Here is a 57671-nt window from a genome sequence, read left to right on the forward strand (position 1 = left end):
CCCCCCCCCCAGGTCCCGGTCCATCGGGCGGTCGAACGCGACGAGGACGCCGTCACCACCTGGCGGAAGGAGACGTGGCTGCGGGAAAACGGTAGCCGCGGCGGAGAGTGCGTGGATCTGTTTCGAGGACGAGGCCGGACAGACCCTACGACCGCCCAAGGCCCGCACCTGGAGCCGACGCGGACGGACACCGGTGATCGCGGTGTCGGGCAAGGGATCCGGTCGAATCTCGATCGCCGGACTGGTCTGTGTGCGCGCCGGACACCGCAGCCGGTTGATCTACCGCACCAAGGTCCACCGCGGCCGCAAGGGCGAACGACGCAGCTTCGCCGAGACCGACTATGCCGCCCTGCTCGGCGCCGCCCACCACCAACTCGGCGGCCCGATCGTGCTGACCTGGGACAACCTGAACACCCACATCAGCGCTGCGATGCGTGCCCTGATCGCCGCACGGGACTGGCTGCACGTGATCCGGTTACCGGCCTACGCGCCGGACCTCAACCCGGTTGAGCACGTGTAGTCACACGTCAAACGCAGCCTGGGCAACCTCGCCGTCCGTGGCGTGGACGACCTGGTCTCGATCGTGAAGAACCTACTCAAACGCATCCAGTACCGACCCGATCTGACCGACGCCTTCTTCGCTCACACCGGCTTGATCCTCGACCCGGCACCACCGTAATCCCGAACTTTCAAGATCTGTAGCGGCAGTGGGCGGGCAACGGGGTAACCACCGCACATGATCTTGGCCGCCTCCCACCACAACTGGCATGCACTCCACGTGCGCCAAGCGCAGGTCAGCACGGGGCACTAGCGGGTAGGTATGACAGCGCGTACACGCAGGTCAGAGCCGAGACAGGCATTGGCTGATCGGGTTCCCAAGCTGTAGAGGCGGGTTCGATTCCCGTCACCCGCTCCACGACGAAGGCCCAGGTCAGTAGACCTGGGCCTTCGTCGTGTGGTGGTTTCGGGTCAGCGGAACTGCCAGGCGGTGGAGTGCAGGGGGTCGGAGCCGCTGTAGGTGACCTGGATCAGGGGCGTGCGGTCGGCGAGGGCTTCGGAGCGCATGATCAGGACCTTGCCGCTGTGGCGGGCGACGAGTTGGGGGAAGCCGGGGACGCCGCTGTCGCCTTCCTTCCACTGCTGGTTGAAGTCGAGGTTGCACGGGTTCTGGACGACGGGGGCGGCTTCGGCCTGGCTGGCGTCCTTGACGGCCATGCACTGGCCGCTGGCGGCGACGCGGAGGCGGAAGTAGCCGCTGTCGGTGGGCAGCTTCTCCCACAGCTGGGCGACGGTGCCGTTGCAGGTGTAGATCTGGACTTTCGTACCGGACGCCTGGCTGGCGCCGTCGACATCCACGCAGGTGCCGGTGTGCCAGGACACGATCGTCCTGAAGTCCTCGAGCACCCTGGGACCGTCCGCGGTGGACTGGTCGGCGCTCGCCGCGGTGGGGGCGACCAGGCACAGGGCGAGGCCCGCGGCCAGTACGAGCAACCTGGAGGTCTTGCGCAGAAGTGCGTTCATCAGCTTCCCCTTCATCCCACGAGCCGGAGCCTGTCGGGCCGCCACTGGCCGTGAACCCCCCGGCCACGATCTCCCGAACAGGACGCCACCGTCCCACCGCGCGTCGACAACCCGTCGACAACCGGTCGACAGCCCTCGGCGGTCCGCTACGGACGTGGGCGGGCGTTGCGGAGGCGGATGCCGCTGTAGCCGAGGGTGCTGGTGGTGATGGCGTCCCAGAGCGGCCAGAGGTTGGCCAGGAGGCGGAGCTGGATGCCCGCCTCCTCGTGCAGCGCCAGCAGGTCGCCCACGGGTTCGGCCGGGCCGAGGGGGTCGACCGGGTGGGTGCAGACGTGGGCGTGGTCGCCGAACGGGGTGAAGGCGGCGGCGGGGAGGCGGTAGGCGTAGAGGCGGGTGGTGCGCAGGCGCTCCAGCCAGTGGTGCTCGATGGCGTGCAGGCGGGTCTCGCCGGGGCCCAGCAGGTCCGAGCCGCCGGAGGTCGGGGTCGTCCAGGCCATGGCTCGCGGGCACTCGCGTGGGAACCAGTAGTCGGGGCAGCGCGGGGCGTCCACGGCCCAGACGTACGGGGTGCGCTGGCGTGCGGTGGCGGCCACGTGCGGGACGAAGCGGGTGATGGCGGGGTCTTCGGAGAAGTGCAGGACCTGCCCCGGTTCGGGCCTCACGGGGTCGTCCTCGACGAAGGCGGCATGCCCCCGACGTTATCGACGAACACGAAGGGGCCGCCCGGAGACGGCCCCTTCCCGTTGGCGCGTCAGGCCTTGACCGACAGGGGTTCGTCGTCGGCGGGCTTGGTGTCGTCGTCGTGGTTGAGGGACTCGAGCAGGACGTCGCGGTCCTTGGACGGTTCCGGCTTGAGGAGGCCGAAGCCGATGTAGAGGACGAGCGACACGATGAGCGGGGTCGCCACCAGGACACCCTTGGTGACGAAAGCGGCCTTCTGCAGCTGCTCGACGTACAGGAACGCCCACACGCCCAGACCGCCGATGACCGAGGCGATCGCGGCCGACGGACCGAACTTCCGGAACCACGGGAGCAGGCCGAGCATCAACGGGATCGCGATCGGCCCCATGGTGGCGGCGACCAGGTCGACGACGACCTTGAGGACGAAGCCCTGGCCGCCCGAGGTGATGGCGATGACCATGCTGAGGCCGATGAACAGGAACGTGGTCGCCCTGGCCAGTTTCAGCTGGGCGTCCGCGGTCAGGTTCGCAACGCCCTTCCACAGCTTGGGCAGCATGTCCCTGGTGATGACGGCGGAGATCACGTTGGCGTCGGAGGACACCATCGCCATGGTGTGCGAGAAGAACCCGGCGAGCACGAGGCCGATCATGCCCGCGGGGAGCATCGCCTTGCCCATCTCGACGTAGGCCTGCTCCGCGTTGCCGTCCATGCCGGGCACGATCAGCGGGGCCGCCCACATCGGGAAGAACAGGACCAGCGGCCACACGAGCCAGAGCGCGGCGGACAGCAGGGCGGAGCGCTTCGCGGCGGCACCGGAGGGCGCGGCCATGTAGCGCTGCGCCAGGTTCCACATGCCGCCGTTGTACTCGAGCGTCTTGATCAGGAACAGCGCCATGAAGAAGGTGAACGTGTACGGGCCGGACAGCGGGTCGCTGTGCGACTCGGGGAGCTTCTCCCAGATCGTCCACGTGAAGCTGATGCCGCCGAGGTGCGCCGCCACAGCGACGAACATCGCGATGCCCGCGGCGCCCTGGATGACGAACTGGCCCATGTCGGTCAGCGCGTCGGCCCACAGCCCGCCCAGCACCGAGTAGACCATCGTCACGGCGCCGATCAGCACGATGCCCCACACGATGGGCACGCCCGCGAAGCCGCGCAGCAGGATCGACACGGCGGCCCACTTGGCGGCGATGTCGACGACCTTGAGCACGGCACCGCACCAGGCCATGAGCTGCTGGGTCGGCACGTTGTACCGCCGGGCCAGGTATTCGAGCGGTGAGGCGACGTCGTGCTTGGCGCGCAACCGGTTCCACCGGCCCGCGAACACGAAGGCGCCGATGCCGACACCGATGCCGATGGTCAGCGACCACCAGATGTAGACGGTGAGGCCCAACCGGTAGGCCTCGGCGGCGAACGCCACGAACATGACGGCGCTGTAGCCGGACATGTGGTGCGAGATGCCCGAGAGCCACCACGGCATCTTGCCGCCCGCGGTGAAGAAGTCGGCGATGTTCTTGACCCGCCCGCGCGACCAAATACCGATGGCCACCATGACGAAGAAGTACCCAGCGACCACGATCCAGTCGAGGGTGCCCATGAGACCTCCTGGTGTGCACAGCCAGTGCGGCCCGTCCGGGTGAGCTGGGCGACACGGGCGGCGGTGCCCAGCTCCTCCGCACGGGAGATGTGACGTAGGTCTTACGAGCCTGTTGCGGTCGGCGGAAGTACCTGACAGAGAACCGAGTCACGTTTGTGACCCTTGTTCACATACGTGGAGGTCGAGGGCGTGCAACTACGCTCGAATGGAGGTGTTGTCACATTCCGTCACCAATGACCCGCAGTCGACGGTTGATCTTCACTACCCCATCGCGCCGCCCACCGGGTACGTGGTCGCGAACACAGCCGAGTGCCACCCCTTGCCGGGGTTACTGACAGGTAATACCCTGTTGTTACCGGTCAGTAGGGGACAGGCCCCGCACCTTTCGGGAGTGAGTGACGAGATGGGCCACTACAAGAGCAACGTCAGGGATCTCGAGTTCAACCTCTTCGAGGTCTTCAACGTGCAGGACCACCTCGGCACTGGTCCGTTCGAACAGGCCGACGAGGACACCGCGCGCGGGGTGCTGGCCGAGCTGAACAAGCTGGCCGTCGGTCCGCTGGCGGACTCGTTCGTCGACTCCGACCGCAACCCGCCGGTCTTCGACCCCAAGACGCACTCGGCGACGCTGCCCGAGTCGTTCAAGAAGTCGTACCAGGCGCTGTGGGACGGCGAGTGGTACCGCCTGTCGCTGTCCAACGAGCTGGGCGGCTACGGCGTGCCCCCGACGGTGCAGTGGGCGGCCTCCGAGCTGATCCTGGGCTCCAACCCGGCCGCGTACATGTACATGGCCGGCCCGAGCTTCTCCTCCGTCGTGTTCAACAACGGCACGGAGGAGCAGCAGCGGTGGGCCAGGATCTGCATCGACCGCGGCTGGGGCGCGACGATGGTGCTGACCGAGCCCGACGCGGGCTCCGACGTCGGCGCCGGTCGCACGAAGGCCATCCTCCAGGAGGACGGCTCCTGGCACCTGGACGGCGTGAAGCGGTTCATCACGTCCGGCGACCAGGACCTGACCGACAACATCATGCACCTGGTGCTGGCGCGGCCCGAGGGGCCCGGCGTCGAGGCGCGGCCCGGCACGAAGGGCCTGTCGCTGTTCCTGGTGCCCAAGTTCCACTTCGACGGCGAGACCGGTGAGCTGGGCGAGCGCAACGGCGCCTTCGTCACCAACGTCGAGCACAAGATGGGCCTCAAGGTCTCCACGACCTGCGAGCTGACGTTCGGCCAGCACGGCACGCCCGCCAAGGGCTGGCTGCTGGGCGAGGTGCACGACGGCATCGCGCAGATGTTCGAGGTCATCGAGCACGCCCGGATGATGGTCGGCACCAAGGCGATCGGCACGCTGTCGACCGGCTACCTGAACGCGCTGGCCTACGCCAAGGAGCGCGTGCAGAGCGCCGACCTGACGCGGATGACGGACAAGACCGCGCCGCGCGTGGCGATCACGAACCACCCGGACGTCCGCCGCAGCCTGATGCTGCAGAAGTCCTACGCCGAGGGCCTGCGCGCGGTGTACCTGTACACGGCGACGTTCCAGGACCGGATCGCCCTCGGCGGCGAGGACAAGGAGCTGGCCGGCGCGGTCAACGACCTGCTGCTGCCGATCGTGAAGGGCGTCGGCTCCGAGCGGGCCTACGAGCAGCTCGCGCAGTCGTTGCAGACCCTCGGCGGGTCGGGCTTCCTGCAGGACTACCCGATCGAGCAGTACATCCGCGACTCGAAGATCGACTCGCTGTACGAGGGCACGACCGCGATCCAGTCGCTGGACTTCTTCTTCCGCAAGATCATCCGGAACAAGGGCCAGGCGCTCGGGTTCATCAACGGCGAGATCCAGACGTTCCTCGACAACGAGGGCGGCAACGGTCGCCTGAAGGAGGAGCGGGCGCTGCTCAAGCAGGGTCTCGAGGACCTGCAGGGCATGCTCGGCGCGCTGGTCGGCTTCCTGACCACCTCGCAGGAGGACGTCCGCAACATCTACAAGGTCGGCCAGAACTCGGTCCGCCTGCTGCTGACCGCGGGTGACGTGCTGGTCGGCTGGCTGCTGCTGCGCCAGGCCGAGGTGGCGCTGGCGAAGCTGGCGGGTCCGGTGTCCGCCAAGGACAAGTCGTTCTACGAGGGCAAGGTCGCGGTGGCGTCGTTCTTCGCCCGCAACGTCCTGCCGGAGCTCACCGCGCGCCGCAAGGTCGCCGAGTCGACCGACAACTCGCTGATGGACGTGGACGAGAGCTCGTTCTAGGACAAGCGGGAACGGCGGCGCCCCGACCGGGATCGGTCGGGGCGCCGCCGTTGTCGTACGACCGGGTCACTTGTGCGAACGGGCCGCCGCGAAGCAGTAGATGCCGAAGCCGAAGAACCCCAGCGCGATCACCGCGAGCAGGAACACGCCGTAGGGCTCGGCCGCCAGCGTGTGCAGCGCCTTGTCCAGGCCGCCGGACTTCTCCGGGTCCGCGTTGACCGCGGCGATCCCGACCAGCAGGCCGATGATCGCGTAGGCGAGGCCCTTGCCGATCCAGCCGATGCGGCCGGTCCGCTCGACGAACTTGCGGGTGCCGTTGGGCAGCTCGCCCATGTTGAGGTCTTCCTCGAAGCTCTTCTTCACGCCCTTGCGGATCACGACGAACGCGATCACCAGGACGCCGAGCGCGACCGCGCCGACCAGGAACTGGCCGCCGGGCCAGCCGAGCACGACCGCGGTCAGCTCCTTCTGCTGGGCGCCGGAGTCGCCCCCGCCGGAGCCCGCCGCGTACTTGATGGCCGCCAGGGCCAGCAGCACGCCGGTGACCGCGCGGCTGGCCGCGCCGACGCGCTTGCCGAGCCGCTTGCGCTCCTTGCCGATCCACGTGTAGCCGATGGCGGCTTCCAGCAGCTGCCAGAGCGCGAAGGCGAACAGCCCGATGGCCGTCACCCACAGCAGGAACGGACCGTAGGACGTCTCGGCGATCTGCCCGAGCGCGCCCTTCTGGTCGGCCTGCTCGCCGCTGTCGCCCATCACGACCTGGGCCGTGATGAAGGCCAGCAGCACGTACAGGATCCCGTAGAAGACCATCCCCACCCGGCCCGCGATCTGCACGACCGGGTTCTCGTTGACCTCACGTGCAGCGCTCTGCGCTCTACCCACGGCGAACTCCCATCACTCGGACGAGTGATACCCACCCAACACGCCCTTCACACGCGAAAACCCGCCCGACAAGGCGTCGGACGGGCTTCGCGGACGAAGGGGATCAACCGGTCGGCGGTTTCGGCCCGCAGACGATCTTGGGCGACGGGTCGTACTTGACCGTGCGGTTCTCCCGCCTGATCTCCGCGCCGTTCAGATCCTTGATGATCTTGGTGTCGGTGACCGTGAAGCCCTGCGCGCCGTTGCCCGCGGCGCACGGCTGGGTCTCCTTGTACACCGTCTGCGGCTCGGTGAAGTTCGACTTCTCGCTGGTCGCGCCCTCGATCTGGTACCGCTTGGTGCCCCAGAGGACGACCTTCAGCGACGACGGCGTCCAGATCGTCTGGATCGCCACGCCCGTCTCGGAGTCGTTGGTGAACCGCAGGTCGATGACGCTGGAGCCGTCCGGGTTCTCGAACACGGTCGCCTCGCGGCCCGCCGGGTACCGGGTGATCCAGTAGCTGTGCTCCTGGTGGCCCGCGTCCTTCATGCCCGCGTAGTACGACGCGTTGTACAGCGTCGTGGCGAACTGCGAGATGCCACCGCCGACCGCGCGGCCGGGGGCGCCGTTCTCGATGATGCCCGCCTCGACGTAGCCCTGGGCGGCCGCGCGCTGGCCGGTGTAGCCGTTGAGGCTGAACGTGTCGCCGGGCTTGACGATGGCGCCGTCCACCTTGGCCGCGACGACCTTGATGTTCGTGCCGGAGTCCGCCGCGAAGCCACCGGTCTCGAAGGAGCCGATGACCTCCTTGATGCCCAGCTTGTTCGCCGCCTCGGTGGTCACCTTGGCGGGCGTGTGCTTGTACTCGGCCTTGATCTCGCGCGGGCCGGTGCCCTTGAGGACGTCGAGGCCCTTCTCCAGGCTCTTGTCCCAGTCGACGCCGACGCCGTCCACGGACTCCTTGACGACCGGGGCGCCGCTGTCGAAGACGATCTCGGCGTCCTTGCCCTCCTTCTCGGTGTCCTTGAGCTGGGGACCGGCCGCCTCGGCGAACTTGCCGTTGTCGATCCTCGCGTTGAGCGCTCCGCCGTCGGCGGGCTCGAAGACCAGGACACCGGCGATCTGCTCGGGCGCGAGGGTGGCGTCCTTGCCGTCGCCCTTGACGACGACCGGCCCGGAGACGGCGGGCTTCGCGACCTCGTTGAGCGCCTTCTCGACGCCCTCCTTGGTGGTCTTCACCGGCGTCGTGGCCACGGGGAGCGTGAGCTCGCCCTTGGCCCAGTCCGCCAGCACGACGCTGGTCGCCTTGTCGAGCTCGAGCTTCTGGCCCTGCTTCGGGTTGACCGCGCTGGGCGTCGCGCCGTCGAACTTGATCGTGCCCTCGGCCGGGTCGTGGTCGATGGTGGTGCGCATGCCCTCCAGCACGGCGGTGAGCTTCGCCTGGTCGTTCTGGGTGGCGAAGCCGACCTCGCGGGAGGTGAAGAACGACGTGAGGCGCGTGAACGGCGACAGCGGCTGGTCGCCCGCGCGGTTGATCGTGGCCGCCCAGTCGAGGGTCAGGCCCGCGGCCTTCGGGTCGATCGTCGTGTCGACGTCGCCCGCCTGCACCGCGATCGGCAGGGTCAGCCGCGGCTCGATCTGCTGGCGCAGCTTGGCTTCCGCCTCGCCGTGGCTCATCCCGCCGACGTCGACGCCCGCGACCGTGACGCCGCGCGGCACGTTGCCGCTGGAGACCAGGATGTCCAGGCCGTAGAGCGCGACCAGCACACCGGCGGCCGCGCCGGCGATGATGCCGATCTTGCGCAGCCGCTTCTTGCGGGCGTCCGGGTCGGCCTCGACGTCGCCGTTCTCGTTCTGCTCCACCATGAACGGGCCGTGCGCCGCGGTCGGATCGTCGGACGGGGGCGGTTCCGGGGAGCCGAAGAACGCGGTCGCCTGCGCCGAGGGCGTCGGCGCGGGCGGGACGAACGGCGGCGGGGGCGGCGGGATCGTGCGCACCGTCGGCGCGGCGGCGAACTCGGCCTCGCCGTCGGGCTCGTGCTCGGGCCAGCCGCCGTTCTGCGGTGCCTGGAGCGAGGCAACGGAGAACTTCGTCGTCTGCTCCGACGCGTTCTCCCGCGGGCGGACGGGCTCCATCGCCACGGTCCGCTCGGCCTCGTACTCGGGTCGCTGCTTGTCCGGCACCGCGCCCCCTCCTGGCTCGTCAAAGGTGGTCTTGCGAGTAGTTACCGGAACGCCATCACGCGGTGATCACGTTCGGGGGTGTCACAGGTAAAGACCGGTCCCCTGATCGGTTTGCTCGGTCGCGGTCGCGTGCACGTCCCGCTCCCGCATGACCAGGTAGGTCTGCCCGTTGATCTCGACTTCCAGCTGGTCGTCCGGGTTGAACAGCACCCGGTCCCCGACCTTCACGTGGCGCACGTGGGTACCGATGCCGTGGACGTCGCCCCAGGCGAGGCGCTTCGCCATCTGCGCCGTGGACGGGATCACGATGCCACCGCTGCTGCGGCGCTCCCCGTCCTCGGGCGAGATCCGCACCAAGACGCGGTCGTGCAGCATCTGGATCTCGAGCTTGACATCAGCCACTCGGAGAGTCTACGTGCCAGAAGTCGTGGTCCGGACCAGGTGTACACCCCTAGATGTCGTCCATACCGCCCATCAGCAGCGGCAGCCTGTTGGAACCGCCCTTTGTCACACGAACGGGTACACCCCAGTCCTGACGGGTGAGGCGGCAGACCGGATGGTCGACCGCGGGGTCGTCCGTGCAGCTAGCGGCCTGTGCGACGACGTGCAGCACGCCCTCGGTGAACCCTTCGGCGATCCGCAGCCGCCGGGTGAGGTCGGTGCCGACGCCGTCACCTCCCAGCAACAGCTCTGGTGGCGAACTCGTGACCTCCAGGCGTGTCGAGGGGCCGTAGCGGTCGTCGAGCTTGGTCCCCTTCGGCGGCGTGAAGACGACCGCCAGCTCCAGCTCGCCGACGCCGATCTCCGACGGCGGCCTGCGCACCTGGTGCGCCTCGCCTGCGACCAGCTCGGCGGCCACGCCGGGCGCCACCGGGCGGTCCAGCCGGTGCGCGGCCGACGCCACGACCACCAGCTCGCCGTCGACCAGGACCGCGTCCGACGGCTCGGCGATACCGCAGGCCAACGTGGACACCTGACCGGTCGCGGGGTCGTAGCGGCGCAGGGCCCCGTTGTAGGTGTCGGAGATCGCGACGCTGCCGTCCGGCAGCGCGGTCACGCCGAGCGGGTGCTGCAACAGCGCCTGGTCCGCGTCGCCGTCGCGGTGGCCGAAGTCGAACAGCCCCTTGCCGATCGCGGTGTGGACCGTCCGGTCCGCGTCCAGCCAGCGCAGCGCCGAGGTCTCCGAGTCGACCAGCCACAGCCGGTCCCCGTCCGCCGCGAGACCCGAGGGCTGCGCGAAGAACGCCTCCAGCGCGGGCCCGTCGCTCAGCCCCTCCACGGTGGTGCCCGCCAGGCGGCTCAGCCGCTTCGCGACGGGGTCGAACAGGCCCAGGGTGTGGTTGCCCGCCAACGCGATGGCCACGCCCCGCGCGGGCTCCCACCACGCCACGTCCCACGGGCTGGTCAGGTCGATCCCGTCCGCGGGCCCGTCGGTCGCCCCGTTACGCCACTGCTCTCCCGTGCCCGCGACCGTGGTCACCTCACCGGTGTCCAGGTCCAGGCCGCGCAGCAGGTGGTTCACCGTGTCCGCGACGACCGCGTGGTAGCCGACCTGCGCCGCGATCTCGTCCGGCAGCAGCGCGATGCCCGCGGGCTCGGAGAACGTCGGCCGGAGCCCGTCCGCGCGCCCCCGTTCACCGGTGCCGATCCGCCGCACGACCGTCTCGCCGTCGGTATCCAGCTCCACCAGGCCGTGGTGCGCCGAGTCCGCCACCAGCAGCGTGCCCCGCCCCGTCAGCACCGCCTTCGCCGGGAACCGCAGCTCGGTCCCAGCGGCCGGCGGCGGCACGTACAGCCCGTCCCCGCGGTGCAGCGTCCCCTTGGCCTCGTGCTCCGCGACCAGCTCGGTGACCACCTGCCGCAACGCGTCGACGTGCCCCTCACCGGCCGCGACGTGCACCACGTACCCCTCCGGGTCCACCAGCACCAGCGTCGGCCACGCCTTCACCGCGTACGCCTGCCAGGTCACCAGCTCCGGGTCGTCCAGCACCGGGTGGTGCACCTCGTACCGCTCCACCGCCGCCGCCAGCGCGTCCGGATCCGCCTCGTGCGCGAACTTCGGCGAATGCACCCCGATCGTCACCAGCACGTCCGCGAACTCCGCTTCCAGCGGCCGCAGCTCGTCGAGGACGTGGAGGCAGTTGATGCAGCAGAACGTCCAGAAGTCCAGCAGCACGACCTTCCCGCGCAGCTCGGCCAACCGGACGTCCCGACCCCCGGTGTTGAGCCAGCCCCGGCCGACGAACTCGGGGGCGCGGACACGGGCACGGCGGCGTTGGGCGGTGGTCACTCCGGGATCCAACAACAAGCGGGCGGGCGGGTGTTCCGGTGTCCAGGATGTGGACGGTCAGTACGTCTGCAGCTCGACCAGGTTGCCCTCGGGGTCGCGCAGGTGGGCGGTGCGCAGACCGGGACTCCAGTACGGGCGGTCCTGGGGTTCGGCGACGAGGGTGGCGCCGTGGCGGGTGAAGCAGGCGGTGGCGCGGTCGAGGTCGTCGACGTGCATGACGAGCATCGAGGTGTCCTGGGTGGTGGTGTCGGGGAGGTCGGCGGTGCCGACGGCGGCGGCCATGGTGGCGCGACCGAACAGGACCAGCCCCGTCCCGCCGTCGATGTCCCAGTTGGCGTAGGAGCCCTCGGGGATCACCTTCACCGGTTCCACGCCGACCAGGTCGCGCAGGACGGCGGTGTAGAAGGTGACGGAGGTGGCGAAGTCGCGGACCAGCAGTCGCGGGTAGAGCGCATCCATGCCCAGATCATGCGCTAGCCGCGGACAGTCCGCGGCCCGACCACCTCAGCACCCAGCTCCGTGACCCGCCGACGCAGCTCCCGATCCGCCGTGACGACCACGCAGCGCCTGCCGGCGCCTTCCTCCCGGACGACCTGGACGATCGTGTCGTCCCCCTCGCCGGGTGAGCGGACCACGCGCACGCCGTCGACCGACTCGACGCGATTCGCCTTGCCCTCCACGACGAGCACGACCTCCACCGGACCGTCGGCATCGATACCGGTCGCGGCGACGGCGACCAGTGAGTCGCGCAGGCGCTCCGCGGCACCCGCACGGTCTCGCCACCAGCCGTCGGGCACGGAGCCGACCACGTTGGCGGAGTCGACGACCAGGAGGGGCAGCGCGTCCATGCCCGCCAGTTTGTCAGCTTTGGTTGACAACCGCAGAGCCCGCCCCGGCTTCACCGGGCCCCGAGATGGGGTTCGTGGCAGCGTTGCTCATGCCGTTCGACAACGTCGAGCGTGCGGGATCTCCGCCCGACCGCATGTTCACCCGATTGGGTCTCAGCGTGGCGTTTCCCCAGGTAGCGGGAGGTACGAGGAGCGTGGATACTTGGTTCCGGTGGTTCGCGGGGTTCCGCGAGCAGCGATGAGAGCGATCCGTGGAAGCGCTCTCAACGTTGTGGAAAATAGGAGGTCCCCACACACCACCAACACCCGACCAACGTCCTGCCCCACCCATCCACCAGGGTCCCGGACCGCAGCCACCTACCGGAGAACTGCCTGCCGGTGAACTGCTCGCCAGCCCGCACCGCTTGCCAGCCCGCACCGCCACCAGCCGTCTCCCGCCCCGCGCCTCAGCCAGCCGGTGCCACGGCCAGCCCGTGCCACGCCACGGACAGCCGGTACTTCGGGAAGCTGGTGCTTCGACCAGCCGTCCCACGTCGCGGCTGGCCCGTGCCATGGCCAGCAGGTGCGACGGCAAGCTGGTGTCTCGGCCAGCCGGTGCCCCGGCAAGCTGGTACCTCGGCAAGCTGGTACCCCAGGCCAGCCCGTGCCACGGCTAGCTGGCCCGCATCGCAGCCAGCTAGCCCCTGACCCGCATCCCGGTCAGCCCGCGTCACGACCGGCCATCCACGTCGTGGCCGGCGAACATCGAGCGAATCCGTCTCCCAGCCCACGGACAGCCACCAGATCTGGTGGTTGGTCTGCCGGCCACAGCCGGGCCAAGTCCATGCGCACCCAGCACCGCGTCCATGCGCATCCAGCACCGCACCCAGCACCGGCCGGGTGCGGACCTGCGGGAGTTGTGGGCGCGCCGGCTACCGCCTGCCGCGGCGTAGCTCGGCGAGGTCGTCCGGGCCGGGACCGTTGAACGTGGACGTCTGGACGGACGCGGGTACGTCGGCCCAGCGCAGAACCGCCGCCTTCGCCTGTGCACGTTGGGTTTCCGGCAGCTGGGCGATGTCCGAGCCGTGGTTGCCGCCCGGCACCGTGAAGCTGAGCGAGTCGCGGGTGCCGGGGCCGAGGCGGAAGGGTTCGGCGCCCCACGGGTCGTTGCCGCCGTAGACGAACAGCAGGCTGCGGCCCGCGAAGCGGACCCAGGTGTCGACGTCGCGCATCGCGCCGGGCTGGAAGTGCATCGGGATGTCGGCGGGTACGAACGACCGGGGCACGCTGGAACCGGGGTAGCGCAACAGGTCCGCCACCGCGCGCTCGTCGGCCTCGGGTGAGCCGAGCTGGGTGCCGGCCTGGTAGTAGTACGGCGTGAACGGTGCGACGCCGGTGTCGGTGTAGAAGTCGAAGCCGACCGTGTCGTCCATGAACCGCACCAGCTCCTCGACGGTCGCGTCGGGGCCGGGGACGGCCGCGCACTTGGCCTGGGTCTGGTACTGCCAGAAGGTGAACGGCGTGTCGAGGACCAGGATCTCCAACGCCTTCTGCGGCGTTCCGAAGAGCTCGTCGTACCGGTAGCCCCTGGCCAGCATGATCGCCACGACCTCGTCGCGGTGCTGGAGGACCTGCCGCTGCACGCCTTCCAGGCGCCGGTTGCACGAGTCGTCGTCCCCGGCGCGCGCGATGAAGTCGGCGTAGACGTCCCGGCGGTCGACCACGTCGTTCGGTGCCACGTAAGCGATCGTGCCGTCGACGTCGTGCGGGAAGAACCGCCGGTGGTAGACCGACGCCATGCCGCCCTTGCTCGCGCCGGTCGACAGCCAGGACGCGCGGTAGATCGCCTTGAACGCCCGCACGATCCGGTGGTGGTCCGACGCGGCCTGCTCGATGTCGAGGTCCCGCCAGTTCGCGGGTTCGGGCCGTGAGGGCGGGAAGAAGCGCTGTTCGACGCTGAGCTGGTTGCCGTCCACGAGCCTCGCGGGCTCGGACAGCCCCGGCCCGCCCGGTAGGTCGTAGCCGGTGGTGTGCAGCACCATCGGACGGCGTTCGTCCTTGTGCAGCAACGAGATCCGCTGTTCGAAGTCGCCGCGCCACGGGCGTTGGTGGTCGACCGGCTGGCGGAACCCGAGCACGAAGTAGCGGTACTCGCCGACCGCGGCCTTGCTGATGATCCGCAGCCCCTGGATCGCCGTCAGCCGGGTCTCCAGGTCGGGTGCCGCGGCCGCGACACCCACTGCCGTCGAGGAAAGAGCGAGGACCAGGACCACGAACAACCGCGTCAGCCGGTGCACGGGGTCGAACGTATCGACCGGTCGGAGGGGTGGGCACCGGCCGATCGGAGGGAGCCGAAAATTGTCGGTGGTCGCTGGGAGGATGGTGCGACACCGAAGAAGGGGGATCGATGAGCTCGGGGTTCGGACGGGGTGGGGGTTCCGAGGAGCCGTGGACCGGCAGCGCCACGCGTGGTTCGGGCAGGTGCCGGGGGATGCCGAGGTGACGTGCCCGGTCCTGGGGTTCGGGCACGGATTCGAGTACGGCACACGGGTTCTGACGGGGGTGGCCTCGCGCTCGGTGGGGATGGCTGAGCGCGAGGCCCGGACCCGGCTGCGGTGGTCGGGCAACGGGGTGGTTGCCCGGTTCGCCGAAGCGGGGTGACGGCTTGGCCTGAAACGGAGGCCAGGCCGGGGCGGCACAACACCAAGGGGGTCGGACGGCACAGGGGGGGTGGACCGTGGTCCAGCCGGACGACCGGGAAGATGTCGATCCGCCGAGGTGGGTCGCCGGACCAGGTGCGTGACCGGCTCCAAGGGGGAGGGGGTCGTGCCGTTTCCGACGCTGGGCTTCAAGTCAGCGGAAGAACGTGCGGCGCCGGAGCCGGGGTTCGGGCAAGCTGGTGGGACGGGGAAAGGCCATCGGTGTTCGCACCGGCGGTCGGTGCGGGGCCTGTCGTTCTGGATGCGGCTTGCCCGGCGGTCGGCGGGGTGCGGCGAACACGCCGTCGACCGTGGTGGAGTCGCGTTCCCCGCGCAGCGGATGCGGGAACGCGGCGGCGTGGGCTGACCGGGGTTGAGGGGCTCGCGGTCAGCGATGAGGTGCGGAGTGCGTGGACGCGCCCGGATGGTCGGCGGTTGCGGCGAATCAGCCGCCGGCCATCCGGGCTGCGAGGCGACGTAGTCCCTGGTGGGAACCTTGCCCGCAGTCCTCGACCGGCCTGGGGCCGGGAGCTGCGCCGTGCCCGGGCGGGCCGGTTTTGGGCAAAAGGAAACCCCGCGGTGCTGCCAGGTCGGGGGTCCGACAGCATCGCGGGGTCATCTGGAACATCGACTCGCGCTCGGGAACCGTTACACACCCCTGCAGTTGTGACTCGGATCACGATCACGCGGGACGTTCCACGTGGATGAACGTCGTCCCTGGCATGCGGGAGGCCTGCCAGGGACGACGTCCCATCTCCTCTGCGCTCGCGCTCTACGACGGGGGCTCACCCGGTGTCGATCGGGTGACGTCGCGGCGGCGGGTGTCAGCGGAGGGTGTTGACCTGGTTCTGGGCGATCGCCATCAGCTCGTGGCGCATGGCCTGCGACGGCGCGGTGTCGATGGCGCGCGCGATGGCCTTGCGGTTGCGAGCTTCGACACGACGGGCGCGGAGCTTCGCGGTGATGTTCATCGGTATTACATCCCTCTCAGAGGTTCTCTCGGTTGCGTAGCTCAAGTATGCACCCTGCCGCCCGGTTGTGCACGTGATTATCCGGTGAGTTGGGGCACACGCCAGCGAATCATCGGCTGTAACCAGTTTAATCCCGATGATTCCTCTGCCAGACACCTGTCTACACCGGACAGACCCTTCAACGCCGGCCCGCTCTCTAGCTCTGGCACTAGACAGCCGAATACAGCGGGATGCACCACGTGCACGCAGGTGGGAGGCCTAGTCCTCGCGGCCGAGCAGGAACCGGCCGAAGTGCGGCACGGTGAACGCGATCTGCCCGCGCTCCGCCGAGTACACGAGCCCCTTCTTGATGAGGCTGTCGCGCGCCGGGGACAGCGACGACGGCTTGCGGGCCAGGTGCTCGGCGACCTGGGCGGTGTTGACGCCCGCGTCCTTGCCGTCGGTCATCTCGGCCATCGCCCGCAGGTACTCGCGTTCCGCGGGCGTGGCGCGCTCGTAGCGCGAACCGAAGAACCCGACGGCCAGCTCGGCGTCGGCCTCGGGTGCGGCGACGGAGACGTCCAGCGCGGTGATCGGGTCGTCCGGCGCCGCGTCCCAGGCCGCCTTGCCGTACGCCTGGATGAAGTACGGGTAGCCGCCCGAGGCGTCGAACAGCGCGTCGAGCGCCTCGACCTGGATGTCGGCGCCCTCTCGTTCGACCGGGGCGAGGACCGCGCGGTCGGCGTCCTCCCGGCTGAGTCGGTCGATCCGCACGTACCGGAACAGCCGCTCGGAGTACGACTTGCTCGCCGACAGCACAGCGGGCAGGTGCGGCAGGCCCGCGCCGACGACGACCAGCGGCGCGCCGGACTGGGACAGCTCGTGGCACGCGGCGCACAGCGCGGAGATGTCGTCCGGCCGCAGGTCCTGCATCTCGTCGATGAGCAGGGCGACGCCGGTCCCGACGTCCTGCGCCAGCTCGGCCACGTCGGTGAACAGCTCGACCAGGTCGATCTCGATGTCGCCCGAGTCGGCCCTGCCCTGCGTCGCGGGCACGTCGATGCCGGGCTGCCAGCGGTCGCGGAGCTTCGCGTCGGCCGGGTTCGACCGCAGTGCGAACGCCTTCAGCACGCCCAGCGCCGCCTCGACCCGGTCCGGTGCGCGGTGCCGGACGGCGAGGTCGCGGATCGCCCGGTGCAGCGCGGCGGCCAGCGGTCGGCGCAGGCCAGCGTCCGGCCGGGCCTCGATCTTGCCCGCGCCCCAGCCGCGGCGCAGCGCCATCGACCGCAGCTCTCCAAGTAGCACCGTCTTGCCGACGCCGCGCAAGCCGGTGAGCACCAGGCTGCGTTCGGGGCGGCCGCGCGCCACCCGTTCCAGCACGACCTCGAAGGCGCCGACCTCCTTGTCGCGCCCTGCCAGCTCGGGCGGACGTTGGCCTGCACCGGGGGCGAACGGGTTGCGCACCGGGTCCACCCTTGAACGCTATCGCCGTATCTAGGGCCAGACCGATATTCGCGCAGACTTGTCGACCATGTTCCGCTCTCTAGCACTCTCTAGTGTCCAGGCTAGACGGGGTAATCGTTGCGGATGATCGGCTGCCGGGGTTGGCTGGTGACCGTGGCCGAGGTAGTGACGAGGGGGACCGGCACGGTCGAGCGAACAGCGGACCGTGCACAGGTGGACGTGAGCTTCGAGACGGAGGGTGAACAGCGCGCCGACGCGGTCGAGGCGCTGACCAGCCGCGTTTCCACCGTCGAGGCACTGCTGGAGCGGTCGGGGGTCGAGGTCCGGTCGCGGCAGCTGTCCGTGCACGACAACTGGGACGGCAACAACAAGGCGGGCAGCCGCGCGAGCCAGCGGTACGTGCTGCGGGTGACCGACCTCGACGAGCTGGACTCGCTGCTGTCCGCGCTCGTGATGGCCGAGCCGACCTGGCTCAACGGCCCTACGTGGGACCTCGTCGACACCAGGGACGCCGTGCACGAGGCCCAGCAGGGCGCCGTCACCGACGCCCGCCTCCGCGCCCAGGGCTACGCCGACGCCCTCGGCCGCAGACTCGGCCCGTTGCAACGGCTGTCCGACGGTGACGGCGACATGTGGCACGCCGAGTCCGCCATGGCCTCGAAGTCGTTCGCCGGCTACGGCGGCAGCCCCGGCGCCCCCGTGCAGGTCGACCAGCTGAGCCTGGAGGCGCAGCAGATCACCATCACCGTCCGCTGCACCGCCGCCTGGTCACTGCTCGACTAGGACCTGCCCAGGCCCGCAACCTGACGCCGACGTTGTGCCCGTCGGGACAAGGGACCCAATCAGGCCTTGTCCACGATCCAAGCCCACGTGCCCCCCTCGGCCCACGAACCACAGCCGTCCACAACCCTGTCCACACCTGTGGACAACTCGAACACCTGTTCGAATCACCCTCAGTAGCAACTTCCCCGCCACACGAGCAATTCCGCCCCCACACGCGCGCGAACCCCGAACACCCCCCACCACTCCCTGGGGGACGGCCCCGAGGCCAGTCTACCGCTGCCTGGGGTTTTGAAGATCGACTTCGCGCGGCCTGTGGACAACCGGGGTGCCTGTGGACAACTTGACGCAGAGCGACGGTCAGCGTTCGACGATCGCGGTGACGCCCTGGCCTCCCGCCGCGCAGATCGAGATCAGCCCGCGCCCGGACCCGCGTTCGGCAAGCAGCTTCGCGAGTGTGGCGACGATCCGCCCGCCGGTCGCCGCGAACGGGTGCCCGGCGGCCAGTGACGAGCCGTTGACGTTGAGCTTGGCGCGGTCGATCGATCCCAACGGGGCTTCGAGGCCGAGCTTGGCCTTGCTGAAGTCCGGGTCCTCCCACGCCTTGAGGGTGGCGAGGACCTGGGAGGCGAACGCCTCGTGGATCTCGTAGTAGTCGAAGTCCTGCAACGTGAGCCCGGCGCGGGCGAGCATCCGCGGCACGGCGTACGCGGGGGCCATCAGCAGGCCCTCGGCGCCGTGCACGTAGTCGACCGCCGCGGTCTCGGTGAAGGTCAGGTAGGCCAGCACCGGCAGGTTCCGCGCGGCCGCCCACTCCTCGCTCGCCAGCAGCACCGCGGAGGCGCCGTCGGTCAACGGCGTGGAGTTGCCCGCGGTCATGGTGGCACCTTCGCCCCGTCCGAACGCGGGCTTGAGCTTCGCCAGCTTCTCGGCGGTCGAGTCCGGCCGCAGGTTCTGGTCGCGGGTGAGCCCGAGGTAGGGCGTGACGAGGTCGTCGAAGAAGCCCCGGTCGTAAGCCGCGGCGAGGTTGCGGTGGCTGGCCGCGGCGAGGACGTCCTGGTCCTCGCGGGCGATGTCCCACAGCTTCGCGGTGATCGCCGCGTGCTCGCCCATCGACAGGCCGGTGCGCGGTTCGCCGTTGCGCGGCACGTCGGGCACGAGCTGGCCGGGGCGGAGCTTGGTGAGCAGCTTCAGCCTGCCCGCGGTGGTGCGGGTGCGGTTGAACTCCAGCAGCACGGCGCGCAGGCCTTCGTTCACACCGATGGGCGCGTCGCTGGTCGTGTCGACGCCGCCCGCGATGCCGGAGTCGATCTGGCCGAGCGCGATCTTGTTCGCCACCGCGATCACCGCCTGCAGTCCGGTGCCGCACGCCTGCTGGAGGTCGTGGGCGGGGGTGTCGGCGGCGAGTCGGCTGCCGAGGACGGACTCGCGGACGAGGTTGAAGTCGCGGCTGTGCTTGAGGACGGCTCCGGCGACGACCTCGCCGAGCCGTTCGCCCTGGAGGCCGAAGCGGCTGACCAGGCCGTCCAGGGTGGCGGTGAGCATGTCCTGGTTCGACGCCGTGGCGTAGGGCCCGTTGGACCGCGCGAAGGGGATCCGGTTGCCGCCGAGGATCGCGACCCGCTTGATGGTGGCCATGCTGGCGATTCTACCTACCCATCAGTAGACTTACCACCGAGTAGGGAGTGTGGGATGGACAGGTACCAGCGGTTCGCCAAGTCCGGCGTCGGGCGGTTCGTGGTCGGCAGGCTCGGTCTGCCCGACCCGCACCCGTTGCGCAGGTTCACACCGGGACAGCCTCTCCTGGACGGGCCGGTCCTGCTCGGTGGGACCGGGCGGCTGGTCGAGCCGGTCGCCGACGTCCTCAAGGCGGTCGACGTGCACCGCGAGGCCGTGCCGGACCAGCGGTACGCCGCGCTGGTGTTCGACGCGACCGGCATCGACGGCACCGCGCGGCTGCGCGAGGTCCACGCGTTCTTCCACCCGGTGATCCGGTCGCTCGGCCCGTCCGGCCGCGTCCTGGTGCTGGGCACCCCGCCGGAGGAAGCGGAGTCGCGGATCGCCCAGCGCGCACTCGAGGGTTTCACCCGATCAGTGGGCAAGGAGCTCAAGCGCGGCGGTACGGCGCAGCTCGTCCACGTGGCCGAGGGCGCCGAGCACGGCATCGAGTCGACGCTGCGGTTCCTGCTGTCCGGCAAGTCCGCGTACGTGTCCGGCCAGGTGGTCCGGATCGGCGCGGCCGCCGTCGAGGAACCGGCCGACTGGGACCGGCCGCTGGCGGGCAAGGTCGCGCTGGTGACCGGCGCGTCGCGGGGCATCGGGGCGTCGATCGCCGAGGTGCTCGGCCGCGACGGGGCGCACGTGGTGTGCCTGGACGTGCCCGCGCAGGGTGGCGAGTTGTCCGAGGTGGCCAACCGGGTCGGCGGTTCCTCGGTGCAGCTGGACATCACGGCCGCCGACGCCCCCGCGCGGCTGGTCGACCACCTCACCCAGCGGCACGGCGGTGTCGACGTCGTCGTGCACAACGCCGGGGTGCTGCGGGACAAGACGTTGGGGCGCATGGACTCCGGCCAGTGGGACGCCGTGATCGCGGTGAACCTGACGGCCCAGGAGCGGATCAACGGGGCGTTGCTGGGCACGAACGCGTTGCGCGGCAACGGGAGGATCATCGGCGTCTCGTCGGTCGCGGGCATCGCGGGCAACGTCGGCCAGACCAACTACGCCACGTCGAAGGCGGGTGTGATCGGCATGGTCGACACCCTCGCCGCGGAGCTCGCGGGCCGCGGCAGCACGATCAACGCCGTGGCACCGGGTTTCATCGAGACCAAGATGACCGCCGGGGTGCCGCTGATGACCCGCGAGGTCGGCAGGCGGCTGAACAGCCTGTCGCAGGGCGGTCTCCCGGTGGACGTCGCGGAGACCGTCGCCTGGTACGCGCACCCCGCGTCGACCGGCGTGAACGGCAACGTCGTCCGCGTGTGCGGGCAGATGCTCCTGGGGGCGTGATGACGAGCCTCGCGCTGCTGTACCTGAAGGCCGGGCTGACCGGGTTCGCGCGGCACGGGGACGTGCTGCCGTCGGCGCCGCTGACCGCCGACGTGACCGTCGACCGCGCGCACTTGGCCGCGTACAACGAGGTATGCGGTTTCCGGGTTGGCGAGAACTTGCCAGTCACCTACCCGCACGTGCTCGGCTTCCCGTTGCAGCTGCGGCTGATGACCGACCGCGCGTTCCCGTTCGCGCTGCCCGGTCTGGTGCACGTCGAGAACCGCGTCACCCAGTCCTGCGCGCTGACCGCGACCGACCCGTTGGCACTGGCCGTGCACGCCGAGAACCTGCGCCCGCACGACCGCGGCACGCAGTTCGACGTGGTCACGACCGCCGCGGTCGACGGCGAGGTCGTGTGGACCGGGACCTCCACCTACCTCAAACGCGGTGGTGGCGCGGGTTCCGGTGCCGGCGACCACACCGCCCCACCGCGGCCGACGGGCGTGTGGCGGGTGCCCGCCGACATCGGCAGGCGGTACGCGGCGGTGTCCGGCGACCGCAACCCGATCCACCTGCACCCGTTGGCCGCCAAGGCGTTCGGCTTCCCGCGGGCGATCGCGCACGGGATGTGGACCAAGGCTAGGTGCCTGGCCGCGTTCGAGGGGCGACTACCGGACGCCTGCACCGTCGAGGTCCGGTTCAAGGCGCCCGTCCTGCTGCCCGCGACCGTCGACTTCTCCACCGACGGCGGGCACTTCGCCCTGCACCACCCGAAAAGCGGAAAACCGCACCTCACGGGCGCGTTCCCGCACTCGGCCTAGGGGCGTTTCGACGGCGGGTGCCAGATGTTGCCCTGGACGAGGTCGCCGAAGCCCATCCAGACGAGGTTCATCAGGCGCGACGCGACGACCCCCGCGGGTTCGTCGGGGTGGTCGAGCCACCAGTCGGCCAGCGACTCGCCCGCGCCGACCAGTGCGGCGGCCAGGCTCTCGGCCTCCTGCTCGGACGCGCTCGGCACGTCCTGCGTCTTGGTGGCGTGGACGAGCAGCGCCGCGACCAGGTTGACCGCGCGCCCGCGCATCTCGGCGAGCTCGGCGGCGAACGGGCCGCCCTGCGAGCTGGCCTGCCGGTGCAGGACCTGCCAGCTGGCGCGGTTCTCGCCGACGAAGCCGAAGAACGCCCGCAAACCGCTCCACAGCTGGACGTCCGGTGGTTGGTCGGGCTCGATCCCGTTGGCGATGGCCTCCATCATGACGGTCGCCTCGCGGCGGATGCAGGTCGCGAAGAGCTCTTCCTTGGAGCCGAGGTAGGCGTAGAGCATGGGCTTGGAGATGCCCGCGACCTCGGAGATCTCGTCCATGGACGCGGCGTGGAAACCGAGGCGCGAGAAGACGTCCACGGCGGCGTCCATGATCTGGCGTTCACGCACCGCGCGCGGCAAACGTTTGGCTCTACCGGTACGGACCGGTTGGTCTGGCTGCATCGCACCCCCTGAAGGCTGGGACAAGATTACTCGGCCGTCTTGCAGGTGTACCTACTCACCAGTAGATTACTTGCAAGTAGGCACAGGAGGTGCTCATGACCACCGACCTCACCACCGAGGCGATCGCCAAGCTCAGCCCCGCCAAGCTGATCAGCACGCTCAAGCAGGTCGACCCGGCGGACCCGGCGCTGAAGGGCGTCGACATCGACGTCATCGCCAGGGGCATCGACCCGAAGAAGCTCGGCAAGGACGAGTTCGCCGAGCTCCTGGCAACCCTCGGCGACCTCGCCGACGGCGGCGCCGACCTCGACCTGGCCCAGATGGACCCGCAGAACTTCGCCCGCATCATCTCGCGCGCGTCCAAGGACCAGATCGAAGCGGTCACCTCACGTCCGGGGCTGCGCGAGCGCGTGCTCGACGAGGTGTTCCGGCGCATGGAGGCCCACTTCCGCTCCGAACGCGCGGGCTCCACCAGGGCCGTGGTGCACTTCCGGCTCACCGGCGGCTTCGGCGAGGACGGCCACGACACCTACGAGGCCGTGATCGAGGACGCGAAGTGCACGATCAACAAGGGCGAGACCCGTGAGGGCCGCGCGAGCGTCACGTTGAGCCCGGTCGAGTTCCTGAAGCTCGCCACCGGCAACGCGTCTGCCCCCGTCCTGTTCATGACGGGCAAGCTGAAGGTCAAGGGAGACCTGGGTTTCGCCGCCGGCTTCATGAGCCTGTTCAACATTCCGAAGGCCTGAGGGGAATTCTTCGATGGGTGGCTTCTCGCTGGAGCTGAACGAGGACCAGACCGACCTGCGCGACTGGGTGCACGGCTTCGCCAAGGACGTCATCCGCCCCGCCGCGTCCGAGTGGGACGAGCGGGAGGAGACACCGTGGCCGGTCATCCAGGAAGCCGCCAAGATCGGTTTGTACGGCTTCGAGTCGTTGGCGACCTGGTTCGCCGACCCGATCGGCCTGTCGCTGGCGATCGCCACCGAGGAGCTGTTCTGGGGTGACGCCGGCATCGCCCTGTCGTTGATGGGCACGGGGTTGGCCGCCGCGGGCATCTTCGCCTCCGGCTCCCCCGAACAACTCGCCGAATGGGTCCCCGAGTGCTTCGGCACCGAGGACGACCCGAAACTCGCCGCCTTCTGTGCCTCCGAACCCCAGGCGGGTTCCGACGTCGCCGGCTACCGCACCCGCGCCCGTTACGATGAGGCCACCGACGAATGGGTCATCAACGGCCAGAAGGCCTGGGCCACCAACGGCGGCATCGCCAACGTCCACGTCGTCACCGCCGTCGTGGACTCCACGTTGGGCTCCCGCGGCCAAGCCGCCTTCATCATCCCACCGGGCACCCCAGGCCTCTCCAGCCCCGGCAAGATAAAGAAGCACGGAATGCGCGCCTCCCACACCGCCGACGTGTTCCTCGACGACGTCCGCATCCCCGGCCGCTGCCTACTAGGCGGCAAGGAAAAACTCGACTCCCGCCTCGCCCGCGCCCGTGAAGGCCAGAAATCCGGCGGCCAAGCCGCCATGGCCACCTTCGAAACCACCCGCCCCACCGTCGGCGCCATGGCCATCGGCGTCGCCCGTGCCGCCTACGAGTACTCGTTGGAATACGCCAAGGACCGCGAGGCATTCGGTCGGAAGATCATCGAGAACCAGTCGATCGCCTTCGACCTCGCCAACATGAAGATGGAGATCGACGCAGCCCGGCTGCTGGTGTGGCGGGCGGCTTGGATGGGCCGCAACAACGTGCCGTTCACGGCGGGTGAGGGGTCGATGTCGAAGTTGAAGGCCGGGGAGGTGTCCGTGTGGGCTACGGAGCGGGCGATCCACATTCTGGGGGGTGCGGGGTACACGCGGGATCATCCGGTGGAGCGGATGCATCGGGACGCGAAGATCTTCACCATTTTCGAGGGGACCAGCGAAATTCAGCGATTGGTAGTGGCCAGGGCGATTTCGGGGATGTACATCAGGTGAGTTGATCACCCCAGGCCGTCCTCAGGCCGTCTGAGTGGACGGGGTCTTCCGAGGCTTGAAGACCCTGTCCACCGCCTTGGCCACAAAAAACTTATTCTGACACTGACACGCCAGGACCCCTCATGACTACTCGATGCGCAATCGACGTCTAAACGGTTTTCACCCTGCGAGGGCTACCTTTCTCAGAGGCAGCGCCGATCTAAAAGTAGCGAACGCGCACTGCACGTAGAAGCCACGTTGCCTTCTTGCGAAACTACGCGCCCCACTTTCCGGCAACAAAGTATCCACCCCCGTCGCCCATTCGGCGTATTGTCACCCGATCTGATGAGGGTTAGCCTGGCCGACCCACACGGACATACTTTTGGATCTTCTGGAGTGATACATTTGGCGACGGAGAAGCCAGCTTTCAGGGACCCGAAACCCACGGTTGAGCGCGTCACACTCCTCGCCCGAAGGGTACTCGAAGGAGATATTCTTCTTCCGAAATTTCAGCGCGAATTCGTATGGTCTCGGAAGCAGATTCGAGATCTACTCGATTCAGTTGCTAGTAATTACCCGATCGGTAGCGTACTCCTTTGGCAGTCTCGAACTGAGCTCGCCAGTGAGCGAACGATCGCCGGCCTTCAGATCGCAGCTCGTAAAGACGATTATCCGGTGAACTATTTGCTCGACGGTCAGCAGCGGCTATCAACTATTTGCGGAGCTCTCTACTGGAAACCCAACGACGACCCCGATAGCATGTGGAATATCGTTTATGACTTGAAAACTGGCGACTTCGTACACAAGACGACGCTAGACGATCCCCCTCTTAACGAGATACCGTTCAGACTCCTCTCAAATCCCTCCACATTTTTCAAGCGAATGTCTGTCATCGACGATGGCGAGCTCAAGGAACGCGCCGACACCCTCTTCAATCGTATTCAGGACTACATGATCGCAGCAGTGACACTGGGAGACATGTCAATCGATCAAGTCGCCCCGGTCTTCGAGCGAATCAACAGCACTGGTACGCCGCTGACTGTGGTCGACCTGATGCGTGCAGCAACCTGGAAGATGGATTTCGACCTGAAGGAGTCAATTGATGAGGTGCTCGCCGTACTGGAGGGGAAGAAGTTCGGAAAGATAGACAGGAAGACCGTACTACGCACAATCGCCGCCGCCGCCGGATACGGGTTTTCCACAGAAAACATCGACCGGCTACGGGAAAAAAATTCCGCCGAGTTGAAGCAGTGCGTTTCCGATGCAGAGAAGGCGGCACGAAAAGCTGTAGACTTCCTAGTCACTCAGATCGGCATACCCGGCGCACAGGCTCTACCATACATGAACCAGTTCGCTGTGCTGGTCGAGATCTTCCGTAGTACTAAAACCTTGAGCTCAGATCAGCATGAAAGCATTAAGAGATGGTTCTGGCAAACAACTTTCAGCGGATATTTTGGCGGTTGGAACACCGGCCAGATGGGTGCCGACAAGGTTGCAATACAGGATTTCGCCGAGGGAAGATCAGAACACGTCAATGTAACTGCACCAATGCCGAGCAGAGACGTCTGGCGACTGAAGCAATTTCGCGCTAACAATGCGATATCAAAAATGGAAGCGATCATGCTTTCATATGCCGCACCGCTAGATCTGCGCACCGGACAGAAGATAGATGTCGGAAAAGCGTTAGCCTGGGGGAACGACAAGGAGTTCCACCACTTCTTCCCCCGCGCATACTTGACTAAGCGCAAAAACCTCTCGGCCGGACGCGCTAACGTTATGGCAAACATAGTCATGATCACATCCGAGTCAAATATCTGGATCTCCGATCGCCCGCCATCAGACTACCTAAAAGATTTGTGTGAAGCAGAGGGGGAGTTGGAGATAATTCGCCGTCTTGAGACCTGCCTGGTTCCTCGCAGTGCATTTAATGCCGCCATGGCGGATGACTATGAAGGTTTTCTTATTGCGCGATCCGCACTGTTACACGAGTGCGCACTGAAACTCGCCCATGGCAAGCCTTCAGCCAGCGGAGAAGCTACGCGAACAGAGCTCGATGCCCCCGATGGAAGTGACCCTGTAATCGACGACCCGGAACCGGTGGACCGCGATTCTGCAGACTGACAGTTTTCTCAATTGATATCGAGAATCAGTGAGCGGATTCCCTATCAGGCGCTTCAGGACGGAGATCTGCGTAGTTGAGGAATCTTGTCCACCTCGTTGGTGGTGCACAGGGCGAACGCCCCTTGGTCAACTGATTCGGAGCAGCCTTCCACCTGAAAACCCTTGACCCTCCAGCGGCTGGAGAGTTCACGATGGGTCCTGTGACGCACTACTCCATCGGCGATCTGGCCAGGCTGACCGGTTTGTCGGTGCGGACGATCCGCTTCTACTCCGATGCCGGGCTCATTCCGGTGGTCGGTCGGACCGGTGGTGGGTTTCGCGTGTACGACGTGGCCGGGGTGAACCGGTTGAGGTTGGTTCGGACGTTGCGGGACCTCGGGGTCGACCTGCCGACGGTGCGGCGGGTGTTGGAGGAGAAGGTCGGGGTCGCGGAGGTGGCGGGTGCGCACGCGGATGCGATCGACGCGCAGATCAGGACGTTGCGGCTGCGCCGTGCCGTGCTGCGCGCGGTCGCCAAGGGAGGGGAGATGGAGTTGGTGAACGAGTTGGCGAGGTTGTCCGACGAGGAGCGGCAGCGCATCCTGGACGACTTCTTCGAGGACGTGTTCGGTGGTCACGACCTGGATCCGGGGTTCGACGCGATGATGCGGTCGGTGCGGGTCCGGTTGCCGGACGATCCCAGCACCGAGCAGCTGGAAGCGTGGGTGGAGCTGGCGAAGCTGGTGCAGGACGAGGACTTCCGGGCCAGTGTTCGTCGGATGTCGGAGAAGCACGCCGAAATGCGCGAGTCGGGTCAGGACATGGGGGCGCCCGGTCCCGAGCAGATGGCGGCGTTCACGTACTCGGTCGAGCAGGCACGTGCGGCGCTCGACGCGGGTGTGGCGCCGGACTCGGTGCGGGCGAAGGAGATCGTGGCCGACGTGAACGCCAGGTGGGCGGAAGCCCTGGGTGTGGCGGACGACGAGCGGCTTGTGGAGAGGTTGCGGGAGCAGGAGGCGTTCGCGGATCCGCGGGCCGAGCGGTACTGGCAGCTGATCGGTGTGGTCAACGGTCTGCCCGCGGTGCCCGACACCACGGCGGAACGCGCCTGGCTTCGCGCGGCCGGGCAACCGCTCAGCGGCTGACCTGCTCCCGCACCAGGCAGAACGGGTGCCCGGCGGGGTCGGCGAGGATCCGCCAGATCCGACCCGGCTCGCCCACGTCCAGCAGCGCGGCACCCAGTGCGAGGGCGGCGTCCTGCGCCGCGTCCAGGTCGTCCACCCCGACGTCGAGGTGGAACTGCTGCGGCCTGGACGCGTCGGCCCACACCGGCGGCCGGTGGTCGTCGACGCCCTGGAAGCACAGCACGAGACCGGTCGCGGTGTGCAGCGTCGACCACCGGGCGTCCAACGACCACCGCCGATCGGGCCGGTCGACCTCACCGCCGAGCAGCTCCCGGTAGAACCCGGCGAGCACGGCGGGGTCGGGGCAGTCCAGCACCACGCACTGCAGGTTCCCGATCACCCTCACGAGAGTAGGAGAACCGGGCACACTGGCGGGAACCAGGCGCCCACCGTCGGCGTTGTGCATCCGGGGGTGAGCCGATGTCGGCGTTCATGCAGGCGATCCGCGGTTTCCTGGGCCGTCTCACGGCCCGTCACGGCGCCGACGCGGCGGCCCGCCTCGCCGAGTTCGAGGCGGGCGGCGAACCCGTCTTCAGCGCCGCCATGCTCACCGGCGGCGCCTGGTCCGAGGGCAAGCTCAAAGCCGGTCGCTACCGCCTCGTCTGGTGGGTGCCCGGCAAGCCGGGCGTCCTCGACTTCAGCAGGCGCGACGGCGTCGTGGAAAGCCTCGGCGGCGTGGACGGCGGCAACGGCTGGACCATCGACCCCAACATGGTGGTCCTGCACTACCGCCGCGGCGCCGACGTCGTCCAGCTCGCCGTCCCACCGACCGAGTTGGAGCTGGTGAGCCGCATCCTCCCGCTGCCCCAACGCCGGTGAAACGATAGGGGTGCCACCGCATCGTCGGCTGCCACCCACATTTGAGAGCATGTGCGGGTGGACATCGTGGCGCAGTGGGTGCGAACCGTGTGGACCGAGGACGCGACCGGCGGCTCAGCCGCACTCCTCCTCCCCGTCGCCTTCGAACTACCGGAGCTCGCCCCGCTCCTGACCCACGAGGTCACCCAGCAGGAGTGGCACAACTTCGCGCCCCACTCCACCGTCCACCACGACCGTCCCGACCAGAACCAGGTCACCCTCCACGAGGAGGAGGACCGGGTCCGGGTGAACCTCCTGGTCTCCCCCATCGGCCGCCCCTACCGCCCCCGCAGACCCCCGGCCATCTGGGTCAAGTCGGGCGAGTTCGTCCGCTGGCAGATCAACTACCGCTACTCGGGCCTCACCACCGACGCCTGGATCTACGCGCTCGACACCCTCAACCTCACCTGCGGCCCCACCACCCAGGACGTCTTCCTCACCACGCCGACCCACACCGTGAACGAACTGGTGGACCTGTTCTAGGTTCCAGCGACGTGCCGGGGGCGTGCCTGCGAACTTCTGCGGCGGCATCGTTTCGACCAGCGTGAAAACCTTTGCGGGAACGGGGTTCCGCAGCGCCCCAGGGGCAGGAACCTGGCGGACGCCGGGAGCCCGTGGAGGACCCCCGGCGTCCAGGTGCTGCTAGTACGTCATCGCCAGCCCTGGGTCGGAGAGGAGGGCGCCTACGTCGGCGAGGAACTGGGAGCCCTGTTGGCCGTCGACGACGCGGTGGTCGAAGCTCAGGGCGAGTTGGCAGACCTTGCGGGGGACGACCTGGCCGTCGACGACCCACGGCATGTCGCGGATGGCGCCGAGGGCGAGGATGGCGGATTCGCCGGGGTTGATGATGGGGGTGCCGGTGTCGACGCCGAAGACGCCGACGTTGGTGATGGTGAAGGTGCCGCCCATCATGTCCGCGGGGGAGGTCTTGCCGTCGCGGGCGGTGGTGGCGAGTCCGTCGAGCGCGACCGCCAGTTCCCGCAACGACATCCGGTCCGCGTCGCGGACCTTCGGCACGACCAGCCCGCGGGGTGTGGCGGCGGCGATGCCGAGGTGGACGTAGTCCTTGTAGACGATCTCGTTCGCCGCCGCGTCCCAGGTCGCGTTGACGTCCGGGGTGCGCTTGACCGCGAGGAGAACGGCCTTGGCGGCGAACGCGAGCGGGGTGACCTTGACGTCGCGGAACGCGGGTGAGGTCTTCAGCCTGGCCCGGAGCTCCATCATCGGGGTGACGTCGATGGTCAGGAACTCGGTGACGTGCGGTGCGGTGAACGCGCTGTCCACCATCGCCTGCGCGGTCGCCTTGCGGACGCCCTTGATGGGCACCCGGCGTTCCCGCGAGCCGCTGTCCACGGTGGCCGGTGCGGTGACCGGGGCCGCCACGGCCTGTTCGACGTCCTCGCGGGTGATGACGCCGTTGGCGCCGGACCCGGTCAGGGCGCGCAGGTCGACGCCGAGGTCCTTGGCCAGCTTGCGGACCGGTGGCTTGGCCAGCGGCACGTAACCACCGGGCTGGGCCACCGGAACAGCAGGCGCCGCAACAGGAGCAACGGGAGCCGGGGTGACAGGAGCAACGGGAGCGGCGACCGCGACGGGTGCGGCGTCCTTGCGGGGACGGCGCTTGGCCGCTCCCGCGCGGGGCCCGTACCCGACCAGGGTCGCGATGCGGCCGCCCGGCATCTCCTCGCCGATCTTGCCCGAGGTCGTGCCGTTGGTAGCGGGCTCGGCCACCACGGGGGGCGCGGGCGGTGCGGCCGTGCCCGACGGGTCGGTGTCGATGGTGATGATCGGGACGCCGACCTCCACCGTCTGGCCGATCTCGGCGAGCAGCTCGGTGACGACGCCGTCCCACGGGCACGGCAGCTCGACGGCGGCCTTGGCCGTCTCGATCTCGACGATGATCTGGTTGACCTTGACCGCGTCGCCGGGCTTCACGTGCCAGGTCAGGATCTCGGCCTCGGTCAGCCCCTCCGCGGTGTCGGGCATGGGGAACTGCTGGAACTGCGGCATGACGGGTGTCCCCTTACCAGGCGAGTGATCGGTCGACGGCGTGCAGCACCCGGTCGAGGTCGGGGAGGAACTCCTCCTCCAACTTCGACGGCGGGTACGGGGTGTCGAATCCGGTCACCCGCAGCACGGGCGCCTGCAGGGAGTAGAAGCACTCCTGCTGGACCTTCGCCGCGATCTCGCTGGTGATGGAGCTCTCGCTGGGGGCCTCGCTGACCACGACCAGCCGTCCGGTGCGCCGCACCGACTCGTAGACCGGGCCCAGGTCGAGCGGGGAGAGCGTGCGCAGGTCGATGACTTCGAGCTCGGTGCCGTCCTCGGCCGCGGCGTTGGCCGCGTCCAGGCAGACCCTGATCATCGGGCCGTAGCCGACGAGCGTGGCCGCGCCGGCGGAGGGTGCCGAGCGCAGGACGCGCGAGGCGAACAGCGGGCCGGGTGCCTTGGTCGTGTCGACCGGCGCCTTCTCGTAGTAACGGCGTTTCGGTTCGAAGAACAGGACCGGGTCGTCGCAGTCGATGGCCTGCTGGATCATCCAGTAGGCGTCGGTCGGGTTCGAGCACGACACGACCTTGAGCCCCGCGGTGTGCGCGAAGTACGACTCCGGCGACTCCGAGTGGTGCTCGACCGCGCCGATGCCGCCGCCGAACGGCACCCGGATGACCATGGGCAGCTTGTTGCGGCCCTGGGTGCGGTAGTGCAGCTTCGCGACCTGGCTGACGATCTGGTCGAAGCCGGGGAAGATGAAGCCGTCGAACTGGATCTCGCACACCGGCCGGTAGCCGCGGATCGCGAGGCCTACGGCGGTGCCGATGATGCCGGACTCGGCCAGCGGGGTGTCCAGCACGCGCTGCTCGCCGAAGTCCTTCTGCAGGCCGTCGGTGATGCGGAAGACGCCGCCGAGCTTGCCGATGTCCTCGCCCATCATGAGGACCTTCGGGTTCGCCTCCATCGCGGCGCGCAGCCCCATGTTGAGCGCCTTGGAGATCGTCAGCGTCTGGACGTCGGACTCACCGGAGCCGGAGTCCGCGCGGTTCAGCGTCGGAGCGGCCATCAGTGCTCACCTCCCGCGAAACCCGATACGTAGCCGAGGAACTCGTCGCGCTGCGCTTCCAGCACGGGGTTGCCCTCCGCGTAGACGTTGGCGAAGATCCGCTCCGGCGGCGGGTCGGGCATGTTGACGCAGAACTCGCGCAGCTCCACGGCGAGCGCCTCCGACTCGGCCTCGATCTCCTCGAAGTACGCGCTGTCGGCCCACTGCTGCTTGACCAGGTGCACCTTGACCCGCTCGATGGGGTCCTTGAGCTTCCACAGCTCCAGCTCGTCGGAGAGCCGGTAGCGGGACGGGTCGTCCGACGTGGTGTGGGCGTCCATCCGGTAGGTGAACGCCTCGATCAGGATGGGGCCGTTGCCCTGCCTGCACTCCTCCAGCGCCCAGCGGGTGACCGCGAGGGTGGCGAGGACGTCGTTGCCGTCGACCCGGATGCCGGGGAAGCCGTAGCCGCGGGCCCGCTGGTAGAGCGGGAGCCGGGACTGGCGCTCGGTGGGCTCGGAGATCGCCCACTGGTTGTTCTGGCAGAAGAACACCAGCGGCGCGTCGTACACGGCCGCCCACACGAAGCCCTCGTGCACGTCGCCCTGGCTGGTCGCGCCGTCGCCGAAGAAGCAGATGGTCGCTTCGCTGTCGGAGTCGCCGACCTGGCCGTCGAACTTCTGGCCCATCGCGTACCCGGCCGCGTTGAGGACCTGGTTGCCGATGACGATCGTGTACGGGTGGAACTTGTGCTTGACCGGGTCCCACGTGCCCATGTCCGTGCCGCGGAAGATGCCCAGCAGCTCGGTCGGGTGGATGCCGCGGGTCCAGGCGATGCCGTGCTCGCGGTAGCTGGGGAACGCCATGTCGTCGGGGCGCAGCGCGCGGCCCGCGCCGATCTGCGCGGCCTCCTGGCCGAGCAGCGGCACCCAGATGCCGAGCTGGCCCTTGCGCTGCAGGGCGTTGGCCTCGCGGTCGACGCGGCGGATCAGGACCATGTCGCGGTACAGACCGCGCAGCTCCTCGGCCGTGATGTCGATGTCGAAGTCCGGGTGCTGGACGCGCTCCCCCTCGGGGGTCAGCAGCTGCACCAGGTTGACGTCACCTTGGTCCGTGGCTCGCAAACCTGCGATCACCTGTTCCGCTGTCGGTTTCGCCGCGGTGGCGGCCGGCGCCGACGCCGGCTCGGGGTGCGTCCATTGCTCGGGGGACGACATTGCGCCTTCTCCTCGTCTACGAGGCCGCCCGGTCGCTCGTGGCGACGTGTGTGCGGCTGTGCACCGCCAGTCGCCTCCGCCCCTGTGGGGGCATCGGTCAACCGTCGGCGCTGACGGTGGTTCTCATCCACATCCTGACACGCCCCCGCCTCGCTTGGTGAGTGCCATCCCACTTCGTAACACAGAGATCAACGTCCTGAACTGCGAGAACAGTCGGAGGGTCGACCTTTTGACCTCCGAGTAGCAAGTTCGGTCACCGAACACGCCTGTCCCAGTTACCGTTCGTTAACCTCTTGGACCACTCTGGGAACGGTGCCACCGGCGATCGTGGAGCGCACTGTCGCACTCGACGAACCTCCGCACCAGACATCGGGTGAAAGCGGCTTGACAACGGTCGCCGCAGACGTCCGATGTGCCGACAATTAGCTCACCGGCCGGTATCAACGACCTCTCGATGTGAGCCGCACCGCACAAACATCTGATGTCTTGTCGACGTCGAGGTCACCCGCGGCCGCCGCCGAAGTGGTCGCCCGCGCCCGGCCGGTGGCGGACGCGTGAACACCCCGCACACCACCGCTCCGGCGCTGGTCGCCACGCCGTCGGCCACCCTCGCACCTCCCGTCGCGCACCCGCAAGTGCCGCCCGAAGGCGACCGGGCCGCTTCCCCCCGGTACGACGGGCCCGCCACGGACTGGGAAACCCGATCGGCACCGGCGCGCTCGGCGGTCACGTCCACCGCGCGGACCGGGCGCAGGTGCACGGCCGCGCACCAGCGGATCTCGTGACAGGATCGGGAGCGTGGACCGTTCAGCGCTGACCCGTACCGTCCGTGGGCTGTGGGATGACGACATCCTCCCGAGCCTGTCCGAGCTGGTCGCCGTGCCCGCCGTCTCGCCGATCTTCGACCCCGACTGGGCGGAGAACGGCCACCTGATGGCCGCCGTCGACCACGTCCGGGCCTGGATCGCCGACCGCGACCTGCCTGGGCTGACCACCGAGGTGTTCGAGCTGCCCGGCCACGCGCCGCTGCTGCTCGTCGACGTGCCCGCCAGCGGGACCACCGCGGAGGGCACCACCATCCTCTACGGTCACCTCGACAAGCAGCCGCCGGTGGCGGACTGGTCGCCCGGCCTCGGTCCGTGGACGCCCGTCGTCAAGGACGGCAGGCTCTACGGGCGGGGCGCGGCCGACGACGGGTACGCCGGGTACGCGGCCATCGCCGCCATCGAGGCCGTGCACGCGGCGGGCGGCTCGCACGGCCGGTGCATCGTGCTGCTGGAGACCAGCGAGGAGTCCGGCAGCCCGGACCTGCCCGCCTACCTCGCGCACCTGGGCGACCGGCTCGGCGACGTGTCGCTGGTCGTTTGCCTGGACTCCGGCGGCAACGACTACGGCCGGATGTGGCTGACCACGTCGCTGCGCGGCCTGCTCCAGGTCGCCGTGACGGTGCGCGTGCTGGACAGCGGCCTGCACTCCGGCATGGCCAGCGGCATCGTGCCCAGCTCGTTCCGGATCGCCCGGCAGCTGCTGGACCGGCTCGAGGACTCCGCCACCGGCGAGGTGCTGGTGCGCGAGATGCACGTCGACATCCCGGAGAACCGGCTGGCCGAGGTGCGCGAGGCCATCGCCGCGGTGCCGGGGACGCTGACGCAGACCGTGCCGTTCGCGGGCGGGACGACGGCGGTCATCCAGGACGAGGTCGAGCTCGGCCTCAACGGCGGCTGGCGGCCGACCCTGTCGGTCACCGGTGCCGCGGGGCTGCCCGCGCTGGAGGACGCGGGCAACGTGCTGCGGCCGTTCACGACGCTGCTGCTGAGCTTCCGCCTCCCGCCGACCGCCGACGCCGCCGCGTCGTTCAAGGCCGTGCAGGACCTGCTGACCACGGACGTGCCCTACGGCGCGACCGTGGAGCTGGGCCGGGTCGAGCACGCGTCCGGCTGGAACGCCCCCGACCTCGCGCCGTGGCTGTCCGAGACCCTCGACACGGCGGCCGAGGACGTCTTCGGCAACCCGTGGCGGACGGTCGCGCTCGGCGGTTCGATCCCGTTCATGGGACTGCTGCACGAGGCCTACCCGGCGGCGCAGTTCCTGGTCACGGGCGCCGTGGGCCCGGACTCGAACTGCCACGTGCCGGACGAGTCGCTGAACCTGGAGCACGCCGCGAAGATCACCGAAGCGGTCGCGCTGGTGCTGGACGCGCACGCCAGGCAGGTGTGACGACGTGGGGGCTTCCACCGGTGTGAAAGCCCCCACACCGCCCACGACACCCGTGACTTCGCGGTAACCGGGCTATCTGGATCGATGCCGCACACTGGTCCGGTGAACGAGCAACGGCAGAGGACCGAGCGGCTCAGGCTCGCCGCGTCGGACTCACCCGATGCGCCCTGGCGCCTGTGGGGGCCCTACCTGGCCGGGCGCCAGTGGGGCACGGTCCGCGAGGACTACTCCGCATCAGGTGACGCCTGGACGTCATTCCCGTTCGACCACGCGCGCGCCCGCGCCTACCGGTGGGGTGAGGACGGCATCGCGGGGATCTGCGATGTGCACGGGTTCCTCAACCTCGGGTTGGCGCTGTGGAACGGCGAGGACCCGATCCTGAAGGAGCGGTACTTCGGGCTCACCAACAACGAGGGCAACCACGGCGAGGACGCCAAGGAGTACTGGTGGGTGACCGACGGCACGCCCACGCACTCGTGGATGCAGGTGCTGTACCGGTACCCGCAGACCGAGTTCCCCTACGCCGAGCTGCGTGAGCTGGCCGCGAGCGCGGGGCGCGAGTCGCGGGAGCCCGAGCTCTCCGACACCGGGGCGCTGGACGAGAACCGGTTCTTCGACGTGGTGGTCTCCTACGCCAAGGCGGGGCCGACCGACCTGTGCGTCGAGATCACCGCAACCAACCACGGGCCGGACCCGGCCCCGCTGCACCTGCTGCCCCAGCTGTGGTTCCGCAACACCTGGGCGTGGGGCCGCGACGAGCGCAAGCCGTCGCTGACCGCGTCGAGCGCCGACGGCTGGCACCGGATCGTCACCGAGCACGGGAAGCTCGGCCGGTACACGCTGCACGTCGAGGGCGCGCCCGCGCTGATGGTGACCGACAACGAGACCAACGAGATGGCGCTGTTCGGCGCCGCGGAGAACCCCACCGGGTACACCAAGGACGGCATCGACCGGCACGTCGTCCGCGGCGACGCGACGTCGTGCCAGGTGGTGCCGGACAAGGCGGTCACCACGTCGCTGCCGGGCACCAAGGCCGCGGCCTGGTACTCGTTCGACGAGGTGGCGCCGGGGGAGTCCGTGTCCGTGCGGCTGCGGCTGGTCGAGGGCGACGGGCACGTGGACGCGTTCGGGCCGTCGTTCCAGTCCACTGTGGACGCGCGCAGGGCCGAGGCCGACGAGTTCCACCACGACCTGGTGCCCGACGCCGACCCCGTGCGGGCGGCCGTGTCGCGCCGCGCGCTGGCGGGCCTGATGTGGACCAAGCAGCACTACCGCTTCCGCACCAGGGAGTGGCTGGACGGCGACCCCGCGCAACCGGCCGCGCCCGGCTCGCGCAGGTCACCCGCCGCGCGCAACTCGCACTGGCGGCACTTCGACTGCGCCGACGTGATCTCCATGCCCGACGAGTGGGAGTACCCGTGGTTCGCGGCGTGGGACCTCGCGTTCCACACCGTGCCGTTCGCGATGGTCGACCCGGCGTTCGCGAAGGAGCAGCTCCTGCTGCTGTGCCGCGAGTGGCTGATGCACCCGAACGGCCAGATCCCGGCCTACGAGTGGGAGTTCGGCGACGTCAACCCGCCGGTGCACGCGTGGGCGGCGCTGCAGGTGTACCGGGCGGAGGAGAACCCCGACCGGAGGTTCCTCGCGAAGATCTTCCACAAGCTGCTGCTGAACTTCTCCTGGTGGGTCAACCGCAAGGACGCCGACGGCAGCTACCTGTTCGAGGGCGGGTTCCTCGGCATGGACAACATCGGGCCGGTCAACCGGTCCGAGCCGATGCTGGGGCAGTGGCGGCTGGAGCAGTCCGACGCGACGTCGTGGATGGCCGCCTACAGCCTGCACCTGATGCAGATCGCGCTGGAGCTGGCGCGGCACGACGAGTCCTACGAGGACGTGGCGACGAAGTTCGTCGAGCACTTCCTGGGCATCGCCGAGGCGTCCACCCAGTTCGGTTCGGACGGCGGCGGGATCTGGGACGAGGCCGACGGGTTCTGCTACGACATGGTGTCGCGCAGGCTCCCCGACGGGACGGTCCAGTCGCACCCGGTGCGGGTGCGGTCCATGGTGGGGCTCATCCCGCTGCTGGCGTCGGCCGTGCTGGAGCCGTGGGTGTTCGAGGAGCTGCCCAGCTTCACCCGGCGCCTCGACCACCTGATGGCCCGCAGGCCCGAACTGGTGCAGTTCCTGACCTGGCAGGACCGGCCGGACGGCCGCCGCAACCTGCTGTCGCTGCTGGACGACCGCAAGCTGCGGCTCGTGCTGGCACGGATGCTGGACGAGGGCGAGTTCCTGTCGCCGCACGGCATCCGCTCGATGTCCGTCGCGCACCGCGAGGGCATGGAGGTGCACGTCGCCGACCAGCAGCACCGGATCGGCTACGAGCCCGGCGAGTCCCGCACGCCGATGTTCGGCGGCAACTCGAACTGGCGCGGCCCGGTGTGGTTCCCCACCAACGCCCTGCTGGTCGAGGCGCTGCGCACGCTCGACTCGTTCCACGACGGCCGGTTCCGCGTCGAGCTGCCGACCAGGTCCGAGCGCGAGGTCACAGCGGGTCAGGCCGCCGACGAGCTGGCGCGCCGGTTGGTGTCGCTCTTCCTGCCCGACCACGACGGCCGCAGGCCCGCCGACGGCAAGCGGGTCGAGTCCACGGACTCACCGCTGTGGCGCGAGCACATCACGTTCAGCGAGTACTTCGACGGCGACACGGGTGAGGGACTGGGCGCTACGCACCAAACGGGCTGGACAGCTCTGGTAGCGGGACTACTCCATCCGTGACCTGCGTGGATGCCGTCCGGACATGCGCTCTGCGTGTGCGTGGGGTGTGATGTAACACGATCGCGTGTACGACATTCGGCCGAACAGGGGTGTGACGCTCAATTCGGCAACGCGAACGGGATGTAACACGGACGTGCTGTCCACCATGTCACCCAAGTGGCAGTATCCCGAACACTCGACCAACTCAGTTACGAGGAGTGACCTCAGTGGCCCGTCGAACAAGTCACCAGGTGTTCGCCCTGCTCCCCGCGCTGGGGCTCGCCGCAGTCGCGGTCGCGGGGTGTGCCACGAGCACGAACACCGCCGGTACCGCCGGTGACAGCGGTATCGCAGTCGTCAGCGCGGGCAAGCTCACGACCTGCACCCACCTGCCGTACGAGCCGTTCCAGTTCCGCGACGGCGACAAGACCGTCGGCTTCGACGTCGACCTCGTCGACCTCGTCGCGAAGGACCTCGGCCTCACCCAGACGATCGTGGACACCCCGTTCGAGGGCATCCAGTCCGGTGAGGACATGAACACGAACAAGTGCGACGTCGCGGCGGCGGGCATGACGATCACCGACGTGCGCAAGCAGAACTTCGACTTCTCCGACCCGTACTTCGACGCGGAGCAGGCCCTGCTGACCAAGAAGGGCGCGGGCCTCAAGGACCTGGCGAGCCTCAAGGGCAAGAAGGTCGGTGTGCAGGCCTCGACCACGGGCGAGGAGTACATCAACAAGAACAAGGACGCCAACGGCTACGAGGTCATCCAGTTCGAGGACCTCGCCCTCGAGCTGACCGCCGTGCAGACCGGCCAGGTCGACGCGGCCGTGAACGACAACGGCGTGCTCTACGACTACGCGAAGAAGAACGCCGACACCGAGGTCACCACCGAGTTCGCCACCGGTGAGAAGTACGGCATCGGCGCCAAGAAGGGCAGCCCGCTGATCGCCAAGATCAACGAGTCGCTCAAGAAGGCCAAGGACAACGGCGACTACGACAAGATCTACGAGAAGTGGTTCGGCAAGAAGCCGACGTCGAAGTAACCAGCTGTCGCGGGGGCCGATGCCGAGCATCGGCCCCCGCTTCTTGTCCGCCCGAGTCCACGAGGTAATCCATGGCCCTGACCAAGCGCCAGCGCGCGAAAGCCTTCCGCGGCGTCCAGTACGGCCTCCTGGTCGTCATCCTCATCGTGTTCGCCTTCGTCGCCGACTGGGGCACCATCAAGCGGGCGTTCTTCGACTTCGAGGTGATGTCCAAGCTCTTCCCCGACGTCATCCTCGTCGCGCTGAAGAACACGATCATCTACACGGCACTCGGCTTCGCGGTCGGCCTGCTGCTCGGACTCGTGCTCGCGCTGATGAAGCTGTCGCCGGTGCCGCCGTACCGGTGGATCGCCACGATCTACATCGAGTTCTTCCGCGGCATCCCGGCGCTGCTGGTGTTCATCGCCTTCAACTTCGGCATCCCGCTGGCGTTCCAGGTCCGCTTCGACAACCTGTCGACGGTGACGATCTCGCTGGCCATCGTCGGCGCCGCCTACATGGCGGAGACGATCCGCGCGGGCATCCAGGCCGTGCCCAAGGGCCAGATCGAGGCCGCGCGCTCGCTGGGCATGTCCCAGGGCCGCACCATGGCCACGGTCGTCATCCCGCAGGCGTTCCGGATCATCCTGCCGCCGTTGACCAACGAGCTGATCATGCTGACCAAGGACTCGTCGCTGATCTACCTCATCGGCGTGCAGTACGAGCAGCTGGAGCTCACGAAGTTCGGCCGCGACGCGATGAACCAGTACCGCGGCATGACCCCGATCCTGGTCGCCGGCGCGCTCTACCTGATCATCACCCTGCCGCTCGGGTACCTGTCCCGTCGCCTGGAACGCCACACCGGCGGGAAGAAGGTGTCCTGATGACCGAACCGGCAGTCGTGATCACCGGGCTGAAGAAGTCGTTCGGGCCGCTGGAGGTGCTCAAGGACATCGACCTCACCGTCGCCCCCGGCGAGGTCGTCTGCATCATCGGGCCGTCGGGCTCCGGCAAGTCGACGATGCTGCGCTGCGTGAACCTGCTGGAGGAGCCGACCGGCGGCAAGATCGTCGTCAACGGCGTCGAGATGACCGACCCGGACGTGGACATCGACCGCGCCCGGACCAAGATCGGCATGGTCTTCCAGGGCTTCAACCTGTTCGCGCACCTCAGCGTCATCAACAACCTGACCGTCGCGCAGCGCAAGGTGCTCAAGCGCGGCGAGAAGGAGGCCGAGGAGGTCGCGCGGCACAACCTCGAGCGCGTCGGGCTCAGCGAGAAGGCGAACGCCATGCCCGCGCAGCTCTCCGGTGGCCAGCAGCAGCGCGTCGCGATCGCGCGGGCGCTGTCGATGAGCCCCGAGGTCATGCTGTTCGACGAGCCGACGTCCGCGCTCGACCCCGAGCTCGTCGGCGACGTGCTCGGCGTCATGCGGCAGCTCGCCGACGAGGGCATGACCATGCTCGTCGTGACGCACGAGATGCAGTTCGCCCGCGAGGTGGCGGACAAGGTGCTGTTCATGGACGGCGGTTACGTCGTCGAGCAGGGTCCCGCGGCCGAGGTCATCGGGAACCCGCAGCACGACCGCACGAAGTCGTTCCTGGCCAGGGTGCTCAACCCGACTCACCAGGACCCGACGGACTAGATGGCGGAGAACGGGGCGCGCGGGCTGGACGTCTTCGACTCCAGCCCCGCGCAGTCGTTCCGGATGGCCGCAGCCGACGTGCTGCGCGGCGTGGCCGACACGGAGGTCGGCGGCAACTGGCGGTTGCCGCGCCGCCGGTCGACCGCGCCCCCGGTGATCCGGGTCGTCGACCGCTTCCTCACCGGTGTGCTGGACCTGCGCGCCGTGGAGCTGAACTACCTGCTGGAGTTCGAGCGCTGCCGGTTCGAGCGGCCGCCGGACCTGCGGCAGGCCAAGCTGCCGGGCGTCGAGTTCCGGCAGTGCTGGCTGCCGGGCCTGGCGGGCCGGAACCTGACCAGTGCCAACGACCTCTCGCTGGACGGCTGCACCGTCGAGGGGATGGTCGACCTGACCGACTCCGACATCGGCGGCTCGGTGACGTTGCGGGACAGCCGGTTGCGCGAGCCCGGCGGGCTGGCGCTGCACGCCGACCGCACGAAGGTCGCCGGAGCGCTGCTGGCGTACGGGATCCGCACCGAGGGCGAGGTGCGGATGGCGGGCGCGCGGATCAGCGGAAACTGCAACTTCAGCGGTGCCGCGCTGCACAACCCGGCCGGGTTCTCGTTGAACGGCAACGGGATGCTCGTCGGCGGCAACCTGCTGTGCGGGGTGTGGGCGGAGACCGACCAGCACTTCACCGCGCACGGCACCGTGATGCTGCCCAACGCCCGGATCAGCTCCGCGTTCACGATGCGCCGCGCGGCGCTGCACGCCGGTGAGGACCGCAGCGAACCCGACCTCGTGGACCCGCACGCCGACCCGCACGCGGCGCTGGTGCTCGACCGGATCACCGTCAGCGGCGACGTGGAGCTGGACCGCGGGTTCACCAGCGCGGGCACGCTGCGGATGCTGAACGCGTCCGTCGGCGGCACGCTGTCGCTGTCCGGCGCGCGGCTGGACGCCGTGCGGACGCAGGAGGGCAACACCGAACCGGTCGGCCGCGGCCGGGCCGTGCACCTGGACGGTGCCGAGATCGGCGGCGACGTGGCCGCGCGGCAGCTGGAGATGAAGGGCCAGTTCCGGATGGTCGACGCGACCGTGCGCGGCAGCCTCGTGCTGGACGGCTCCACGTTGGACAACCCGCTCGCCGACACCGTGCTGGCCAACCGCTGCCGCGTCGGCAGCAACTTCAGCGCCCGTGAGGCGAACGTGGCGGGCGTGCTGGAGCTGCGGGCCGTCCACATCGGAGCGAACCTCGACCTGCGCGGCAGCAGGCTCATCCAGCCCGGCCAGTACCGCCACCAGCCCGGTGAGAAGTCGTCGGTCGACATCGGCGGCGCCACCATCGGCCGCGACCTGATCTGCGCCAAGGGGCACAAGGAGTTCGTCGCCCACGGCGGCGTCCGCACCCGGCGCGCCCAGATCGGCCGGATGGCGAACTTCGCGGGCGCGGTGCTCGGCGACAAGCTCGACAGCCACGCCCTCAACGCCCTGGGCATGCAGGTGCCCGAGCTGGTGCTCACCCCGGTCAGCCCGCCGAAGGGCAAGGTCACGCTGCGCGGCGCGAGCTGCACCTCGTTGGACGACAACGAGACGTTCTGGAGCGCCACCGGCCGCATCGACCTCGAGGACTTCCGCTACGACTCGCTGCGCCACTCCATCGACCCGCAGGACGACCCGGCCGTGCTGCGGCGCCTGCGCTGGCTCCGCCAGGCCATGCGCCACCGCTACCGCCCCGGCCCGTACGACCAGCTGGCCGCGCTCCTGCGGGCGAGCGGCAACGAGGAGCACGCGTCGACCGTGCTGATGGAGAAGCAGCGCCTCCGGTACATCGCCGTCGCCGAGGGCACCCGCGTCGTCGGCCCGCTGGTGCTGCTGTGGAGCTGGCTTCAGCGGTCCATGGTCGGCTACGGCTACCGCCCCGGCCGCGCCCTCGGCTGGCTCGTCGTGTCCTGGGTGCTGGGCAGCACGTACTTCGCCACGGGCACCGCGCTGACCGTCATCAATGCCGACGACACCCTCGAGTGGAACCCCTGGCTGTTCACCATCGACCTGATCGTCCCCATCGTCGACTTCGGCAACAAGAACCGCTGGCAGACCCACGGCGCCTCGCAGTGGATCGCGTCCGGCCTGATCGTCAGCGGCTGGGTGCTGGCGACGACCGTCGCCGCGGGCCTGACGCGGATGTTGAAGAGGTAGCCGGTGGGGCTCCGACCCCGTTGGGCGGCGGAGCTTAAGGTGGCGCGACACCCGCCTTCGTGAGGAGCTTCGACCGTGACGGATGCCGTGCTGGCGTTGGACGTGGGCGGTACCAAGATCGCCGCCGGGATCGTCGACCGGGACGGGGTGGTGTCGCGGGCGGTGCGGGTGACGACGCCGGTGGACGACGCCGAGGCGACGTGGGCGGCGGTGGCGTCGGCGGTGGACGAGGTGCTGCGGGGCGAGATCGTGGCCGGGGTCGGGATCGCGTGCGCGGGGCCGGTGGACGCGGTGGCGGGGACGGCCAGCCCGATCAACGTGCCGTTGTGGCAGGGGTTCCCGCTGCGCGACCGGGTGGCCGACCTGGTGCCGGGGGTGCGGGTCGAGCTCGCTGGTGATGGTGTGTGCATGGCGTTGGGCGAGCACTGGCGCGGCGCGGGCCAGGGCAGCCGGTTCATGGTGGGGTTGGTCGTGTCGACCGGCGTCGGCGGCGGGCTGGTGTTCGGCGGGCGGCCGTTCGGCGGACGGACCGGGAACGCGGGGCACATCGGGCACGTGGTCGTGGAGCCCGACGGGATCGCGTGCCCGTGCGGTGGGCGCGGCTGCGTGGAGACGGTCGCCGGTGGGCCTCGGCTGGTGGAATGGGCGCGGCGGCAGGGGTGGCAGGCGCCCGAGCACGCGGACGCGGCCCACCTCGCGGCCGCCGCGCAGCACGGCGAGGAGGTGCCGCTCGCGGCGTTCGAACGGGCCGGGTACGCGGTCGGGCTGGCGATCGCGGCGACCGCAGCGGTGTGCGACCTGGACCTGGCGGTCGTCGGCGGCGGCGTCGCGCAAGCCGGTGACCTGCTGTTCGACCCGATCCGCCGCTCACTCGCCACCCACGCTGGGCTGTCCTACCTGGACGGTCTGCGCGTCGAGCCCGCACGGCTCGGCGGCGAGGCCGGACTGGTCGGCGCGGCCGCACTGGTGGCGCAGCGCTGAGCCGGAAATGGCCCTCGACGGGGGCGGTCGTCGCACTAGGGTCGATGGCATGGACGTGACCTTGGAAGAGCACTGGGAAGAGCAGTCCGGCAACTGGGTGACCTGGGTCCGCCGGCCCGGTCTCGACTCCTACTGGACCTACCGCGAGGACTTCTTCGCGCTCGTCCCGGCGCCGGGGTTCGCGACGCTGGACTTCGGGTGCGGGGAGGGGCGGGTGTCGCGGGACCTGGCTGGGCGGGGGCACCGGGTGACCGGGTTCGACGCCTCGCCGAGCATGGTCGCGGCTGCTCGTGAAGCCCATCCCGAGGGGGAGTACCTGGTCGCGGACGCGGTGGCGCTGCCGTTCGAGGACGACAGCTTCGACCTCGTGGTGGCCTACAACGTGCTGATGGACGTGTCCGATGTGGACGGTGCGGTGCGCGAGGCGGCGCGGGTGCTGATGGCGGGCGGGCGGCTGTGCCTGGCGATCACCCACCCGATCACCAACCCCGGCAACCGGGAAAGCCCTTACTTCACGTCGTCGCCGGTGCACGTGCCCGTCGAGCGGGACGGGGTCCAGGTGGTGTTCAGCGGGTGGAGCCATCCGCTGTCGCACTACACGGGAGCGCTGGAGAAGGCCGGTCTGCTGATCGAGGCGGTGCGGGAACCGGCGTGGCGCGACGAGCCCGCTCCCTTCCACCTGTGGATGCGGGCGCGGGCCGCCTGACGGTCGCGAGCAGCACGCCGACGCCGCCGAGCGCCAGGCCCACGACGGCCCGTCCGCTCAGGGTCTGGCCGAGCACGAGCCAGGCGAGCAGGGCGGTGACGGCGGGGGTGAGGAAGAACAGGGTGCCGACCTTGCTGGCGGCTTCCTTGCGCAGCATGGTGTTGAGCAGCAGGTACGTGCCGACGGAGTTGACCAGGACGATCCACGCCAGTACGCCGCCGAACGCCGCCCAGTCGGTGACGCGGGGCGTCTCCAGCACGAGCGAGGCGACCCCGACGACGGGTGCGGCGACGAGGACGTGGACGGCGGTGCTGCTGCGCACGTCGGCCTCGGGCGTGAACGCCTTCTGGTAGACGGTGCCCAGGCTCAGGCCGAGCAGCCCGACCACGCACAGCAGCACCGCGCCGAGCGAGGACCCGAGCCGGTCGGACACCGCGAGCAGCACGCCGGCACCGCCGATGCCGAACCCGACCCACTGATCGCGGGTGATCCGCTCGTGCAGCACGCCCGCCGCGAACAGGGCGATGACGATCGGGTTCAGGCCCTGCACGAGCGCCACCACACCGCCCGGCAGGCCGAGGCCGATGGCCGAGTAGAACGCGCCGAACTGCACCGCCTGCATGAGCAGGCCGACGACGGCGACGTGCGCCAACTCCTTGCCCCGCGGCCACTTCGCCTTCGTGACCAGCGCGATCAGGGCGAGCAGCACACCGGCCAGCGCGAACCGGCAGGCCGTGAGCAGCAGCGGCGGGGCGGCGCCCGTGCCGATGACCCCGGCGATGAACGCGCTGCTCCACAGCACGACGAACACCGGTGGACCGATCCGCCCCATCACGCCTCCCGAGTAACCCGTCAGTGCGGTTATCCAAGACAGTAACCCATCAGACCGGTTATGCTGGAGTGGTGGACTTCACCTTCGTCAGCGGCGACCTCGCGCTCGACTTCGCGGGCACGGTCGGCTCCCGGCGCACCGACCGGGTCGAGCTGCTCACCGGGCCCGCGGACCTGGCCGCGTGGACCACCGCGGCCGGGCTGGTCGACGTGGCGCCGGACGTGGACGAGCGCGGGTTCGCGGACGCGCTGGTGCTGCGCGAGGAGGTCTACCGGCTGGCCGTGGCGGCGCGGGACGGGGAGGACTACACCGACCTGGCGCTGCTCAACGACCACGCCGCCCGTCCGCCGGTAGCGGTCGGGCTCGGCGCGGACGGCGGGATCGTGCGGACCGGCGACCTGGCCGCGGTGCTCGCGACGGTAGGCCGGGCGGCGGTCGACCTGCTCGCACGGCCGCTCGCCGCACAGGTCCGGGAGTGCGGCGCGGACACGTGCACGCGGCTGTACGTCGACCACTCGCGGCGCGGGGCGCGGCGGTGGTGCGACATGAAGAGGTGCGGCAACCGGGTCAAGGCGTCGCAGTTCCGGGCCAGGCACGCGTGAGGCCACCGGGGACGGACCCCGGTGGCCTCGGTGCGGACCGGTGAACTAGTGCGCCGCGATCGCCTTGACCCGCGAGCTGTCCTCGTCGACGTGGTAGTCGGCGGGGTTGGTCTGGTCGGTGCCGTTGGGCACGCGCCTCTTGTGCGCGACCAACGTGACGACGACGGCGACCAGGAGGTTGGCCACCACGGCGACGATGCCGACGTAGATCTGCACGGTCGACGCGCCGAAGGGGTGCCAGCCGAGCAGCGACAGCTTGCCCAGCGGCAGTGCCGAACCACCGAAGTGCGCCTTGTTCGCCGCGGTGTTGGGGATCGTGTAGAGCAGGTACATGCCCCAGCCCATGCCCACGACCCAGCCCGCGATCATGCCCCACACGTGGAACCAGCGGGTGTAGAGCGCGATGGCCACGGCGGGCAGCGTCTGGAGGATCATGACGCCGCCGATGAGCTGGAGGTCGATGGAGAACTGCGGGTCGATGAACAGGATGAACGCGACCGCGCCGAACTTCACCACCAGCGAGGCGAGCTTGGCCTGCTTGGCCTCCTGCGCCGACGTGGCGTCCTTCTTGATGTACTCCTTGTAGATGTTGCGGGTCCACAGGTTCGCGGCCGCGATCGACATGATCGCCGCCGGGACCAGCGCGCCGATGCCGATGGCGGCGAACGCGATGCCCGCGAACCAGGACGGGAACTCCTGGCCGAACAGGACCGGCACGATGGTGTTCGTGTCCGGCCGCCCGGTCGCCTGGTTCGTGATCGGCTTGACGCCCGCGCTGATGGCGACGTAGCCCAGCAGCGCCAGCAGGCCGAGCAGCAGCGAGTAGGCGGGCAGCGCCACCATGTTCCGCTTGATCACCTTGCGGCCGCGCGAGGCGAGGATGCCGGTGAGCGAGTGCGGGTACAGGAACAGCGCCAGCGCCGAGCCCAGGGCCAGGGTCACGTACTGGAGCTGGTTGTTGGCGTTCAGCAGGGTGCCGTCGCCCGGCGCGGTCGTGGCGTCGAACTTGGCCTGGGCGTCGGAGAAGACACCGCCCCAGCCGCCGAACTTGCTCGGCAGGTAGACCACCGCGACGATGATCACCAGGTAGATCAGGCCGTCCTTGACGAACGCGATCAGCGCGGGCGCGCGCAGGCCGGACTGGTAGGTGTACAGCGCCAGCACGACGAACGCGATGAACAGCGGCAGGTGGCCGAGGATGCCGCCGCCGTTGAGGCCCATCGTGCGCAGCACGGCCTCCAGGCCGACGAGCTGGAGCGCGATGTAGGGCATGGTCGCGAGGATGCCGGTGAGCGCGATGATCAGCGCCAGCCAGTGCGAGCCGTAGCGGCCGCGCACGAAGTCGGCGGGCGTCACGTAGCCGTGCACCCGCGACACCGACCACATCCTGACCAGGGGCAGGAAGACGATGGGGTACAGGATGATCGTGTACGGCAGGGCGTAGAAGCCCATCGCTCCCGCGCCGAACATCAGCGCCGGGACGGCGACGAACGTGTAGGCCGTGTAGAGGTCACCGCCCACCAGGAACCAGGTGATCCACGAGCCGAACTTGCGGCCGCCGAGCCCCCACTCGTCCAGGTGCTCGAGGGTGCTGCCCTGCTTCCACCTCGCCGCGAAGAACCCCAGCACGGTGACGAGCAGGAACAGGACCGTGAACACCACCAACTCGGTCCACTGCATCAGCGCTTCCCCTTCTTCTTCGCCGAACCGGCGCTCTTCGCCGTGCCGGTGGTCTTCGCGGTGCCCGCGTCGAGGTCGTCGACGGCGAGGTGGTCGTCACCGTGCAGCACCGGTTCGTCCCTGGTCTTGAGGAACACCAGCCCGACGCACAGGACGCCGACGGGGACGAACGCGAACTGGTACCAGTAGAAGAACGGCAGGCCGAACACCGCGGGTTTGGCGAAGTTGAAGAACGGCGTGATCAGCATCAGCAGCGGAACCAGCAGGAGCAGGTTCCAGTTGCTCCAGCGCAAGCTGGACTTTGGGTCAGAAGGCATGTTGCCCCTCCGTACGGCCCTGGTTACTCAGGTGTTTCGAGATGTTAGGCCGGGAGGGTGTTGCCGTCACCGTGTCGTGTGGATCGACTGCGGATTGGACTGCCAAATCGTGACCGACTAACGCCCGGTCAGCCTAGTGACCAAATGAGACTCGGCCGTGTCGAAGTAGCGGAGCAGTTCCTGTTCGGCCTCGGCCACGGAGTCCGCGTCGAGCAGCGCCAGGATGGCGAGGTTCATCGGCAGGTAGTCCTGGTAGAACTCGCGCGGGTTGCCCATCACGTAGAACGCCAGCCGCAGCTCGGCCAGCAGCCGCTGGACCTCCTCGTCGAGCCGGAGGCTGCCCGCGAGCGCGGTGATCGCCCGGTGGAAGCGGATGTTGGCCGTGCCGACGTCGAGCCAGTTGTCCGTCTCCGCGCCGCGCACGCCGAACGCCACGGCGTCCCGCACGCCCTGGCGGGCCTCCTCGGTCGCGTCGGTCCACCGGCGGATCGCGCCGCACTCGATCACCCGGCGGGCGGCGTAGATGTCCGCGACCTCCGCCACGCCCGGTTCGCACACGAAGACGCCGCGGCTGTGCTCGTGCACCAGCAGGCGTTCGTGGGTGAGCAGCCGGAAGGCCTCGCGCAGGGTGTTGCGGGAGATGCCGAGCGCCTCGGAGATGGCCTTCTCGTTGAGCTGGAGGCCGGGGGTGAGCTCGCCGTCGAGCATCCGGTCGCGGAGCTTGTCCGCGACCCGTTCCGCGCGGGCGCGGTCCTGGCTGAGGCGGTCGTCGGCGAGGGTGCCCAGCCAGTCGTGCGACGGCGCGGTGGTCATGGGCCCATCTTAGCCGGTTTGGAGTATTGTCGGATTGTTGAACAATCCTTACCCTGGCTTCAGGGAGGTGGGCCATGGATCTCAACGCGGACCTGGGGGAAGGCTTCGGGCGGTGGACGCTCGGCGACGACGAGGGTCTGCTGGACGTCGTGACGAGCGCGAACGTGGCGTGCGGCTTCCACGCGGGCGACCCGGACACGATGCGGCGCACCTGCGAGCTGGCCGCCGAACGGGGCGTCGCGATCGGCGCCCACGTCGGCTACCGCGACCTGGCGGGGTTCGGCCGCCGGTTCCTCGACGTCGAGCCCGCCACGCTGACCGCCGAGGTCCTCTACCAGCTCGGCGGGCTGGACGCCTGCGCGCGGGCGGCCGGGGTGCGGGTGGGCTACGTGAAGCCGCACGGCGCCCTGTACAACGCGCTGGTCAGGCACGAGGCGCAGGCCGACGCCGTGGTCGACGCGGTGCGCGCCTACGACCCGACGCTGGCGGTCCTCGGGCTGCCGGGCGCGGTGTGGCTCAAGCGCGCGGAGGTCGCCGGGCTGCCGGTGCGGTTCGAGGCGTTCGCCGACCGCGCGTACACGACGTCCGGTGGGCTCGTGCCCCGCGGTCGGGCGGGCGCGGTGCTGCACGACCCGGTGGAGATCGCCCGGCGCTGCGTGCAGCTCGCCACCGAGGGCACGGTCACCAGCGTCGACGGCTTCCCGATCCGGGCGCGGGTCGACTCGATCTGCGTGCACGGCGACACCCCGAACGCGGTGGCCATCGCGAGCGCCGTGCGGCAGGCGTTGACGGGCTCCGGTGTGAAGTTAAAACCTCTTGATCGGGAAAACCGCAGCTTGACGGCGTGACCCCGACAAGCGGGGTTTCGACACTCCCAGTGACCGGCCACTATCGCGCGGTGACCCACTTCTCCCGGCTGCGCGCCCTCGTGCCCGCAGCGGTCGCCCTGTCCCTGCTCATGGCACCCGGAGTCGCCTCCGCCCAGGACGCGACCCCGGCCCCCTGCTTCGACACCAACGCACCCCTGACCGTCGAGGAACAGCGCCTCGACGACACCCTGGTCGCCGGTGGCCCCGCGGTCGGACCCGAACTGGTCCGGCTCGCGGGGTTCACCCCGGCCGTCGAGAAGTTCACCGACCGCCTGTGCCGCACGGGTTCCGCGCGGGCCGCCACCCAGCTCGCGAGCACCGCCGGTGGTGAGCTCTGGCGCGCGGCGGTCAAGCGCGCGCAGAGCACCCAGACCACCTGGGACGCCTACGACGACCGCCCGCTGTACTGGGCCCGGCTGCACCTGACCAAGGCGCTGCGGCAGTGGACGCCGCGGTTCGGGCTCGACGCGGCCACGCGCGCGGCGCTCGTCCAGGCGGTCGACCGGGCCTCGCGCGGGGTGTCGGACGTGCGGTTCCCGCAGGAGCCCGGTGTCCGGCGGATCGTCGTCACCGGCTTCGACCCGTTCCAGCTCCAGGGCACGTCCGTGCGCCGCGGCAACCCCGCGGGCGCGACCGCGCTGCAGCTCGACGGCAAGGTGTTCGACACCCCGCAGGGCGAGGTCGTGGTGCAGGCCGCAGTGCTGCCGGTGCTCTGGGGCGGGTTCGACGAGGGTGTCGTGGAGGCCGTCTACGGCACCGCGCTGCAGGCCGCGGTCAAGCCGGACGCGTTCGTGACGATCAGCCAGGGCAGGCCGGGCCGGTTCGACGTGGAGCGCTGGGCGTCGCGCTGGCGCGGCGGGTTCCCGGACAACAACGACGCGTCCTCGGTCGGCCCGGTCCCGGACGCGGCGGGCTGGCCGCAGCCGGCGACGGAGTTCATCGAGACCACGCTGCCGTACCAGAAGATGATCGACGCGGGCACCGGCCCGTTCCCGGTCCAGCTCAACAGGTCGTTCTGCGAGTGGCCGGTCGGCACCCCCGGCGTCGGCCCGATGTCGTGCCGCAGCGACGAGCCGACGCCCGGCGCGGCCGCGGCGTCCGGCGGCGGCGGTGACTACCTGTCCAACGAGAGCATGTACCGCGCCAACCGCGTGCGGACCGGCCTCGGCGCGACCGGGGTCCTCGGCGGCCACCTGCACGTGCCCGTGCTGACCCAGCCGGTCGACTCGGCGGCGCTGACCGACGCCGCGTTCGAGGCGCAGCGGCGGGACATCACCGACCAGGCCGTGGCGCTCGTCGGCGTCGTCTGACTCTTCCACAGCCTGTGCACAGATCCGTGCACAGGCTGTGGACAACTTCGATTCATCGCAGCTCAGCTGGTGTGCACAGGTGTGCACAAAGGCAGAAGACCCGGTGGACAACGCTGGCCACCGGGTCTTCTCCACGCCTCAAGCCATCAGCTGAGGCGTTGCTTCAGGGCCTCGAACTCGTCGCGCAGCGAGGTCGGCAGCTTGTCACCGATCTTGGTGAACCACTCCTCGATGAGCGGGATCTCGGCCTTCCACTCCTCCACGTCGACCTCCAGCGAGGTCTCGATGTCGGCGGTCGCCGCGTCCAGACCCGACAGGTCCAGCGCTTCGGCGGTCGGCACGTGGCCGATCGGGGTCTCCACGGCCGCGGCCTTGCCCTCGATGCGCTCGATCGCCCACTTCAGGACGCGCGAGTTCTCGCCGAAACCGGGCCACAGGAAGCGCTTGTCCTCACCGCGGCGGAACCAGTTCACGTAGAAGATCTTCGGCAGCTTGGTCGCGTCGGCGTTCTTGCCGACCTCGATCCAGTGCTTGAAGTAGTCGCCCGCGTTGTAGCCGATGAACGGCAGCATCGCCATCGGGTCGCGGCGCACGACGCCGACCTTGCCGGTGGCGGCGGCGGTCGTCTCGCTGGACAGCGTGGCGCCCATGAACACGCCGTGCTGCCAGTCGCGCGACTCGGTCACCAGCGGGATCGTCGTGGCGCGGCGGCCGCCGAAGAAGATCGCCGAGATCGGCACGCCCTTGGGGTCGTCCCACTCCGGCGCCTTGATGTCGCACTGGTCGATCGGCGTGCAGTAGCGCGAGTTCGGGTGCGAGGACAGCTCGCCGCTGTCCGGCGTCCAGTCCTGCTTCTTCCACGAGGTCAGGTGGGCCGGGGGCTCGCCCATGCCCTCCCACCAGACGTCGCCGTCGTCGGTCAGGGCGACGTTGGTGAACAGCGAGTTGCCCTTCGCGATGGTGCGCATCGCGTTCGGGTTCGTGTGGTAGTCCGTGCCGGGCGCCACGCCGAAGAAGCCGTTCTCCGGGTTCACCGCGTACAGGCGGCCGTCCTCGCCGAAGCGCATCCAGGCGATGTCGTCGCCGAGCGTCTCGACCTTCCAGCCGGGGATGGTGGGCTCCAGCATCGCCAGGTTGGTCTTGCCGCACGCGGATGGGAACGCCGCGGCGATGTAGTAGACCTTGGCCTCCGGCGAGGTCAGCTTGAGGATCAGCATGTGCTCGGCCAGCCAGCCCTCGTCGCGCGCCATCACCGAGGCGATGCGCAGCGAGTAGCACTTCTTGCCCAGCAGGGCGTTGCCGCCGTAGCCCGAGCCGAACGACCAGATCATCCGCTCCTCGGGGAACTGGGTGATGTACTTCGTGTCGTTGCACGGCCACGGGACGTCGGCCTGGCCGTCCTCGAGCGGGGCGCCGATCGAGTGCAGCGCCTTCACGTACTTGGCGTCCTCGCCGAACTTCGCGAGCGCCTTGTCTCCCATGCGGGTCATGATGTGCATGGAGACGACGACGTATTCGGAGTCGGTGATCTCCACGCCCAGCATGGGTTCATCGGCGTCGAGCGGGCCCATGCAGAACGGGATCACGTACATCGTGCGGCCGCGCATCGAGCCCCGGTAGAGCCCGGTCATGATGGCCTTCATCTCGGCCGGGTCCATCCAGTTGTTCGTGGGGCCGGAGTCGGCCTCGTCCAGCGAACAGATGAAGGTGCGCTCCTCGACCCGCGCGACATCGGTCGGGTCGGAGGCGGCCCAGAACGAGTTCTGCTTCTTCTTCAGGGGGACGAACGTTCCGGCGTCCACGAGCTTTCCGGTGAGCCGTGTCCATTCCGCGTCGGTTCCGTCGGCCCACACGACCTCGTCCGGACAGGTCAGCTCGGCGACTTCGCGGACCCAGGACAGCAGGCCAGCATGGTTGGTAGGTGCCTTGTCGAGACCGGGAATGGTCACTGCCGTCATCTCGTCTCGTCTCCTGACTAGCGCCACAGGCCCACGCGGACATCGTCGCCCGGCATGGGACGACAACGTCCTCGGAAATAGCTCCACAACGTCCGGGGAACCCGGACGTGCTGTGAAGGGGATGGACCGAGGCTAGCGGGGTTAATCGCCGGTTACCGACACCTGACCTGTCGGCTCCCTCACAAGACCGATTCTGGAATCGATTCAGCACCCGTTTACCAGACCGCGAACTGTGATCTGCGCTTTAGTCCTGGAAAAGCAAGGGCCCCGTGTGCGGCGATCGCCACACGGGGCCCACTTTTTCCGCGAAGTATGGAAGCGCTCTCAGTGGTCTAGGCCAATGAGTATTGTTGTTCGACTCAGTTCGGACTGATCCACTGACCGGTCGTGGAATCGATTCGCACGACACCGGACACCGAGCCGAACGGCTCGTCGTGGTCCACCCACACGTCGTCGGACTCCGACAGCACGCCGCTCTTGCTGTCCGCCACGTACTTGCCGTTCGAGTCGATGTGCCCGCGCTCCACCTCGGTCCACGTGTCCTCGGCGGTGTGCTCGGTCATCGTGACCTCACCGGACCGGGTGATCTCCGTGGCCAGGTCCGCCTTGCCGTCGCCGTCCACGTCGGTGAACAGCCACGTGTCGCCGTCCTCGTCCTTCACCACCGCCGTGTCGGCCCGGCCGTCGCCGTCCGTGTCCTCGGTCGGCACGCCCACGTTCTGGTCGCCGGTGTCCGTGTCCACGATCATCGTGTGCCCGGCGTTGGTGTTCGTCTGCTCGTGCGCGTCGGCCGGGTCGACCGCGATCCACTCGCCCGAGTGGACGTCGAACCTGGCCTGCGCCACCAGCTTGCCGTCGTGGTCGAACGTGCTCATCAGGTCGGCGTCGCCGTCGCGGTCGGTGTCGGTGAACGCCAGGTGCCCGCCGTCGCCGGTCTCCACGACCGCGCTGTCCTCGATGCCGTCGTCGTCGATGTCGAAGGTCGTCTCGGCGGTGTACTCCTCGCCCTCGACGGTGACCTTGAGCTCGCCGTCGGCTCCGCCGTTCTCGTCGATGTACACCGGGTCACCCTCCTGCGCGTCGCGTACCGGTAGGACCCACGGTAGGCCTGTTCGGTTCCGAGGGAGAAGTCACAGGTCGGCCCGACCGCTCAGGCCCGGTCCCGGACCGTGCGGATGCGGCCCAGGAGCTGGTCGACCAGTGCGCGGCCGGACCTGAGTTCGGACTGGCGCCTGGTCACGGTCTGGAGCTCGCGGCCGCGTTCGCCCGCCTCCATGCGGACGGCCTTGTCCACGTCGCGCAGCTCGGCCTCGATGGCCTCGACGCGCTTGCCCAGGGCGTCGTCGAGGGCAAGCGACAGGTGCTGTTCGGCGACGATCAGCTGTTCGGCCACGACCTGGTCGACGGTGGAGCGGGCGTCGGCGATGGCGTCGGAGAGCCACTGCTTGAGGTGCTGCTTGTCGGCCGTGTGCTTGCGGGTCCTGGCCATCCACCAGCCCGCGCCGAGACCGAGGACGACGGTGACCGGGAGGACGATCGGGTTCAGGGCGGCGACGCCGAGGCCCGCCAGCGGGAGGACGGCGAGCCTGCCCGCGCCGAGGCCGCCGGAGACGCCCATGAACACCAGCAGCTTGTCCTCGGCGGTCGGCGGGCGCTTGTCCGGTGGGCGCAGCGCCACCGGCTGGTGCGGGCCGCGGGCGAACTGGGAGCGGATGACGGCCAGCTCGTCGGGGGAGAACAGCTCGGCCAACGACGTGTCGGTGACCTGCGCCAACCGGTTGGCCAGCAGGGCGCTCAGCCTGCCGGAGACCACCTGCAGCGCCGCGTCGACCTGTTCCGGCAGCTTCGCCAGCGCCTCGCGGTCGGCCACGTCGATCGCCTGGCGGAACCAGGTCTGCAGGTCGCGCATCTGGCGGCTGACCTCGTGCGCGCACTCGACGCGGGCCCGCTGCACCTCGCCGCGCAGCTTGAGCTGCCAGCCCTTGGTGGACGACCGGCGCTGGGAGTTCAGCTCCTCGCGCCGCGCCCGCAGCACCTCGGCCTCCTCCTCGCCGGTGCTCAACGCCCGCTGCTCGCCCGCGAGGCGGACGTCGAGCTCGGCCAGCACGGTGGCCAGCGCGCGCAGGGCGTTCGCCTCGGCGAGCATCGACGCCCGGCCGACGACGAGCTCCTGCAACGCGGCCTGGAGGTCGGCGATGCCGGACCGCTCGCGCAGCATCGCGGCCGCGTCGGGGTTGGGGGCCTTGCCCGCCATCTCGAACATCCGCGACGACACGGGGTGGAAGACGGCGTCGGCGAACCTCGGCGCGTGCTCGGACAGCAGCGCCTTGTTGGCGTCCAGCAGCTGCCGCCAGCCGCGGTACTGGTCGGTCTTGGTGAGCGCGAAGACGACCGTCTCCACGCGTTCGCCGACGCTGTGCAGGAACGCCAGCTCGCCCTTGGTGAACGGGGCCGACGAGTCGACCACGAACAGCAGCGCGGTGGCGGACGCGGCCGCCTCCAGCGCCAGCTCGCCGTGCACGGTGTCCAGGCCGCCGACGCCGGGGGTGTCCACGACCGACATCCGCTCCAGCAGCGGCACCGGGGCGTCGACCTCGACGTACCTGGGCGGCAGCTGGCCCTCGGGCAGGTCGTGCGCGGCGGACACCCAGTTGACCAGCTCGGCGGGCTCGAACGGCACGGGTTCGAGCACACCGGGGTAGCAGGCGCGGCTCGCCCACCGCTCGCCGTGCCGGAAGACCAGGTAGGTGCTGGTGGCGACCTCGGCGTCGACCGGCGACAGGCCCGGCGTGGCGAGCATGGCGTTGACCAGGGAGCTCTTGCCGCGGTTCGTCTCGCCGACGACGACCACGCTGGGCGTGCGGTCGCGGGCGGAGCGGACCTGGTCGACCCAGTCCGCGGCCTTGGGGTCGACCTCGCGGACCAGCGCGGTCAGCTTCTCCCTGGCCTGCTTGACCGTCTGCGGCAGCGTCAAGGGCACGTCCTCGCGGTGTAGACCGTGACGATCGGCGGCCGGAGGGTCCGCTCGCGGTCGGTGAACCCGACCACCTCGGTCTCGGCGACCACCCCGTCGAGCGACGGGTCGTCGGTGGGCACGGTGCCGCCCGCCTCGTGCCGCGACGGGTCGAATCGGTCCCCGTCCGGGCGCACCGCCCGCACCCCCACGGAGGCCAGCGCCTCCTCGATGCGCTCCACGACACCGGCGCTGCGGGCCCGGTCCAGGGCGTAGAGGCAGAGCTGCACCAGCGCGCGCCGTTCGGCAAGCGCCTGGTCCAGCAGTTCGTCACCGATCGTGTCCATCATTGGTGCCGCCACATCGGCTTGCGACGCTGTCGACACCGCGTCGGTTCCGTCCGCGCTCATCGCTGCCCCCCGCCGCGCAGTTGCTGCCAGATCAGGAAGTACGCCCGGTGCACCACGTGCGCCACCCTGCTTTGGGCTGGAGTGGCCCCGAACGACGCGAAGGAGCGCCACCAGCCCGCCCGTTCCAGCGCGTAGGCGGTCAGCTCCGGCAGCGGTCGGCCGCGCAGGCCGAGCTGGTCGGGGACGTGCGGGGTGCCGCCGACCCGCAGCACCTCCTCGACCAGGTCCGGGGGCATCGCGACGGCGCCGGAGGTGACCAGCGTCAACGCCTCCAGCAGCCGCAGCTGGTGCGCCTCCGGCTTGGCGAGCAGCACCTCGATCGCGTTGTGCACCCGCTGCCGCTCGCCCGCGTCGCCGGACGCCTGCGCCAGCGCCGTCACCGACGCGAGCGCGGCAGCGGCCTTGATGCCGTCGGCGCGGACCCGGAACACCGCGTTCAGCTTGGCGCGCACGCCGTCCAGGCCGGAGGAGTCCAGGAGCTTGCGCCGCAGCGCGCCCGCGGTGATCGCGGGTTCGGCGGCCAGCGCGGTCAGCGCGCACCGCACGCCGTAGAGGTCGAGCCGTTCCATCAGCCCCGCCCGCACGCCCGCCGGGACCTCGCACTCCCAGCTGGTGAACAGGTCGGCCGACATCAGCATCATGTCCAGCGTCGCCGCGTCCAGCTCGGCGATCCTGCGCAGCGCGTCGGCGTCGGCCGAGGTGAACCCGCCGGTCTCGGCGGACTCGGCGACCAGGCCGATCACCGGCAGCACGTCGGCGACCCTCGGCTTGAGGATCTGCGCCTGCTTCTCCGCGATCAGCAGCGCGGCCTTCCAGGTGTCGCCGTCGGAGCCGTCGACCGACTCGGGCGCGATGGTGTCCGCCTTGTTCAGCACCGCGATCGCGTTGACCGGCCCGGCCTCTCGGCTGGCGGTGGCCGCCGTGAACGCCGCCAGCGCCTGGTGGTCGTCGGCCCGCACGCCCTGCGTCACGACGTAGAGCACGGCCTCCGCGCCCGCGACCGCGTTGCGCGACACCGGGTCCAGGTCACCGGCCGCGCCGAGCAGCGCCTCGGTGCGGGCGACCGACGCGGCGTCCAGCGAGCCGAGGCCGGGGGTGTCGATCACGGTCAGGTCCCGCAGCACCGCGTTGGTGAGGTACGCCTCGATGTGCGACACCTCGTCCACGTCGACGCCGAGCGAGGCGGGGATCATCCCGGCCGCGTCGAACGGCAGCACCTGCTTGCGGCCGTCGGTGAAGATCACCTCGATCCGGTCGACCGTGCCGTACTGGAACCGGGTGACCAGCCGGGTGCACTCGCCGACCGCGGTCGGTGCGACCCGGCGGCCGATCAGGGCGTTGACCAGCGTCGACTTGCCGGACTTTATCCGGCCCGCGATGGCGACCTGGAGTGGCGCGGACAGCCTGCGGAGCACCTCGCGGAAGCCCGCGGCGGTCTCGGGGGACACCTGCGGCTGCAACGAGACGCACAGGTTCGCGACCGCCGCCGAAAGCGGTCCGGCCAGTT

50 protein-coding genes and 1 pseudogene (1 of these 51 running past the window's edge) are annotated in these 57671 nt (G+C 69.5%); 24 read left to right on the forward strand and 27 right to left on the reverse strand.

From position 1 onward, the window contains the following. Positions 1 to 115: 115 nt before the first annotated feature. Positions 116 to 520, forward strand: coding sequence for a transposase (locus CLV43_RS00005; protein WP_245886153.1), 405 nt, complete (start codon positions 116 to 118; stop codon positions 518 to 520). Between the two features lie 449 nt (positions 521 to 969). Here CLV43_RS00005 and CLV43_RS00010 read toward each other — a convergent pair whose 3' ends face one another. The 3 genes from CLV43_RS00010 to CLV43_RS00020 form a co-directional block, all read right to left on the reverse strand. Further along, complete coding sequence (locus tag CLV43_RS00010) at positions 970 to 1521, reverse strand: RICIN domain-containing protein (protein ID WP_170155646.1); 552 nt, start codon at positions 1519 to 1521, stop codon at positions 970 to 972. A 146-nt stretch (positions 1522 to 1667) separates the two neighbouring features. Beyond that, entirely contained in the window at positions 1668 to 2183 is a 516-nt protein-coding gene (locus CLV43_RS00015; RefSeq protein WP_106184882.1) for a DUF6886 family protein, read from the reverse strand. An 89-nt stretch (positions 2184 to 2272) separates the two neighbouring features. After that, the gene (locus tag CLV43_RS00020; RefSeq protein ID WP_106184883.1) at positions 2273 to 3799 is read right to left on the reverse strand and encodes a sodium:solute symporter family protein; all 1527 of its coding nucleotides are present in this window, start codon (positions 3797 to 3799) and stop codon (positions 2273 to 2275) included. A gap of 403 nt (positions 3800 to 4202) precedes the next feature. Here CLV43_RS00020 and CLV43_RS00025 point away from each other — a divergent pair, with 403 nt between their 5' ends. Further along, on the forward strand, positions 4203 to 6038 hold the full coding sequence (locus CLV43_RS00025; protein WP_106184884.1) for an acyl-CoA dehydrogenase: 1836 nt from the start codon (positions 4203 to 4205) through the stop codon (positions 6036 to 6038). Between the two features lie 66 nt (positions 6039 to 6104). Here the strand turns inward: CLV43_RS00025 and CLV43_RS00030 are convergent, their stop codons facing one another. From CLV43_RS00030 to CLV43_RS47530, 7 genes are all read right to left on the reverse strand, one after another. Further along, positions 6105 to 6920: a DUF1206 domain-containing protein gene (locus CLV43_RS00030; protein ID WP_245886031.1), complete on the reverse strand. Its 816-nt coding sequence runs from the start codon at positions 6918 to 6920 to the stop codon at positions 6105 to 6107. Positions 6921 to 7023: 103 nt separating this feature from the next. After that, a complete protein-coding gene (locus CLV43_RS00035; protein ID WP_245886154.1) occupies positions 7024 to 8766 on the reverse strand; it encodes a VanW family protein in 1743 nt (580 codons plus the stop codon). Positions 8767 to 9165: 399 nt separating this feature from the next. Continuing rightward, complete coding sequence (locus CLV43_RS00040; protein WP_170155647.1) at positions 9166 to 9486, reverse strand: GroES family chaperonin; 321 nt, start codon at positions 9484 to 9486, stop codon at positions 9166 to 9168. Between the two features lie 49 nt (positions 9487 to 9535). Then, entirely contained in the window at positions 9536 to 11374 is a 1839-nt protein-coding gene (locus tag CLV43_RS00045) for an NHL domain-containing thioredoxin family protein (RefSeq protein ID WP_245886032.1), read from the reverse strand. Positions 11375 to 11431: 57 nt separating this feature from the next. Continuing rightward, positions 11432 to 11833: a VOC family protein gene (locus tag CLV43_RS00050; protein WP_106184886.1), complete on the reverse strand. Its 402-nt coding sequence runs from the start codon at positions 11831 to 11833 to the stop codon at positions 11432 to 11434. Positions 11834 to 11847: 14 nt separating this feature from the next. Next, a complete protein-coding gene (locus CLV43_RS00055) occupies positions 11848 to 12222 on the reverse strand; it encodes an NYN domain-containing protein (protein WP_106184887.1) in 375 nt (124 codons plus the stop codon). A 911-nt stretch (positions 12223 to 13133) separates the two neighbouring features. After that, entirely contained in the window at positions 13134 to 14498 is a 1365-nt protein-coding gene (locus CLV43_RS47530) for a S28 family serine protease (RefSeq protein WP_170155648.1), read from the reverse strand. A 151-nt stretch (positions 14499 to 14649) separates the two neighbouring features. On the opposite strand from CLV43_RS47530, the gene CLV43_RS47535 reads away from it, so the two are divergent. Beyond that, the gene (locus CLV43_RS47535; protein ID WP_170155649.1) at positions 14650 to 14862 is read left to right on the forward strand and encodes a hypothetical protein; all 213 of its coding nucleotides are present in this window, start codon (positions 14650 to 14652) and stop codon (positions 14860 to 14862) included. A gap of 862 nt (positions 14863 to 15724) precedes the next feature. Here CLV43_RS47535 and CLV43_RS47540 read toward each other — a convergent pair. Beyond that, positions 15725 to 15871 (reverse strand): hypothetical protein, encoded by a 147-nt coding sequence (locus CLV43_RS47540; protein ID WP_170155650.1) that lies wholly within the window; start codon positions 15869 to 15871, stop codon positions 15725 to 15727. A gap of 258 nt (positions 15872 to 16129) precedes the next feature. Beyond that, on the reverse strand, positions 16130 to 17323 hold the full coding sequence (locus tag CLV43_RS00065; protein ID WP_106184889.1) for an ATP-binding protein: 1194 nt from the start codon (positions 17321 to 17323) through the stop codon (positions 16130 to 16132). Between the two features lie 114 nt (positions 17324 to 17437). Between CLV43_RS00065 and CLV43_RS00070 the strand changes: the two genes are divergently transcribed. Next, positions 17438 to 18097, forward strand: coding sequence for an SIMPL domain-containing protein (locus CLV43_RS00070; RefSeq protein WP_281262134.1), 660 nt, complete (start codon positions 17438 to 17440; stop codon positions 18095 to 18097). Between the two features lie 357 nt (positions 18098 to 18454). Here the strand turns inward: CLV43_RS00070 and CLV43_RS00075 are convergent, their stop codons facing one another. Beyond that, the gene (locus tag CLV43_RS00075) at positions 18455 to 19732 is read right to left on the reverse strand and encodes an acetyl-CoA C-acetyltransferase (RefSeq protein WP_106184890.1); all 1278 of its coding nucleotides are present in this window, start codon (positions 19730 to 19732) and stop codon (positions 18455 to 18457) included. 54 nt (positions 19733 to 19786) lie between these two features. On the opposite strand from CLV43_RS00075, the gene CLV43_RS00080 reads away from it, so the two are divergent. Both CLV43_RS00080 and CLV43_RS00085 read left to right on the forward strand, forming a co-directional pair. Continuing rightward, the gene (locus CLV43_RS00080) at positions 19787 to 21100 is read left to right on the forward strand and encodes a 3-oxoacyl-ACP reductase (RefSeq protein ID WP_106184891.1); all 1314 of its coding nucleotides are present in this window, start codon (positions 19787 to 19789) and stop codon (positions 21098 to 21100) included. Further along, complete coding sequence (locus CLV43_RS00085) at positions 21100 to 21903, forward strand: MaoC/PaaZ C-terminal domain-containing protein (protein ID WP_106184892.1); 804 nt, start codon at positions 21100 to 21102, stop codon at positions 21901 to 21903. The genes CLV43_RS00080 and CLV43_RS00085 overlap by 1 nt, the downstream gene beginning before the upstream one ends. Here CLV43_RS00085 and CLV43_RS00090 read toward each other — a convergent pair. Then, a complete protein-coding gene (locus CLV43_RS00090; RefSeq protein ID WP_106184893.1) occupies positions 21900 to 22565 on the reverse strand; it encodes a TetR/AcrR family transcriptional regulator in 666 nt (221 codons plus the stop codon). The two genes, CLV43_RS00085 and CLV43_RS00090, sit on opposite strands and share 4 nt — an antisense overlap. Before the next feature lie 95 nt (positions 22566 to 22660). On the opposite strand from CLV43_RS00090, the gene CLV43_RS00095 reads away from it, so the two are divergent. The 4 genes from CLV43_RS00095 to CLV43_RS00110 all read left to right on the forward strand — a co-directional run bounded on the left by CLV43_RS00095 (position 22661) and on the right by CLV43_RS00110 (position 27763). Then, entirely contained in the window at positions 22661 to 23311 is a 651-nt protein-coding gene (locus tag CLV43_RS00095; protein WP_106184894.1) for an SCP2 sterol-binding domain-containing protein, read from the forward strand. Positions 23312 to 23324: 13 nt separating this feature from the next. Continuing rightward, positions 23325 to 24539: an acyl-CoA dehydrogenase family protein gene (locus CLV43_RS00100; RefSeq protein WP_106184895.1), complete on the forward strand. Its 1215-nt coding sequence runs from the start codon at positions 23325 to 23327 to the stop codon at positions 24537 to 24539. 324 nt (positions 24540 to 24863) lie between these two features. Continuing rightward, on the forward strand, positions 24864 to 26639 hold the full coding sequence (locus tag CLV43_RS00105; protein WP_106184896.1) for a GmrSD restriction endonuclease domain-containing protein: 1776 nt from the start codon (positions 24864 to 24866) through the stop codon (positions 26637 to 26639). A 191-nt stretch (positions 26640 to 26830) separates the two neighbouring features. Further along, on the forward strand, positions 26831 to 27763 hold the full coding sequence (locus tag CLV43_RS00110; RefSeq protein WP_106184897.1) for a MerR family transcriptional regulator: 933 nt from the start codon (positions 26831 to 26833) through the stop codon (positions 27761 to 27763). Here the strand turns inward: CLV43_RS00110 and CLV43_RS00115 are convergent. Continuing rightward, entirely contained in the window at positions 27753 to 28148 is a 396-nt protein-coding gene (locus CLV43_RS00115) for a VOC family protein (RefSeq protein WP_425445707.1), read from the reverse strand. The genes CLV43_RS00110 and CLV43_RS00115 overlap by 11 nt on opposite strands. Positions 28149 to 28222: 74 nt before the next feature. On the opposite strand from CLV43_RS00115, the gene CLV43_RS00120 reads away from it, so the two are divergent. Together CLV43_RS00120 and CLV43_RS00125 are read left to right on the forward strand one after the other, a co-directional pair. Continuing rightward, on the forward strand, positions 28223 to 28621 hold the full coding sequence (locus CLV43_RS00120; protein WP_106184898.1) for a hypothetical protein: 399 nt from the start codon (positions 28223 to 28225) through the stop codon (positions 28619 to 28621). A 57-nt stretch (positions 28622 to 28678) separates the two neighbouring features. After that, positions 28679 to 29143, forward strand: coding sequence for a hypothetical protein (locus tag CLV43_RS00125; protein WP_146174593.1), 465 nt, complete (start codon positions 28679 to 28681; stop codon positions 29141 to 29143). 159 nt (positions 29144 to 29302) lie between these two features. Here CLV43_RS00125 and CLV43_RS00130 read toward each other — a convergent pair whose 3' ends face one another. The 3 genes from CLV43_RS00130 to pdhA are packed head-to-tail and all read right to left on the reverse strand — an operon-like array spanning position 29303 to position 32914. Then, complete coding sequence (locus CLV43_RS00130; protein ID WP_106184900.1) at positions 29303 to 30670, reverse strand: dihydrolipoamide acetyltransferase family protein; 1368 nt, start codon at positions 30668 to 30670, stop codon at positions 29303 to 29305. A gap of 13 nt (positions 30671 to 30683) precedes the next feature. Further along, positions 30684 to 31718 (reverse strand): alpha-ketoacid dehydrogenase subunit beta, encoded by a 1035-nt coding sequence (locus CLV43_RS00135; RefSeq protein ID WP_106184901.1) that lies wholly within the window; start codon positions 31716 to 31718, stop codon positions 30684 to 30686. Next, complete coding sequence (pdhA, locus tag CLV43_RS00140) at positions 31718 to 32914, reverse strand: pyruvate dehydrogenase (acetyl-transferring) E1 component subunit alpha (protein ID WP_106184902.1); 1197 nt, start codon at positions 32912 to 32914, stop codon at positions 31718 to 31720. Before pdhA ends, CLV43_RS00135 begins: the two co-directional genes overlap by 1 nt. 554 nt (positions 32915 to 33468) lie before the next feature. On the opposite strand from pdhA, the gene CLV43_RS00145 reads away from it, so the two are divergent. From CLV43_RS00145 to CLV43_RS49015, 9 genes are all read left to right on the forward strand, one after another. Then, positions 33469 to 33699: a hypothetical protein gene (locus CLV43_RS00145; protein ID WP_106184903.1), complete on the forward strand. Its 231-nt coding sequence runs from the start codon at positions 33469 to 33471 to the stop codon at positions 33697 to 33699. A gap of 4 nt (positions 33700 to 33703) precedes the next feature. After that, positions 33704 to 35131 carry a M20/M25/M40 family metallo-hydrolase gene (locus CLV43_RS00150; protein WP_106184904.1) on the forward strand — a complete coding sequence of 476 codons (1428 nt, stop codon included), beginning with the start codon at positions 33704 to 33706 and terminating at the stop codon, positions 35129 to 35131. A gap of 102 nt (positions 35132 to 35233) precedes the next feature. Continuing rightward, entirely contained in the window at positions 35234 to 37906 is a 2673-nt protein-coding gene (locus CLV43_RS00155) for an MGH1-like glycoside hydrolase domain-containing protein (protein ID WP_245886034.1), read from the forward strand. A 206-nt stretch (positions 37907 to 38112) separates the two neighbouring features. Beyond that, the gene (locus CLV43_RS00160) at positions 38113 to 38931 is read left to right on the forward strand and encodes a transporter substrate-binding domain-containing protein (protein ID WP_106184906.1); all 819 of its coding nucleotides are present in this window, start codon (positions 38113 to 38115) and stop codon (positions 38929 to 38931) included. A gap of 71 nt (positions 38932 to 39002) precedes the next feature. Then, positions 39003 to 39794 carry an amino acid ABC transporter permease gene (locus CLV43_RS00165; RefSeq protein ID WP_106184907.1) on the forward strand — a complete coding sequence of 264 codons (792 nt, stop codon included), beginning with the start codon at positions 39003 to 39005 and terminating at the stop codon, positions 39792 to 39794. After that, positions 39794 to 40555 (forward strand): amino acid ABC transporter ATP-binding protein, encoded by a 762-nt coding sequence (locus tag CLV43_RS00170; protein ID WP_106184908.1) that lies wholly within the window; start codon positions 39794 to 39796, stop codon positions 40553 to 40555. Before CLV43_RS00165 ends, CLV43_RS00170 begins: the two co-directional genes overlap by 1 nt. Further along, positions 40556 to 42733, forward strand: coding sequence for a hypothetical protein (locus tag CLV43_RS00175; RefSeq protein ID WP_106184909.1), 2178 nt, complete (start codon positions 40556 to 40558; stop codon positions 42731 to 42733). 75 nt (positions 42734 to 42808) lie between these two features. Then, positions 42809 to 43714 (forward strand): ROK family protein, encoded by a 906-nt coding sequence (locus tag CLV43_RS00180; RefSeq protein WP_106184910.1) that lies wholly within the window; start codon positions 42809 to 42811, stop codon positions 43712 to 43714. A gap of 49 nt (positions 43715 to 43763) precedes the next feature. Beyond that, positions 43764 to 44420 carry a class I SAM-dependent methyltransferase gene (locus CLV43_RS49015; RefSeq protein WP_245886035.1) on the forward strand — a complete coding sequence of 219 codons (657 nt, stop codon included), beginning with the start codon at positions 43764 to 43766 and terminating at the stop codon, positions 44418 to 44420. A gap of 13 nt (positions 44421 to 44433) precedes the next feature. Here the strand turns inward: CLV43_RS49015 and CLV43_RS00190 are convergent. Continuing rightward, a pseudogene (locus tag CLV43_RS00190) lies at positions 44434 to 45252 on the reverse strand (DMT family transporter); the annotation flags it as partial. Positions 45253 to 45323: 71 nt separating this feature from the next. Here CLV43_RS00190 and CLV43_RS00195 point away from each other — a divergent pair. After that, positions 45324 to 45854 (forward strand): CGNR zinc finger domain-containing protein, encoded by a 531-nt coding sequence (locus tag CLV43_RS00195; RefSeq protein ID WP_106184913.1) that lies wholly within the window; start codon positions 45324 to 45326, stop codon positions 45852 to 45854. Between the two features lie 45 nt (positions 45855 to 45899). Here the strand turns inward: CLV43_RS00195 and mctP are convergent, their stop codons facing one another. The 3 genes from mctP to CLV43_RS00210 all read right to left on the reverse strand — a co-directional run bounded on the left by mctP (position 45900) and on the right by CLV43_RS00210 (position 48664). After that, the gene (gene mctP, locus CLV43_RS00200) at positions 45900 to 47534 is read right to left on the reverse strand and encodes a monocarboxylate uptake permease MctP (protein ID WP_106184914.1); all 1635 of its coding nucleotides are present in this window, start codon (positions 47532 to 47534) and stop codon (positions 45900 to 45902) included. After that, positions 47534 to 47851: a DUF3311 domain-containing protein gene (locus CLV43_RS00205; protein ID WP_106184915.1), complete on the reverse strand. Its 318-nt coding sequence runs from the start codon at positions 47849 to 47851 to the stop codon at positions 47534 to 47536. Before CLV43_RS00205 ends, mctP begins: the two co-directional genes overlap by 1 nt. 117 nt (positions 47852 to 47968) lie before the next feature. Further along, positions 47969 to 48664: a GntR family transcriptional regulator gene (locus tag CLV43_RS00210; RefSeq protein ID WP_106184916.1), complete on the reverse strand. Its 696-nt coding sequence runs from the start codon at positions 48662 to 48664 to the stop codon at positions 47969 to 47971. Positions 48665 to 48738: 74 nt separating this feature from the next. Here CLV43_RS00210 and CLV43_RS00215 point away from each other — a divergent pair, with 74 nt between their 5' ends. Together CLV43_RS00215 and CLV43_RS00220 are read left to right on the forward strand one after the other, a co-directional pair. After that, on the forward strand, positions 48739 to 49512 hold the full coding sequence (locus CLV43_RS00215) for a LamB/YcsF family protein (RefSeq protein ID WP_106184917.1): 774 nt from the start codon (positions 48739 to 48741) through the stop codon (positions 49510 to 49512). 50 nt (positions 49513 to 49562) lie between these two features. Then, positions 49563 to 50843: a pyroglutamyl-peptidase I gene (locus CLV43_RS00220; RefSeq protein WP_245886036.1), complete on the forward strand. Its 1281-nt coding sequence runs from the start codon at positions 49563 to 49565 to the stop codon at positions 50841 to 50843. Between the two features lie 146 nt (positions 50844 to 50989). Here CLV43_RS00220 and CLV43_RS00225 read toward each other — a convergent pair whose 3' ends face one another. The 5 genes from CLV43_RS00225 to CLV43_RS00245 form a co-directional block, all read right to left on the reverse strand. After that, complete coding sequence (locus tag CLV43_RS00225) at positions 50990 to 52801, reverse strand: phosphoenolpyruvate carboxykinase (GTP) (protein WP_106184918.1); 1812 nt, start codon at positions 52799 to 52801, stop codon at positions 50990 to 50992. A 359-nt stretch (positions 52802 to 53160) separates the two neighbouring features. Next, positions 53161 to 53862, reverse strand: coding sequence for a DUF6802 family protein (locus tag CLV43_RS00230; protein WP_106184919.1), 702 nt, complete (start codon positions 53860 to 53862; stop codon positions 53161 to 53163). Between the two features lie 89 nt (positions 53863 to 53951). After that, on the reverse strand, positions 53952 to 55781 hold the full coding sequence (locus CLV43_RS00235) for a dynamin family protein (RefSeq protein ID WP_106184920.1): 1830 nt from the start codon (positions 55779 to 55781) through the stop codon (positions 53952 to 53954). Continuing rightward, a complete protein-coding gene (locus CLV43_RS00240; protein WP_106184921.1) occupies positions 55772 to 56164 on the reverse strand; it encodes a nucleotide exchange factor GrpE in 393 nt (130 codons plus the stop codon). The genes CLV43_RS00235 and CLV43_RS00240 overlap by 10 nt, the downstream gene beginning before the upstream one ends. Continuing rightward, positions 56161 to 57671 carry the 3' portion of a dynamin family protein gene (locus tag CLV43_RS00245; RefSeq protein ID WP_106184922.1) on the reverse strand. It continues 22 nt past the right edge of the window, so 1511 of the gene's 1533 nt are visible here — the last part of the coding sequence; the start codon falls outside the window, past its right edge; its stop codon occupies positions 56161 to 56163. Before CLV43_RS00245 ends, CLV43_RS00240 begins: the two co-directional genes overlap by 4 nt.

The sequence above is a fragment of the Umezawaea tangerina genome, assembly GCF_003002815.1.
In the GTDB taxonomy this organism is placed as follows: Bacteria; Actinomycetota; Actinomycetes; order Mycobacteriales; family Pseudonocardiaceae; genus Umezawaea; species Umezawaea tangerina.

Coding starts and splice junctions, on each gene's coding strand:
- CLV43_RS00165 (WP_106184907.1), top strand. CDS start 39,003: ATGGCCCTGACCAAGCGCCAGCGCGCGAAAGCCTTCCGCGGCGTCCAG.
- CLV43_RS00055 (WP_106184887.1), bottom strand. CDS start 12,222: ATGGACGCGCTGCCCCTCCTGGTCGTCGACTCCGCCAACGTGGTCGGC.
- CLV43_RS00170 (WP_106184908.1), top strand. CDS start 39,794: ATGACCGAACCGGCAGTCGTGATCACCGGGCTGAAGAAGTCGTTCGGG.
- CLV43_RS00050 (WP_106184886.1), bottom strand. CDS start 11,833: ATGGATGCGCTCTACCCGCGACTGCTGGTCCGCGACTTCGCCACCTCC.
- CLV43_RS00130 (WP_106184900.1), bottom strand. CDS start 30,670: ATGCCGCAGTTCCAGCAGTTCCCCATGCCCGACACCGCGGAGGGGCTG.
- CLV43_RS00070 (WP_281262134.1), top strand. CDS start 17,438: ATGATCGGCTGCCGGGGTTGGCTGGTGACCGTGGCCGAGGTAGTGACG.
- CLV43_RS00175 (WP_106184909.1), top strand. CDS start 40,556: ATGGCGGAGAACGGGGCGCGCGGGCTGGACGTCTTCGACTCCAGCCCC.
- CLV43_RS00110 (WP_106184897.1), top strand. CDS start 26,831: ATGGGTCCTGTGACGCACTACTCCATCGGCGATCTGGCCAGGCTGACC.
- CLV43_RS00090 (WP_106184893.1), bottom strand. CDS start 22,565: ATGCAGCCAGACCAACCGGTCCGTACCGGTAGAGCCAAACGTTTGCCG.
- CLV43_RS00240 (WP_106184921.1), bottom strand. CDS start 56,164: ATGAGCGCGGACGGAACCGACGCGGTGTCGACAGCGTCGCAAGCCGAT.
- CLV43_RS00035 (WP_245886154.1), bottom strand. CDS start 8,766: ATGGTGGAGCAGAACGAGAACGGCGACGTCGAGGCCGACCCGGACGCC.
- CLV43_RS00120 (WP_106184898.1), top strand. CDS start 28,223: ATGTCGGCGTTCATGCAGGCGATCCGCGGTTTCCTGGGCCGTCTCACG.
- CLV43_RS00135 (WP_106184901.1), bottom strand. CDS start 31,718: ATGGCCGCTCCGACGCTGAACCGCGCGGACTCCGGCTCCGGTGAGTCC.
- CLV43_RS00010 (WP_170155646.1), bottom strand. CDS start 1,521: ATGAACGCACTTCTGCGCAAGACCTCCAGGTTGCTCGTACTGGCCGCG.
- mctP (WP_106184914.1), bottom strand. CDS start 47,534: ATGCAGTGGACCGAGTTGGTGGTGTTCACGGTCCTGTTCCTGCTCGTC.
- CLV43_RS00075 (WP_106184890.1), bottom strand. CDS start 19,732: ATGGCCACCATCAAGCGGGTCGCGATCCTCGGCGGCAACCGGATCCCC.
- CLV43_RS00225 (WP_106184918.1), bottom strand. CDS start 52,801: ATGACGGCAGTGACCATTCCCGGTCTCGACAAGGCACCTACCAACCAT.
- pdhA (WP_106184902.1), bottom strand. CDS start 32,914: ATGTCGTCCCCCGAGCAATGGACGCACCCCGAGCCGGCGTCGGCGCCG.
- CLV43_RS00080 (WP_106184891.1), top strand. CDS start 19,787: ATGGACAGGTACCAGCGGTTCGCCAAGTCCGGCGTCGGGCGGTTCGTG.
- CLV43_RS00095 (WP_106184894.1), top strand. CDS start 22,661: ATGACCACCGACCTCACCACCGAGGCGATCGCCAAGCTCAGCCCCGCC.
- CLV43_RS00020 (WP_106184883.1), bottom strand. CDS start 3,799: ATGGGCACCCTCGACTGGATCGTGGTCGCTGGGTACTTCTTCGTCATG.
- CLV43_RS49015 (WP_245886035.1), top strand. CDS start 43,764: ATGGACGTGACCTTGGAAGAGCACTGGGAAGAGCAGTCCGGCAACTGG.
- CLV43_RS00085 (WP_106184892.1), top strand. CDS start 21,100: ATGACGAGCCTCGCGCTGCTGTACCTGAAGGCCGGGCTGACCGGGTTC.
- CLV43_RS47540 (WP_170155650.1), bottom strand. CDS start 15,871: ATGAACATCACCGCGAAGCTCCGCGCCCGTCGTGTCGAAGCTCGCAAC.
- CLV43_RS00025 (WP_106184884.1), top strand. CDS start 4,203: ATGGGCCACTACAAGAGCAACGTCAGGGATCTCGAGTTCAACCTCTTC.
- CLV43_RS00210 (WP_106184916.1), bottom strand. CDS start 48,664: ATGACCACCGCGCCGTCGCACGACTGGCTGGGCACCCTCGCCGACGAC.
- CLV43_RS00205 (WP_106184915.1), bottom strand. CDS start 47,851: ATGCCTTCTGACCCAAAGTCCAGCTTGCGCTGGAGCAACTGGAACCTG.
- CLV43_RS00215 (WP_106184917.1), top strand. CDS start 48,739: ATGGATCTCAACGCGGACCTGGGGGAAGGCTTCGGGCGGTGGACGCTC.
- CLV43_RS00100 (WP_106184895.1), top strand. CDS start 23,325: ATGGGTGGCTTCTCGCTGGAGCTGAACGAGGACCAGACCGACCTGCGC.
- CLV43_RS00105 (WP_106184896.1), top strand. CDS start 24,864: ATGAGGGTTAGCCTGGCCGACCCACACGGACATACTTTTGGATCTTCT.